The organism is Psychrobacter sp. ASPA161_6 (assembly GCF_051970285.1).
Lineage (GTDB): Bacteria > Pseudomonadota > Gammaproteobacteria > Pseudomonadales > Moraxellaceae > Psychrobacter > Psychrobacter glaciei.
Map to the genome: position 1 here is coordinate 288358 of NZ_JBEFNJ010000004.1, position 57671 is coordinate 346028.

The window sequence follows — 57671 nt, forward strand, 5'->3', positions numbered from 1 at the left end:
CTTACGGCATATTTGTTCGTTTTTATTTCTATATACAGACAGGATTTGTATATTTATACAATAGGATTCAGTTATGGCAATCGACGTAGTGGTCAATCAGCGGCACTTGCAAATTCAACTCAAGCAGTTGGAGACGGTGTGGCATACGGTGATCAATGGCTATAACTTAAGTCAAGCGGCAACGGTACTGCACACCAGTCAATCAAGCTTATCCAAGCATATTGCAGCGCTTGAAAACCAACTAAAAACTGAGGTGTTCGTGCGTCAGGGCAAGCGCTTGACCGGTCTGACGACCATGGGTACAGCGCTCATGCCGCATATCGAGTCCATCTTTGCTGAAATCCGTACGATTGAGAATCTAAGCCTCGATTTTAACAACCCCAATGTCGGTACCTTAACCATTGCTACCACCCATACGCAGGCGCGTTACGTGTTGCCGCAAGTGGTCAAAGAGTTTAAAGAACGCTTTCCTAAAGTGAATTTAATCTTGCAACAGGCGGATCCTGAGACCATCGCCCAGATGGTGATACGCGGGCAAGCTGACATCGGTATTGCAACCGAGTCGTTGCTCCATAATAACTATCTGCGCTGTTATCGCTATTATGACTGGACACATCGCGTTATCGTGCCAAGCGATCATGAGCTTGCCAGTTACGAATCTATTGATTTGCCGACCCTCGCCAGCTATCCAATTGTTACCTATCACGGTGGTTTTACCGGACGCGGTGCGATTGATAAAACCTTTACAGATGCAGGTCTTGAGCCAGATATTGTTTTAGCAGCACTCGATGCCGATGTGATTAGTACTTATGTCGGTCTTGGTTTAGGGATTGGTATTATTGCCGAGATGGCTTTTGAGCCGAGTCACTATCAGAACTTAACAGCTATTCCAGTGGATCATTTTGGCCGCTTTACCAGTTGGATGGCGGTAAGGGACGATGCCGAAATCCGCCAATATGGTCGTGCTTTTATGGAATTATGCCAAAAGCAGTTCGATCATCCTAGTAATTTAGTGTAGATGATAGTTTAAAAAATTATGTCGTAAGCGATTGATTGTGTTCCAATTTTCGCACTTCGTGGGTTAGCACCCACGCTACCTACTACGTACGCCTACTATATTTATTCAATGTTATGCTTGGAAAGTCCCACGACCAAACATGCATCATATCGTCAGGATCCTGCATAAATGATTCAGTCTCAAGCTCTTTCAACGCCTTATATAAATTATAAAGCACTTCTTCTCTAGTGCCTTTAAATATGAACGGCTTACCACGACTAGAATTCGGAAATACCTGAATTTGAAGTTCATCTGCAAAGCTTATAAAACGCCATAATGCAAAATCAGGCTCTAATGAAAATTCAACTTCTTCAGTTTTGCTGCCAAATTGTAGATTAATAACTGCTTTAGCCAGCTCACTAATTGAATCACATGGAACGTCAGAGATATCTAATGTGATGCATTGGCTTTGATTGCTAATAGTAAGCTCCAACCAACCATCGACTGGTACACCGAATTCGATTTTTACTGTATTCATGTCTAAAGACCTAATAAATTTATATTCACATCACAGCTAATAGCTTGGCAATTATATTGACATAAATACTATAGGCTAAAATAAATACAATCACCCAAAACACAGTTCCTACAAAAATTACCAATAAGCCTTCTGGATTAGGGTCGTTTTTGGTAAATAATCTAGTAATGAAATAACCAGTTCCTTTTAATAGTACCTCAAACACTATCTCAATTATAAAATATCCAATGAAGCGACCGATAACTCTGAATATACCTTCGAAGACATCTTCTATCATCTCGCTCTCCATAACTAATTGCTTTATTCATTGATAACGATATCTTTATGTCTAGTTTCATTCTTATATAGATGGCAATCCCTAGTGTGACGGCTCACGAGTAGCAGACTACGTTCAATCCCTGGGTTACCACCCAAACTACATATAGAATTCTATCTCAATATTACAACTTTGTAGAGTTTTAAAGTTGGGTTAAAAACCTAGCCTACGCCCATCAAATGATTGAGTATAACGCAATACTAATATTTGTTACCCTCATTAACACACCTCTTTATATTTACAGTAACTACCCCATAATATGAAGTGACAAGCGTTCAATGGTTGCTATAAACAGCCTATATAAGACTGTCAGAACGACCATGAATGCTTTTAACTTTATAAAACAGGTGATCTATGAGTAATACCATTCCCTTATCCTTTTTAGACTTAGCCCCCGTTCCTGAAGGTCATACCATTGCTGAAGGTATCGCCCAGACGGTTGAGACCGCACAGCTTGCAGAAAAAGTCGGCTTAAACCGTTATTGGATGGCAGAACATCACAACATGCCTGGCATTGCGAGTGCGGCGACCTCAGTACTACTAGCGCATATTGGTAGTCAAACCGAGCGCATACGTATCGGAGCTGGCGGCGTAATGCTTCCTAACCATGCCCCACTGGTGATTGCTGAGCAATTCGGGACGTTACAAGCGCTCTATGGCGACCGTATCGACTTAGGTTTAGGACGTGCTCCTGGTACAGATGGCGCGACTTTTCAGGCACTACGCCGTCAAATGCAAGATGCTGATCGTTTTCCACAAGATGTACAGGAATTAATGTACTTTTTAGGCAATACGACTGACAACAGTCCTGTCCAAGCATTCCCTGGCGCTAAATCAAATATTCCTATCTGGATATTAGGCTCATCGCTTTTTGGGGCGACCTTGGCCGCACATTTAGGACTGCCTTACGTGTTCGCTTCCCACTTTGCACCGCAAATGCTTAGTCAGGCAATCTCTACTTATCGTGAACAGTTCAAGCCTTCAGCCTATTTAGACAAGCCATATGTGATGGTAGCAGCGAACTTACTATTGGCTGATGACGATGCGACTGCCCATTATCACTTTACCTCAGCGCAGCAGAGCTTCGTACGTTTGCGCCGTGGTGAAACGGGTCAAATGCCAAAACCAACTTACGATATGGATAGCATCTGGAGTCAAGCAGAGAAAATGATGGTGGACAATGCGCTATCGATCTCGTTCATTGGCTCTGTTGAAACGGTCAAGCCCAAATTGGCTAAGTTCCTTGCCCAATATCAGCCAGATGAGTTGATTGTCACTGCAAACGTCTATGATCAAGCAGCACGTTTGCGTTCACTTGAACTTACACCTGAGCTAAACTTGTTTACTTTACAATCGGCAGCCGCACTTGCATAATCATTCATAACTTTTAATGAGATTATGGTTATGGAACCGTCTGCCTTTATTGGTTCGTCAATATTTTTGTACATTATAGCGTTCATCGCTGTTATGGTCGTTGGTGGGTATTTAACGTATCGTACCAGTCCAAAACGCAAACAGCGCCGTGAAGATAAGCGCGATAGAGATAACTAAAGCTAATGTCAAAAGCCCCCTTTTCTTATTTGAAAAGGGGGCTTTTTTATTGCTGATTAAGGTATAGCACTGTTGCCAATTGTTCTGTGATAAACAGTATTACCAATCAACTGATGAGCCGATATTTTTTTGCACAGCCTGCTTGGCAATATACAGAGCGACTGCCGCATCGAAACTGGCGGCACCTACTGATTTAAATAGGGTGATGCCTTTTTTAGACTTAGTCATATCTTCTTTTAGCTCGCCTGTTACCAGTGCTTGTAAATCGCCACTAAGGTCATCCCATGTCCATGAGCAGTCAGAAGCATTATGCGCTTGAATCAAATCGCCAGCCTCGTGACGACTACCAGCCAAATCATCCACGACGACCATATTACTACCTGCTACCACATCATTGCTAATCTCTTTCATCGAGGGCTGATAAGCACCAACGGCATTGATATGTGCATCAGATTTAATTTGTTCGATGCTAAATAAGCCTTCGGTTGCACGAGTTGCTACGTTGATAATATCGGCATCACGGATAGCTTCACCGATCTCCTTGCAAACCTGAATCTCAACGTCCCATTGCGCATAATCACGAGCAAATTTAGTCTTAAATTGCTCAGCACCTTCATTGTTTCTGTTCCATAAATACACTTTTTTAGTATCAGGGCGCACTGTCATTACAGCATGCAGCTGCTCATAAGCCATACCGCCACAACCGACAACCGCCACACTTTGGCAATCAGACTTTGCCATGTATTTGGTTGCGATACCTGATAAGGCGGCCGTACGCACTTGCGTAATATAAATGCCATCCATAATCGCTAATATCTCACCTGTATCATTGTTGGAGACAGTGATGATAGCGGTGGTCGTTGGCATATTACGACTGGGATTATCAGGGCAAATGGTGACTAGCTTCACCGTGGTGTACTCTTGGTCACCATCATAAATAGTCGCTGGCATTGATAAATGCGAGCCTGAGCTGTGCTTACTATCTTCACTAAAGGTCTCAATAACCAAGCGCTCAGGTGCTTTAACCCAATTAGGATGTGCTGCTTGCTGAGTTAATAAGCTTTCAACCGCCTCAATCGCAGCTTGCATATTGAGATGTTCGGTCACTACCGCTTGATTTAATAATTGCACTTGAACGCTCCTTGCTTATTTAATTTATGAACTTATATTTGTATTTATTATAGAGTTATTTTTACATCCATTTATACAATACCCATGTACGTCTTATAATGCCTTTATCTATCAGGCAAGACAATAGCAGCATTTTCAAAATTCACAACAAAATTAATTAAAAGCAAAGATAGTCATACGTAATTTATAATCAATTAAAATGCAGGTGCCGCCATTTCTGGCTCTGGCGTGAGCACTGGTGCAGCGATTTTTGTACTACTATTTTTCGTGTTTAGGCTAGTCATGCTGGGCGACATACTTTGCATATTTCGTCGTAGTACTGCCATTTTTACTTTGCTATTAGGGTCATTCATTAGCTCATACAGATCAATAACTATCTGACAAACTGTTTGTTTATCTTCAACTGATACAGCATTTTTCGGATTTATGAGTAACGTTATATCTTCACCATGTTTTCTCATTAATTGTTTAAATATTTTCTTCTCCATTTTATCCATATCTCTTTGAGAAGCGACTGCTTTGCCTATTTTATTGTCGTTAATAATAGTCAAAACAGCCTCTTGCATACCACTTTCTGTAAACACTTCATCTACTATATTCATCTCAGCATGGGTAATGTCATCTTGATTATGCATCATGTCGTAGCATAAAGTTCCACCCTTATTTTTGAGCAGACTGATTGTTTGAGAATAGGATTTAGTGAATTTATAACGAGAGTTATCACTTGCATCGATAACAAGCTTTAAGGCTAAAGGAGCTAATAGTTGATCAGCAAATAAAACAACTTCACTTTCATTAAGTTTATTTATTTTTGATTCAAGCTTAACCTCTTCAACTATTGACTGGTACTCTTTAGGATATTTTTGCTTCAAGGTAACAAATATCTTTTCTTTTTGTAGTTGCTTTTCAACATTAACGCTTGGCGTTATTAAATTAAGTATTCCATTCGTAATACCAAAAAAAACGATCGTCAGTATAAAAGCAACTATAATACGCAACAATTTTTGGTTATCATCAAAGAAATTCTTGGAAACTTTATAAGCGGCATAAACACAAGCAACAGCAATTAAATTCTTTAATATAATAAATAGCATTTAGTTACCTGAAGTTAGACTCAATAGTGTCTTTATATTGTTATAGATAGTAATTTTAGGTAACAATACATCACAGATTTAAATATTTCAATAAAAACCTGACTAAATTTCATTAATACTAAATTAGAGTCAATTAGGTTCCCATGTAATTAAGGATGATATAGTTCAAATAAGACCTATACCACGCAACGTCGCCGCGCCAATCGCCATTCCAAACATGCCTACGACGGTGGTAAAAGCTAAGATATTCGCGGCTAACACATCATTGCCACCCATGGCTTTTGCCATCACGTAGCTGGCGGCAGCTGTGGGTGAGGCTGCCATCAAAAACAATACACCCATATGCACACCTGATAGACCAAAACCCAATCCAATAGCGATGGCGATCAATGGCGCAATGACAATACGACCGATACTGGCCTGCATGGACAATCCAGAAGGGTGCAGCATTGACTTCAAATCAATACTGGCACCGGCGCAAATCAACGCTAACGGCAATGCCACCGCGGCGAGTAAATCACCAGTCGTATGAATCACACCCGTAATAGGTGGTAGCGGTAACGCCTTATAAGCAAATGCCGCTACCAATGCGATGATCAATGGATTGGTAAACAGTTTTTTAACAATCATGGTACTGCGACTAACCCACGTATCATCCACACTTTTAGAAACGCGACTGAGGGTTATAACCGCTAAGATATTAAACAATATCGTGACCACACCCATATAGACTGCGCCGATGCTTAAGCCCCGCTCCCCATAGGCATTAGCCACCGTTGCCAGTCCAATAATGGCCATGTTGCTCCGAAATATGCCTTGTACAAACACCCCTTGATCAGCCGGTTTGCTCACAAAATATTTGGCGTAAATCTCTGCACCAATAAACAAAATAAATGTCACCAAAATACCAGCTACTATCAGTGTGATTTGTTTGCTGTAATCGACATCACTATCGACAACGCTAAAAAAAAGCAAACACGGCAAACAGTAATTAAAGACAAAGCTCGATGCTTGGTCAATAAATGTCTGGCTCGCCTCACCACGTCTTTGCATAAAAAAACCCAACCACATTAAGGCAAGGTTGGGCAGGACAATAGTAATGGCAAAGACAATAGCATCAATCATAAATAGGCTCAATTCGATGACAAGCCCATCATAATATGGACATCAACGAGATAAATTAACAAGTAATAATGAAACTTTCTGACCCAGTATAGAGACAAAGTAGCCTGTAAAACAAGGTTGTGTCGTTTTCTTTTGATGGCAACTTTATTTTTGACAAATAAAAGCCCGTGATAACGTATTATCACGGGCTTTTTTGTACTCTATATGCGTGATTGTGCTAAGTTTAAGAGCCCAAAGCCGCTTTCGCTTTTTTGTGTTTTTTAACCGTCATTGCCAAAAGCTGTATGGCAGCAGGCGTAACGCCACTCACACGTCCAGCTTGAGCCAGCGTAGCAGGACGAACTTGCGTGAGCTTTTGCACAATCTCATTTGATAATCCTGATACCACACTGTAATCAAAGTCTAGTGGCAGTGCAGTATTCTCTAGACGCTTCATTTGATCGATGTCTTCTTGCTGACGATCGATATAACCTGCGTATTTGACAGAAATCTCTATCTGCTCACCCACTTGTGTGTCGACTTTTGAGTCTGTAATAGCAGCAATATCAGCAAAGTGAATCTGCGGACGCTTAAGCAAATCAAAGGCTGTCGATTCTTTAGAGAGCACTTCACCAGTTTGTTCAGTGACTTGTTTGCCTAGCGCATTGGCAGGTGTTGCCCACATGTCTTTTAGACGTGAAGTCTCTGTCGTAATCGCTTCCATTTTTTCTTGATAAGCCTGCCAGCGCACATCATCTACCAAGCCAAGCTTACGACCCGTCTCAGTTAAGCGTTGATCTGCATTGTCTTCACGTAGCAGCAGGCGATATTCTGCGCGGCTCGTAAACATACGATATGGCTCAGTCGTACCATGGGTAATCAAATCATCAACAAGCACACCAAGATACGCTTCATCGCGGCGCGGTGTCCACGTCTCAAACTCACTATTATTAGTGGTGACGAGTGCCGCATTAGTACCTGCTAGTAGACCCTGCACGCCCGCTTCTTCATAGCCAGTCGTTCCGTTAATTTGACCCGCGAAATACAAACGATCAATAGACTTGGTCTCAAGCGTTGGCTTTAGGTTTTGTGGATCAAAGTAATCATATTCAATCGCATAACCTGGGCGAGTAATATGCGCGTTTTCTAACCCTTTCATACTATGAATAAAGTCTAACTGCACATCAAACGGCAAGCTGGTCGAGATACCATTTGGATATAGCTCGTGCGTGGTCAGACCTTCTGGCTCAATAAATATCTGATGGCTGTCTTTATCCGCAAAACGATGGATTTTGTCTTCAATCGATGGACAATAACGTGGACCCACGCCTTCGATTTTGCCAGAGAACATCGGTGAGCGGTCTAAATTCTCACGGATAATGTCATGGGTGCGCGCGTTGGTATGCGTGATATAGCAGTTGACCTGCTCTGGATGCATAGACACATCACCCATATAACTCATCACTGGCAACGGTGTATCACCGGGTTGTACCGTCATCACACTAAAGTCGACGCTACGAGCATCAATACGCGCTGGCGTACCTGTCTTTAGACGACCTACTGGCAATTTTAATTCACGTAAACGGTCAGCCAGCTTGATAGACGGTTGATCTCCTGCGCGTCCACCTTTAGAGTTTTCAAGTCCGATGTGAATAACACCGCCTAGGAAGGTGCCTGAAGTCAAAACCACTGTTTCAGTCTTAAAGATAATGCCTGTCGAGCTGACAACCGCCGTTGCGCGACCATTTTCTACCAAAATATCATCAGCGCCTTGCTGAAATAAATCTAGGTTGGGCTGGTTCTCTAATGTATGACGGATGGCAGCTTTGTACAAAATACGATCCGCTTGCGCACGTGTCGCGCGTACGGCAGCACCTTTACGGCTGTTCAATACGCGAAACTGAATACCCGCTTTATCAGTTGCTAGCGCCATGGCACCGCCCAACGCATCAATCTCACGTACCAAGTGTGATTTACCAATTCCGCCAATCGCTGGATTACAGCTCATCTGCCCCAACGTCTCAATATTATGCGTCAACAGCAAGGTCTGCGCGCCCATACGTGCGGCTGCCAAGGCAGCTTCCGTACCGGCATGACCGCCACCGATAACTACCACGTCGTAATGTTTTGGATATTGCATGCATGCCTCGCTTGAATGACGATATTTCTGGCGACAAGTTATGGATTATTAACCATAACTTGTCGCGTGATGAATAGGCGTCAATCGTATTTTAAGAACGGATAAGGTAAATCGCCAAAAACCTTTAGAAACAAAAGGAGCTGAATAGATAACTGGTCATTATAACAATTTTTTGATGCTTAAAAAACGTTACTGCAAAAACTATTGAAATTAAGCTTTCGCAGTACCCTTTAACCCATGAGCACTTTCTCGCAAATGCTAAATTAGCATGATTACTTCAGGTCTAAGCTGTTACCAGGACTCAGCGGTACAATACGATCTGCCTGACCACTACCCAGCATATGATGGCTACCATAACCCTCTGGATTGATCTGTAAATAGGCATTCATCAAACCAATGGCATCACCATCGTCACTGGCTAAAATCTGTTCTTTAATCATATCTACTGGCGGCAATGGCAAGTTCTTAAGTAGTGCCAAGCGCTGATCGTTATCACCTTTATTGACAACCAGCTCAATAAGCTGGCGCGCGTCAATCGGTAGATCTGGCGTGTTTTGTGCCAGCAAAGCTAAATGGTAAGCACCTGCCGTATCTTGATCCGCAACGACACGTTGTTCGATAGCAATATAAGTGCCTTCAGTTGCACCGCCCGCCACACTGAGCTGATGAATACATTTGAGTGCTGAATTTGGCTCGTTACCTGCAATTTCTGTAATGCGTGTCGATTCACTTTTTAAGTAGTCACGGCGCTTTTCAATCGCAGCTTGCTCGGCGGCTTCTTGCTGCTTATCTTTTTGGTCATTTTCTTGATCAGCAGCTTGTGGTTCAGTGAGTTCATTATTATTTGATTTAGTATTCATAAGGCTCTCTTGTTATGTAAACTGGGTTTATCTTGAACACTATATGGGGTTAAAACCTATAAAAACAATCAATTGCATAGACAATAAAAAACCCGAGCAGCCAGTCCAATCTGTTAAGAGAGGCTACTCGGATTCGCTGTGCTTCATGATTATGCGACGATTATTTAGACATTAACACAGTCCAATAAAAGCGCTTAAATATTAGGCAGCAGGGCTGTTTGCTTCAACCAACGGCTTAAGCTCACCTGATTGATACATCTGCAAAATGATATCTGATCCGCCCATCAACTCGCCATCAATCCATAACTGAGGGAACGTTGGCCAATTGGCAACTTTTGGCAACGTTGCACGAATTTCTGGGTTTTCTAAAATATTTACAAAGGCAAACGGACGACCGATCTGAGTAAGAACCTCAATCGATTTAGCAGAAAAGCCACATTGTGGAAATTGCGGCGTGCCTTTCATGTATAAGATAACTTTATTATCTTTGATTTGATCACGGATCAATTGTTCAACATCGTTTGCAGCAGTATTTGGGGTTTGTTCACTCATAAAAGCTCCTATTGATAAAGCGGTTCATTAAAACGGTTATTTATATAACAAAATAATTATATGAAGATATGGGGCAATTGTCATAGTATTACAAGCAAAATCTACATATCGGTTCAGCCAATCATTCTTTTAGTCAATCGCTCTCTAGCTAGGTTCGATGACGTTAGGTTAGATGGCAGGAACTAATAATACCACGGCATTAGCCATGATGCCTTCTTGCCGACCGGTAAAGCCTAGTTTTTCAGTGGTGGTAGCCTTAACGCTGATATTTCCAATATCAGTATGTAAATCACTGGCGATATTGTCACGCATGGCTTGACTGTGCGGCGCCAGCTTTGGACGTTCGCACATCACAGTAATATCAGCATTGCCTAGCCGATACCCTGCTTCTTGTACTTTACCATAGACATAACGTAGCAAGACTCGTGAATCCAAGCCTGCATGCGCCGCATCGGTATCAGGAAAATGTTGACCGATGTCACCAAGCGCCAGTGCACCAAGCAGTGCATCAGCAAGCGCATGTAACACCACATCACCGTCAGAATGCGCAAGCAAACTGTGGGTATGCTCAATGGGCACGCCCGCTAAGATGACATATTGCTGCTGCTGACCATTATTATGAAAAGCATGAACGTCGATACCTTGACCAATTTTTATCATTATTATTCCAAATTGAGCGTGATTAAAATAATTGAAAACCACTATCTGAATTTTTAAAGCTATTTTCTGACGGTAAGACCGCTTAGCTCGCCACCAGTTTTAATTAACTGGTATAATATGACGCTTATTTTATCATAATACCCAGTCTAAGAGATAAGTCCAAAAGATAAGCTGAGATTATCAAATCGCTAAGCCTGTTAACCCTAGGGGTTACATTAATTTCAGTAGTCGTTCAAATTTGGATAAGGTATAAAAAGTTGAGCCGCTCTATGTCAGTCATGCCAAACACTTCAAGCATACCCGTTTCTGATTCTTTTAACGCCCAGCGTACTTTAACGCTTGCCGATATCGATAATCCTAGCAGCAAGCATGTGATTGTCGGTATGTCAGGCGGGGTCGACTCTTCCGTATCGGCCGTCTTGCTTCAGCAAGCAGGCTTTAAGGTCGAAGGCCTGTTTATGAAGAACTGGGAAGAAGATGATGGCACCGAATACTGTACGGCGATGGATGATTTGGCAGACGCGCAAGCCGTCTGTGACAAAATCGGTATGAAGCTGCACACGGCCAATTTTGCCATGGAATATTGGGATCGTGTTTTTGAGCATTTTTTGGCGGAATATAAAGCGGGACGCACCCCAAACCCTGATATCTTGTGTAATAAAGAAATTAAATTTAAAGCATTCTTAGACTATGCCTTGACCCTTGGTGCTGACTACATCGCTACTGGTCACTATACTCGGCGCAGTATGAATTACACCAACGCCAATGGTGATGAAGTTGCTCAGCTCTTACGTGGTCTAGATAACAATAAAGATCAAAGCTACTTTTTACATGCTGTCGGTGGCGACAAAATTGCCAAGACATTATTCCCAGTCGGTGAGCTCGAAAAACCTGTCGTACGTCAGATTGCAGAAGAGCATGACTTAGCGACGGCCAAAAAGAAAGACTCTACGGGTATCTGCTTTATTGGTGAGCGCCGTTTCAAAGACTTTTTACAGCAGTACTTGCCTGCCCAAAAAGGCGATATCGTGACTGACGATGGGCATACTATCGGCACTCATGATGGCTTGATGTATTACACCTTGGGGCAGCGCGGCGGTATCGGTATTGGCGGTGTCAAAGACCGCGTAGAGGCACCTTGGTTTGTATTGGCAAAAGATTTGGGCAAAAACCGTTTGATCGTCGGTCAAGGGCATGAACATCCAATGATGCTTAGCAATGAGCTGACGGCTTATAAAATGGATTGGGTCGACGGCCTGCCACCTGCAGAAGTGTTTACGACAGAAGGTCTACTCTGTATGGCAAAGTCTCGCTATCGTCAGCCAGACCAAGCGTGTCATGTATTTGCAACAAGTGCTGACGGAAACGATGTCCGCGTGGTGTTTGACGAGCCTCAACGTGCCGTCACTCCAGGTCAGTCAGCCGTTTTTTATATCAATGAAGTATGTCTAGGTGGCGGCGTGATTGCCACGATTGATGCGCCTTGTGGATTCTAAATATAATATAACTTAGTTTTGGGCGGTCGCTGTTACTGCCCCGCTATTGTTTGTACTTAGCTTACTGTCTTCGACGTTATATATCTGATACGTCAACTGTGCGATTGGCTGTAGCTCTGACGTGAACTGATAAAAGCGAATGTCATAGCTGCCTTGCAGCCAACCATCATCTGGTTTAAAGCTGACCCAATTTTGATTACTATTGGTCACGATGTCTTTTTTCTCAAACAGTAACACTTGCCCTGTCTGGTTATTGACCCACTTCACAAACACAAAAGGACTGGCAGGTACTTTGCCTGCCGTATCCATGTGCGCAAACAAAGTGGCATTTTTATCTATAGTGGACGTATCCATTGATAGAGATGGCATGATGCGCGTGAGTGATAATTTAACCTCACCGACGAGTGGTTGATTGTCATTTTCTTTATACAACTCCTCAACCGCACGCTGGGCAAATTGACGTTTGTCAGAGAGCGCCTCGCCTGCGCCTTGTGACATAAACCGATCAATGTACTGTCCTAGCATATAGTCAGGCATTTTATTGACGATATCTAAAGCTTGCTCTTGTGAATAATCATGCATAGAGCTTATGGGCTTCTCTCCTGCCACTGGCATGTTGTTACCATTCTGATGTTCAAGCGCTTGGAGCTCTTTTGGTAGCTTGCTTTCTTCTTGTCCAAAGCCTAAATCAGTATCGTCCTGCAATAACGTTGCTGCCTGCTGGCGGCCTAGCATAACCTGATCCATCTGCTGCTTGGTCATAAACAGATAGGTACTTAAAACCCCGAAAACGAAAGCAATAACTATTGATGATATAAATAGGGTTTTTTCTTTCATAAGAGGATTTTTCTACTTTAAGGTTTATATAAAAAAGGTACTGACTATTTATGTAGACAATACCTTTTAATTTAAGAAACCGTTGATTTTAGTTTAAAAAACTAAACTTATAAAGTTAAGCCATTAGGTCTTAAGGACACTTAAATTCGACACCATTGATTTTAGCACTATTATTCACAAAGGTAGTATTTGTAGAATTGAAACCGCCGATATTACCGTCTATTACTAAACCTCTAGTAGAACATGTGATAGTTGCATTAGAATTGCTAGTCACATAAGTACAGCTACCACTACTTTTACCAGCTACAATATTACTTGATGTATTACATGAAGAGGCTCCTGCTGGAGTAGTTGGTGGTGTTAGTATCGGCGGCGTAGTTGGCTTTGTAGGAGTAGCTGGAGCTGTAGGACTGGTTGGGGTCGTTGGCTTGGCTGGCGTATTGTTATCACTACCACTGCTATCACTGTCACCACCGCAAGCGCTAAGCGCCAATGCTGAGCCTAACACTAAAACGCTAACGAATTTATTCATGATGTAATTTCCATTTAGTAAACTATTGACTGTTAAAACCAGCTTATTAAACCACCATTACATTTAAAAAACAATACTGTTACAAACATAAATCATTGGTTTTTATAAAAATATATATAGCGCTTCCCTACTATTGCTTTGGCAACATCAACAGTGCCTTATTTTTCCTTCAATCCGGCCTTTTTCATTCCCAACAATAAGCGCGAAATACGGTAAACACTCACTTTTCTTATGAGTTTTTGCTATAATTGCGCCACCAAAATATTCCTGCTGTCGTAGGCATTCATTCACTTTCTGTTAACTCAAAGGCATAACCATGACCCCACTTACCGCACTCTCCCCGATTGATGGCCGTTACGCATCAAAAGCTGACAGTTTACGTCCTTATTTGTCTGAATTCGGTCTAATCAAAGCTCGCGTGACAGTTGAAATCCGCTGGTTACAGTCTTTAGCTGACAACAGCGCAATTGGTGAATTAGCAGCATTTGATGACCAGACCAATGCTTTTTTGAATGCAATCGTTGATGACTTTAGTGAAGCAGATGCCCAAGCCATTAAAGACATTGAAGCCACGACCAATCATGATGTAAAAGCCGTTGAGTACTTCATCAAAGACAAATTCCGTGGTCAGGACGCCTTGGTTGATTCTCTTGAGTTCATCCACTTTGCCTGTACCAGTGAAGATATTAACAACTTGTCGTATGCGTTGATGCTCAAAGACAGCCGTGAGATAGTGGTTGCTAAGATGCAACAAGTGACCGATAGCATCATTGATTTGGCTATTACTCATGCAGACCAACCTATGTTGTCGCGTACCCATGGTCAGACCGCTAGCCCAACAACCCTTGGTAAAGAAATGGCAAACGTGGCCTATCGCCTAGCCCGTCAAATCAAACAAATCAAACAAGTAGAGCTATTGGGTAAAATCAATGGCGCGGTTGGTAACTACAATGCGCACTTCTCAGCTTATCCTGATGTTGATTGGCAAACGCATGCTGAGCAATTTATTAATGAGCGTTTAGAGCTAGCCTTTAATCCTTACACCACGCAAATTGAGCCGCATGATTACATCGCTGAGTTGTTTGATGTAGTAAGACGCTTCAATACCATTTTGATCGATTTTAACCGTGATATTTGGCAATATATCAGCTTAGGCTATTTCAAACAGCGTCTAAAAGACGGCGAAGTGGGTTCTTCTACCATGCCGCATAAAGTCAACCCGATTGATTTTGAAAACTCAGAAGGCAACTTGGGCGTTGCCAATGCGATGTTGGCACATTTGGGCGAAAAACTGCCTATCTCACGTATGCAACGCGATTTATCAGACTCAACCGTACTGCGTAATATCGGTGTTGGTTTAGCTCAAAGTATGATTGCTTTTGATGCTTGTCTAAAAGGCGTTGGTAAACTTGAATTAAATGCGCAGCGTTTAAATGACGACTTGAACAATGCACAAGAAGTATTGGCTGAGCCGATTCAAACCGTGATGCGTCGCTACCGCGTGGAAAACCCATATGAGAAGCTTAAAGCATTGACCCGTGGTAACGCCATGACTCGCGAAGCCATGCTCACGTTTGTTGAAAGTGATGAGTTGTCTGCCGTTAGCGATGCGGATAAAGCGCGCCTACGTGACATGACACCTGCCACCTATATTGGTAATGCCACTGAGCAAGCCCGCACGATTAAAGATTGGATTGCCAAGCTTTAGTTGGCTGCTATTAACAGCTAGCAAAAAATAAGCGGGCAACATGCAGCGAAACTTTAAATCTGTAGTTGTCAGTACTATGGCGGTATTCATCGTAATGGTGCTGGCAAGTATTGAGCCTCTAGAATGGTCAAGCTACCTACTACATCAGTTGGGTACCTTGATTTTTTTAGGGTTTATGCTGCTAGCCTATCGCTATTGGCATATTAGCTCACGCTCCTATGTCCTCGCTTCACTATTTCTATTCATTCATATTATCGGTGCACGTTATCTATACTCATATGTGCCCTATGATGATTGGACACAGCTCATATTTGGTGTCAGCTTAAACGACTTGTTTGGTTGGCAGCGTAATATGTATGACAGGCTCGTACATTTTAGCTATGGGCTTTTACTGTTCAGTGCGATGGTTGAGAGCTCAAAATTTATCTTTAGGATATCATCCATCAAACTTTTAATAGCCATTGCACTCATGATTAATATGTCATCAAGCCTGCTTTACGAGCTATTAGAATGGGGAATTGCAGCGACTTTATCGCCAGAAGCGGCAGAAGCTTACAATGGTCAGCAAGGTGATAGTTGGGATGCCCACAAAGACATGGCATTAGCGCTACTCGGTGGGCTGATTGCTGCGGTGATTACTCTATTTCAAACTCGCCACGATAATGTCGTGATCAAGTAGCCGGAAACAACAGCCGAATAATAAATTAATCATCTTTTTTGTCGTCATCACTGTCGCCCGGTATGATGGCTTTACCCACAGCGACGGTACCTTTAACCACACCTTTAGTGGTTTTATAAGCGATTTTAGCTGGTACGGTTACTATCTTGTGTACACAGGCTTGTAGTAAAAAAATACTAGCGATAATGACGATAAAATGTAATTTTTTCATAAACTTCCTACGATTGATGGGATGCTCTGATATTGACCATTAACAAGTAGCAATTAATGTCAATAAGACTGGTTATCAGATAAGCGATAATCATAAACTATTAAAACCTTCCTATAAAGTACTCCTCACGATTAATCTTATACCCATTTTCAGATATGGACTTATCAATGACCTCAATTCCCCTTTGTTTGCCCGACGCCATTACTCCTGAGCAATTTTTGAGCGAGTATTGGCAAAAAAAACCCTTGCTTATCAAGCAAGGTTTGCCACAGCTAATCGATATGTTTGAACCTGATGACATGCTTGGTCTAGCCCTTGAAGAAGATGCCAGCGCGCGTCTGCTGACCCAAGCAGCCAGTAAAAAAGAAGGCCAAGCGCAATGGCAACTCAAAAAAAGCCCATTGGCTGAAGCTGATTTTAATAAATTACCAGATCAATGGACCGTATTGGTGCAGAACATGGAACAGTGGTCACCAGAACTTGGTCAATTGTGGCAAGCCTTTGACTTTATACCTCAGTGGCAACGTGATGACATCATGGTTTCTTATGCGCCAAAAGGTGGTTCAGTCGGCAAACATTATGACGATTATGATGTATTTTTAGCGCAAGGATTTGGGTCTAGACGTTGGCAGCTGGGTAAATTCTGTGATAAAAACACTGAGTTCGTCGCCGATGAGCCGATTCGATTGTTTGACGATATGGGCGAGATTATATTTGATGAAATACTAGAAGCTGGTGACGTGCTTTATGTGCCGCCGAAACTATCGCATTTTGGTGTCGCACAAGATGATTGCCTGACTTTCTCTTTTGGCTGTCGTCGTCCAAATTTGATGCAAATCATCGATAGCTTGGCTGATATCGCTACCAACGATAGCGACTTATTTGTCCCAATGCTGTTGCCACAAGCGCTGCAAGCATCAGGTGAATTGCAAGCGAGCAGCATTAATGCCATCAAAGATCAGCTATTACAAATGCTACAGTCTGAGCGTGGTGATGATATCATTCGCCAAGCAGTGTCTGAAGTCGTCAGCAAGCGCCAGTATGATGCACTGATGCCAGAAGAGACACTGGATACGGATGAGCTGATACAAGCTCTAGCAGAAGGTGCCACGTTGCAAGCGGACTATAGCAATCGTTTACTCTATAGCCGGACTAGTGAGGGCATTACGCTATATGCCAATGGCCAGCGCATTGATGGGCTTGACGAGGCAGCAATCGCTGTATTGGTGCGCTTGGCCAATGGCGAACACCTAAATAGCCAAGATGTGACGGATATTGATGCAGATGATTTGAGCGAATGGCTAGAGAACGGCTGGGTGTGGATCGACGCGGCTGAATAACTTTGCATAAAGTTGCACTTAATTGGCTTATCTAGACATAAGAAAACCGATACCTGATTGATTCAGATATCGGTTTTTTTATACATATTACTTTTTAAGTTAGAGTCTTTATTGTGACATCAGACGTTACTTAAATCCTTGGCTAAGTACCAAGCTCAAGCAAGCTCGCATTACCACCAATAGCAGTGGTATTAATCGTTCTTACTCGCTCAGTGACAAAGCGATGAAGGTAATCAGGCGTTAGCATCTCTGACATGCCTTCCATATCGGTCACAGCAATTACTTGCGTCAAAATACCATCCGTATTGGCAAGCTCTTGACTGATTGTCTGTATTTCGCTGTTATTACCTGCAACAGCAACTTGCGCGAGACGGTCAATGTATAACAGCGTGATCGTTTGCGAATCATTAGCCACACTCAATACATCATCGCTAATGCCAGTATCATAAAGCACTTTTGCTGCTTCATCACACATCTCGGCCTGACTAGGACAATGCAATATCACTTCATTGCCCGTCAATAATGCAGCGATTAGCTGTCCAAGTACTGCCATTGCACGCGCAGACTCACCGCCGATAACCATCGTCTTACCACGACCAGTGACATATAAGTCGTTGGACTCACCCGTTGCACCTGTCATACGCTGTACTTCATCCAGACTGGGCGCGGCGCTCAATAAGTGATGGAATAGACGCTTTGCCTTGTTGACATCACCAGTCAGCAGCGCCAGTTTTGGGATGGCTGCTTGTAGATACGTTGCACGATTGACTGCGCCAAGTAATCGCCAAGCTTCACAAACCTGGGCATGATTTTTTTTAAATTCAGTCGCCATGTTGCTGCTCCTTATGCGATTTCTGGTTGAGTAAGTGATTCAGTTTTAGTATTGGTAGCAGTGTTTTGCTCAGTAGCACTTGTTTGCTCAGTAGCGACTGACTCAGAGCTTAGTTGCATGAGACGGGCAACGTAATGTGGACCACCCGCTTTTGGACCCGTACCCGATAGACCACAGCCACCGAACGGCTGTACGTTTACGACCGCACCGATTTGGTTACGGTTGACATAGGTATTACCGACAAAGGCACGACGTTCAATATGCTCAACAATATTTTCAATACGGCTGTGAATACCTAGCGTTAAGCCAAAGCCAGTAGCATTGATAGCATCGATAAGCTTGTTTAAATCACGGGCTTGATAACGTAGCACATGTAATATCGGGCCAAAGTGCTCACCACCAATCACGTCGATACTTTTGACTTCAATCGCGGTTGGTAACACAAAGGTAGACTGCTCTTGACTGACAACCGAGCTGGCACTCATCGGTGTCTGCGCCAAGATATTCGCCGTTGGCTCAGCGACCATGCGTTCGATATGCGCCTCAAGACCTTGCTTGGCATCATTATCAATGACTGGGCCGACATCGGTAGCTGCATACAGCGGGTTACCCACGACTAGTTCAGCCATATTGCCTTGCAGTAGCTCGATCAACTCATCAGCCACTTCTTCTTGTACACAGAGTATGCGACAAGCTGAACAACGCTGACCTGCCGAACCAAAGGCAGACAGTACGGCATCTCTGACCACTTGTTCAGGCAAGGCTGTTGAATCGACAATCATGGCGTTCTGACCACCTGTCTCAGCGATAAACACGGGCAACTCCCCGCTGGCTTGCGCATGATCATTTAGACTTTGATTGATACGTTGCGCTGTTTGGGTCGAACCAGTAAAGATGACACCAGATAAATTGTCAGCGGCGGTTAATGCCCCACCCACTTCACCTGCTCCAGTGACAAACTGTAGCGCCTCGACTGGCACCCCAGCTTGATACATCAGCTGCGCACCGAAATGCGCGATTAAACTGGTTTGCTCAGCAGGTTTTGCGACAACGGTATTACCGGCGGCAAGTGCTGCCACAATCTGACCGGTATAAATAGCCAATGGGAAGTTCCAAGGGCTAATGCATACAAAGGTGCCGCGCGCTTTATACACTTGACGCGACTGCTTGCCAGATAGGTCAGTAAACTCATGCGCTTTTGCGTCTAAGCGTTCCGCTTCATCCGCATAAAAACGGCAGAAATCAACGGCTTCTTTGATCTCATCAATACTGTCTTGCATGGTCTTGCCAGCTTCAACTTGGCACAAGGCCATTAGTTCAGCATAGTTTTCTTCGTAGAGATCAGCGGTTTTGCGCAATATTGCCGCACGTTTTGCCGCTGGCACTGCTTGCCACGCGCTTTGTCCAGCTACTGCGGCATCAATGGCTTGACGCGCCAACTCTGCATTGGCGTATTGTACGTCGCCTGCGATAACTTCATGATTCCACGGCGCACGCACTGTATGACTATCAAGCTTTTGAGCTTTACCATCCACTGAAGAGTCATGAATTGCTTGCCCATTGATGATAGGAGACGCTGACCATGTCTTTGTTAAATGACTGTCAATCGCGGCTTTGAATAATAGCCACTGCGACTCTACAAATATATTGGGACCAAAGCTGGCACGGCGATCGCCATAAATCTCTAAAGGCAACGGAATCTCTGGATTGTTTAACGTATCATTCGCTACTAGCTTGTCATACGGGTGCACCGTCAGCTTATCAATCGGATAAGACTTATCTAATAACTGATGCACAAATGAGCTATTTGCACCATTTTCAAGTAAACGACGTACTAGATATGGCAGTAAGTCTTTGTGCGCACCAACTGGGGCATAAATACGAACAGGGATCTTGTATGTTTGTAAGATATGGTCATAAAGCGCATCACCCATGCCATGCAAACGCTGAAATTCAAAATCTCTATGCGCACTCATGGTCATCACTGATGCCAACGTATGAGCATTATGGGTCGCAAATTGTGGCCAAATAAGTCCGCGCAGATGCTCAGACAACAAGAAGCGCGCACAGGCTAAATAAGCGGTGTCCGTGCCTTCTTTACGCGTCCAAACGGGATATCCTGACAAGCCTTTTTGTTGGGCAAGTTTAATCTCTGTATCCCAATAAGCGCCCTTAACCAAACGTAACGGGATACGATCGCCAACTTCTTTTGCCAAGCGTGCAAGCCAAGCAAAAATAGCAATGGCGCGCTTAGAGTAGCCTTGCACCACTATGCCCAATCCATCCCAACCAGCGGTTAGCGAATCACGATAGAGCGACTCAAACAGCTTTAGAGATATCTCAAGGCGATCGGCTTCTTCGGCATCGATGCTCAAATCCACATCCACTTCGCGTGCCGCTTCGATCAGCAATAAGCAACGCTGACGCAATAATCCCAACACCTGAGCTTCTTGCGTGGCTTCATAGCGTGGATGCAGTGCAGACAGCTTGATAGAAACAGACGGCTTTGGCATACCCTCTTGAACTTTGACATTGGCAGTCGCTTTGATCGCATGCAAATAGTCATTAAAGTATTTTTCAGCGTCTCTATGGGTAATCGCCGCTTCACCCAGCATATCGAACGAATAGGTATAGCCTTTATTGCGATACGGCTGACTGTTTTTGTTGGCGTCTTCAATCGTCTCACCAAGGACAAACTGATGCCCCATAATACGCATGGCTTTTTGCATCGCCGCCCGAATCATTGGCTCGCCCATTCTTTTGGTCATTCGATCCAAAAACCCTGAGGCAGTCGTGCCGTTGTCGATACTGACGACACGGCCGGTCATCATCATGCCCCACGTCGAGGCATTGACCATAAAACCATTGTCATCTTTTAAATGCTTTTTCCAATCCGCCACACTCATTTTGTCACGAATCAGCGCATCAGCCGTATAATTGTCTGGCACCCGAATCAAGGCTTCAGCCAGACTCATCAGCAAAATACCTTCTTGCGTATCAAGGCTGTATTCAAGTAATAATGAATCGACCATTTTGATCGCTTTGCCATCATTACGCACATACTCAACCAGCTGGCGCGTCTGGTCACTCGCAGCTTCACGCTCTTCGTCACTCGGTTTGGCAAGTGGCAATAAGTCAGACAACCAGCGCTGCTCATCAACACTATATAACGGTGAGATGCGTGCATACAGCTCATCTGCAGACAGGTCAATATAGTCTGGCGATAGCATATCGACAGGATTAAATAAAATCGGCTCTTTCGGGGTAAACTGCTCTACTGGGTTCATACCAACTCCATCACTATCGTCTAAAAACCATGATAAATGGTCCATGAGGAAAACTGAGCGCTCTGGTTCACTGTCTATAACCCTACCATATTTAATAGGAATTATTGACTGTGACTCACAGCAATAATCAAAAGACCAAACGGCGCCATCGTAAAACGAGCAAATCCAGCATAAGCTGGAAACGTTTAAGTAGGTCGTTCGAGTGTTAAACGGGCTACGTTAACAATATAAAGGCAACAACGAACAGTTAAGCGGCATTAGTGCCTTCTTCTTGTTAGTAGTGAAAGGAGTTCGATTAATGGTTCAAGGCTGAATATCATTAGGACAATAATCTATCGATTATCATGCTAATAAACCAAAATCTACCATCTTATATGACGCTAATTCACTGTAAGAAAAACCTCTACGGCGTTGATTGAGGTGATGCGCTTAACCTGGCTATGGTATCATGAAAAAAAATTTCAAACTAACGATATTTGGAATTTAAGACAATAAATATCTACTTTAAAAACAATTAGTTATAACCATCATAACGGCAATGACGCTTTAGTTATAATTTTTTGTTTACTATTGGTCATTAATTGTTTTGTAGAGCAGAGAATTTCGGTTGGTTATCCCAAGGCACTTTACTTGAAACACAAAAAAAACCCTCCTTATTAATCCATAATAAAGAGGGTCAGAATATGCCTAATGCTAGTATGGTTAGCTACATGATATAGACTATCCACATCACGTTAGCGACTTATAGAAGTACCAGCTTTGCCAATAAAATGGCTGTCAAAATCCACACTGGAATCGTAATTTCAGAGAACTTGCCTGTCATCAACTTCACCGCTGTAAAGGTAATAAATCCAAGCGCAATACCATCAGCAATAGAATACGTAAGCGGTGTTAGTAATAATACCACTGCTACTGGTGCCGCTTCCGTCAAGTCTTCCCAATTAATATCTTTGAGGGTGAACAGCATCAATACCGACACATAGAATATCGCCCCTGCGGTCGCATAAGCGGGAATCATACCGGCTAATGGCGCAAAGAAAATACTAAGCAAGAATAGCACACCAACCGTCACAGCCATCAGACCGGTTCGACCACCTGACGCAACTCCTGACGCACTTTCAATATAACTGGTCGTTGACGAAGTACCTAGCATGGCACCGGCAACCGTAGCCGTTGAATCAGCCAATAGCGCTTTGTCCATATTAGGAATATTGCCATCTTTATCAATGAGGCCTGCTTTATTGGCAATACCAACCAAGCTGCCTGCTGTATCAAACAGATCAACGAATAAGAAAGCAAAAATAACGCTAATCATGCCAATATCAAACGCGCCTGCGATATCAAGCTGCATGAGTGTTGGCGCAATCGATGGCGGTGCCGACATAATACCCGTAAACTGCGTGTTACCAGTAACCAAACTGATCAAGGTAATCAGCAAAATACCAATGGTTACCGCACCTGGGACTTTTTTATACACCAAACCGATGATAATAAAGAAACCGAGAGCAGCCATCATAGGGGCAAATGCAGTCATATCACCAAGCATGACCAAGGTCGCATCACGACCTACGATGATGCCAGAGCTTTGCAGGGCAATAAATGCCAAAAACGCACCGATACCAGCAACGATACCTTGCTTAAGGCTCGTTGGAATGGCATTAATAATCCATTCGCGAATCTTGAATAAGCTTAAAAGGATAAACAAACAACCAGATAGAAATACTGCTCCTAACGCTGTCTGCCATGCATAGCCCATACCCAGCACCACACCGTAGGTAAAGAAGGCGTTTAAGCCCATACCTGGCGCTAATGCCACTGGCAATCTGGCATAAATACCCATAATAAAGCAGCCTATTGCTGCTGCCAAACAAGTAGCAACGAACACCGCTCCTTTGTCCATACCCGCTTCTGCTAATACATTGGGGTTCACAAAGATGATGTAAGCCATCGTCAAAAAGGTAGTAATACCGGCAAGAATTTCCGTTTTGACCGTGGTGTTTTCACCGTTGATCCCAAAATAGCGTTCAATTGCATTCATAAGTGTCGCGCCCAGCTTGCTAGTGAAAGAACAAATTTATTGGTGCCTAAAATAAAGATGACGTCAACAAGCAGGTTGCGACGTCATAATCAAAAGGCAGCGGTAACAAAGAGCAACATTTTAGAGAAAATGAGATACAAATTCAATCATTACCCGTGCCTTGCTGGTTTAAAACAGAAATAAGGCTGTCTTGGCGTTTAAATACTGGATAATAGTTGTATTACTGCCCAACCCTGCCTTTAAACCCACCTTATATCGACGAAAATTACATCTCTATCAATAAAATGCAGTTTTTTTCGCTTTAACCTTTTAAAAAAATGACCTTTTCTTCATTTAGCAGTACACTAGTCGGTTGATATAAGTGTGCATAATGCATTGACGCTTCATAGTATGATCGTTTTGTCGATTCTGCACGCTGTGCTATATGAAAAATATTATTCGTGCATAATATGAGTGTATTTTGTTGAATACCTTCTATTATTACTAGCTTGTGTTACCAGCTATTACTAGCTATTACCAGCTTAGTTTCGATGCCCTATATTCTATAGTTTAGAGGTCTTATCTGGTCTACGTATGGCGCGTATACCAGTTATTGTTAATTACCCGTGAGTCCAATACATGCCTGAATCATTAAATATTATCGACCTTATCACCCAAGCCAGTCTATTGGTACAGATTGTGATGGCGCTATTGTTATTAGCGTCTTTGCTCAGCTGGGTCATTATTTTTCGTATGAGTGCACGTCTTGGTACGGCTAAGAACTTTGATCAACAGTTCGAGACTTGGTTTTGGTCGGGTGAAGATTTGGCCAAACTGTATCAAGGAGTACAAGGCTCGCCTGAGCGCCAAGGACTTGAGCAGATATTTTATGTGGGCTTTTCTGAATACCTCAGAATGCACAAAAAACGTCAGCCAAAAGATGACATTATCGATGGGGTTGAGCGTAAGCTTCGGGTCGGCTTAGGACGTCAGCAGCAGTTACTAGAATCTGGGCTCACTACCCTAGCCAGCATCGGCTCAGTTGCACCTTATGTCGGCTTATTTGGCACCGTATGGGGCATTATGAATGCCTTTTTGGGACTATCCCAAACTGAGCAGGCGACCCTAGCCTCTGTCGCGCCAGGCATTGCTGAAGCACTCATTGCCACTGCCATGGGTTTGTTTGCGGCTATTCCTGCTGTGCTCGCGTACAACCACTTTACGGCCAAATCTAGCCGTTTGTATGATTCACGCGCACTATTCTGCGATGAGATGACCGGTATGCTCCAACGTGAGACAAGCGTCCAAAGCGTGGTAGATAGAGACAGCGCACTTAATGGTCATGCAGGTCAGGTGACAGGGCTATGAAACCAAACCCCTATCGCCGCGAGAAAAAAGCGCTGAATGCGGAGATGAACGTCGTTCCTTATATCGACGTAATGCTGGTGCTACTGGTGATATTTATGGTAACTGCGCCGATGCTGATCACCGGCGTCGACGTCGAGCTGCCAAAAGAGCAAACCAATACCATGAGTCAAAGCCAGTTACCCGTGATTGTCTCCTTAACCGATAGTGGCGAGATTTTTATCAGTTATGAAGACAATGTTGACCTGCCGATTAGTGAGCCAGAGCTGATTAACACCTTGTCTAATTTGCAGGCGCAAAGCAGCGATGCGGGCGCGCAGCCTTTACAGGTCATGATCAATGCCGATCAAAACAATCAATATGGTGCCATCATGACCTTGATGGCAAGCTTGCAGCAAGCAGGTATCCAAAAGGTGGGATTATTAACGGGCGCACCCTTGCCCACACCCTCATCATAATGAATCCTATTGTTAGCACCGCTTGTTATAATAAAGTAGATAATCTGATGAACCTCATCCCTCAATATCATGTCCATGAGTATTACTGCCATGAATAATGCGCCTGCTGTTTATGTGCCGACCCAACCTGAAGGCAATGGGCTGACACTGCCTACGCTGCTCAGCTTGCTTGCACATGGTCTGGTGATTGGCATACTTATTTATACCTATCAAAATACAGAAGTTGAAACGGTAGGTAGCTTAGAGACCGTCATGGTATCCCCTGAACAGCTGGCTGAGATGCAAGGGCAAATCCTTGCCAATCGTGCCGCTGCTGCCAGTGCTATGCAAGCTGATAGTGGTACAAGCAGCTCATTCAGTGATATGCCAGAGAACACGGCTGACGGTAGCGCTAGCATTCAAAACCCCAACCAACCAAACTCTCAACGTGAGCCTGTCTTTACACGCTCTGACGATCCTGCCAGTCGCCCGATGCTGATGAGTGAAGAACAGCATCAGCGGCTACTTGAGCAAAATCAAGAATATGAGCGCAATATGGCTGAATGGGCAGCACAGCTAGATGAGTCGGTAGTAGAAGAACACAGTCAAGTTGAACAAGATAAAAGACAACAGCTCATCGAAGAACAAAAACAGCTTAGGGATTACCGTAATAAACAAAACAACCCACCTAAAATTACACGCCCTACTGCTACTGATAAAAATTTAAAAATTGATACTGGTAGCTCTGGCAGTGCCAATAAAAACTTTAGCTTATCAGAAGATGGTGAGTCGACTGTATCTAATGGTGGTAGTGGCAGCAGCAGTAATAGCTCCTCTCGTTCTACTGGTGAATTCAAAAGTGCTATATTAAGTAAAATTCAAAGCAAACTTATTACCCCAGTCGAAACACAGGGTCTGACCACGTCATTGTCTCTCAAATTAGATGCAAGAGGCAATGTGAAGTCTGCAAAGGCTAGTGGTTCAAACGCCGTCGTAAACCAAGCAGTTGAACAAGCTGCACGCGCTGCTAGCCCATTACCCATCGATTTAGATAATCCTGCAAGTTTTGCAAATTTAACAATTAACGTTACTATTAATTAACCTTGTAAAGTCTCTAACTCTATATCGTTAATGATTTTCTACTATCTTAAGGTTCTGGTTTATGAGTTTGAACAATACTCACAGATTACGTAATATTTCGACTTGGCTACTATTGGTCTCTTTTTTTCTACCCTTTAGCTACTCTTTCGCTGGTGCATCACTAGAAAGTAATAACCTCAAAAATGGTTTTATGGATCAAAAGGCTTTGTTTGCCGCTATCACTACTAAAAAACATGGTTTAAGTAATGAGAGTAACAACCCCAGAGAATCTTATGAAAATAATGTTACAACAGCTATATTAGAAAAAATCAAACGTAATATTACTCTACCTACTTCTACCCCAGAATCGACAACTACTTTATACTTTAAGTTGGATGAAAAAGGTAATGTGTTATCTGTTAAGGCTCAAGGTGCAAATCCTGCTGTAAATCAGGCAGTGGAAAAAGCCGCTCTATCTGCTAGTCCATTACCCATTGGCTTAAATAAACCTGAAAGCTTTAAAGACTTGATAATTAAAATTAATGTGACTAATAATAACCTCACAGAACCTACTAAAAATAATGTGATAACAGCTATTTTAGAAAAAATTAAACGTAACATCACTTTACCAGCTGCTACTCAAGGATCGGCAGTTACTTTATATCTTAGGTTGGACAAAAAAGGCAATGTGCTATCTATTAAGACTCAAGGTTCAAATGTCATTGTAAACCGAGCAGTAAAAAGAGCAGCCTTATCTGCTAGTCCGTTACCGATTGGCTTGAATAAACCTGAAAGCTTTAGAGACTTGGTAATTAAAATTAACGTTCAATAAAAAACACCTAACGCTGTACAGTTAATCTCACTATAAATAATAATTAAGCCTGTATGATGAACCAATTATTTCTATTTTAGGATATTACTTCATGAAGCTATCTACACATTCTATCCTTCGTGCCACTTCAAGCCTGTTGTTAATCACTCCCTTGTTATCAGTGCCTGCTTATGCAGCTGAATCAATGGTGCTCGATATGACTGTTATCGCGCCAAGACAACAAAACCAAGTGGCTTTTGTGCCGTTTGCAGGTGATTCTGTATTATCGCCGATTATTCTCAATGATTTGAGCAAAACTGAATTAAAGGTGACTAGCAAAGATTTGCCACAGCAGCCGCGCAGTATTAGCGAGCTGTCAGGCACATTACCGGTTTGGCAAAGTATGGGGATTCCTTACCTAGTGGTCGGTAGTACCCGCAGCAACCGCGGTAAAGTAGTCACCGATTACGAAGTGATTGATATCAAATCTGGCCGAGTAATCGAAGGCAAACAAAGCTTAACGGCTGACAATAATAAAGAAAGCATGCGGTATGCTGGTCACGTCATCGCTGACAAAGTTTATGAGCTGATTACTGGTATTCCAGGTGACTTCTCCGGACGTATTGCTTACATTGAAGAGGATAAGACCGGTAAAAATAAAGCATCGCTTCTTAGAGTGATCGATGCTGACGGTGAAAATGCTAGAACTATTGCTAAAGAAGAAGGATCCATCTTCTCACCAACATGGTCACCCGATGGCAACCGCATCGCCTACTCAGTACAGCGCGATAAATCTTATCCCATTATTTACGTACAAAATGTGAATAGTGGCAGTACCACTGTATTAACACCTTTCCCTGGTAGCAATTTAAGCCCATCATTCTCACCAGACGGCAGCAAGATACTGTTTTCTAGTAGCTTTGAAGGCAGTGCTGATATTTATGAGATAAGTGCCAGCGGCGGTAAACCTAGACGAATCACCAATTGGCCAAGCAGTGAAGTGCAACCAAGCTATGCACCCGATGGCAAATCTTTTGTATTCGTCAGTGACCGAGCAGGATTTAATAAACCACAGATTTACCGTTATGAGTTTGGATCAGGGAATACGACCAAAGTATCAAATAGCGGTTATGCCACTAGCCCGCAGTTTAGTAGCGATGGCTCACAAATTGCCTTTTTAAGTGGTCGCGCAGCCGCTATTATGAATAGCAGTGGTGCAGTAACGACCAATTTGGGCAATACAGGTATCGATGAAGCGCCAAGCTTTTCACCTAATGGTAAGCGTGTTGTTTACGCATCAAAACAAAATGGTGAAGGAGTTTTAAATATTAAGTCACTTAATGGCGGCGAGTCGTTTGGTAAATCTTCACCTAACACAATCCGCTCCCCAGTCTGGTCATCCAGCCCTAAATAAACCCTCTCTCTCATTATCTTTCTTAATCTATTAAGCCTTGCCTATAAAAAGCGCCTAATAAATAATTAGGCGCTTTTTTGTGTTGCAGAGAATGGTTGAGTCGTTTTTGCATTAGGGCATGTCCTCAATTTAATCGAGCATTCTCTAAATGGGCTAAAAATGGCTAAAAGAGTAAACACGATTATTCGTCACTCGGATCACCCGCTGATGGATTGGGATGCCGCAGTTTTGCCACATCTTCAGCGGTAACCGTATCGGTAAAACCATTTAGGTCACTGAGCACATATTGAGTAACCGCAGCCATCTGCGCATCGTTCATCATCCCATGGAATGACGGCATACCTCGAAAACCATTAACCAAGATATCAATGATGTAATATTTTGATTGCATCTTACTGTTATTCGCCAGTGGTGGATAATAGCCTGCGCCAGCAGCACCCTCGCCTTTGTGCATATGACACGCCGCGCAAGAGTCGTGATACAGCTTTTTGCCATCTGTCGTCACAAACCCATTGGTGCCTTCAAACTTTGCGTCCCACTTAGTAATACTTGGATCATCTTCCATATTGGGCAATGAGCTGTCGTCGACAATATTGATAGCAGGTGCCGTAAGCTCCTCACGGCTCATATAAACACCGCCCCACGCGCCCGTATTTCGGCTTTCTTGATAGTCATTGGTTGTTAGAGAATCCTGATCTTGCACACTGGAAACCGTCACTTCATCATCTGACTGTTGACTACAGCCTAACAGTACTGCACTGCTTATCCCACTCAGCAGCATCACCGTCAGCAGTTTGAGTGTCATGTCTTTCATGACTTTTTTCTTCAAGATTGCTTTCTCCACGATTGCCTTCTTCACGATTGCATTGTCCATGATAGCCTCTGAATTTTGTAGTTATTCATATTAACCAAGCGTTATTAAACAAGCATTTTTGCTTTTTTATGTAGGCGCTTCGCGGCATCCATACCAGATAAAATAGCACCTTCTTGCCATGCCGGAATATGTGAGCAATGCTCGCCCGCCAGCACAATACGATTATCAATACTGCACAAGGTGTCGTAATGCTGACGACGGGTCGACTCATTCCAAATCCCATAACAGCCAAGCGTCCATGGGATACGGTGCCAGACAACTGATGTCCCTGCGCGGAATTCTTTTGGATACTGAGGATGGATGTATTTACCATAAGCAAGCGCGACATTAATACGTTCTTGTGGCGTTAAGGTATTAAACTTATAAGATGTAGGACCATAACCATACGCGCCGAGTAACACGCCCGTACCGTCTTTGAACATATTTTGTGACGGATAGGCAATTTGCGCAATGGGCATGTCGGTATAAGTCAGACCACCAAATATCCATTCATCTTCTTCCCAAAAGCGACGGTTGAACTCTAAGCCGACTTTATAAGAGGTTTCGTAAGGCACAGCGGCCATCGCCTGCTTCATTGGTTTTGAGACATTGATATCCATCTGCGTCAGCACCGTTAGCGGAATATTGCACACGCACCAATCTGCACGAATGGTCTTGGTGGCACCATCTGGACTATTGCTGTCGACATAATCGACGGTGACGCCACTGTCATCTTGATGAATTTTAGTGACCTTTGCATTAAACTCAATCATATCGCGGCATTCACGGGTGAACGCATCACCGATTTTACCCATACCACCTACTGGCTGAAACATCGTCGGTTGATGACCATAAGTCATATGGTTGCCATAAATATCGGCCCACATACCCGAATCTAGTATCTCACTGATTGGCAAAGGTTTTGATGGTGTCGCATCGGGCATCAAGCCACCGCCGGGAAAGACACTAAAGCCACGATGTTTACTGGTCTCATTACTGGCGCGATAGCGATAATCTTTATCGAGCACACCCCAACCTTTTAATCCTTCAAGCAGCTTCTCTTTATCCTCAGTATTGACCGAGCGATCAAGACCACCGACGTTGACTGATTTTGATAGCAGCTCCGCGACATGACCTTGGATATCGTTTTTCACATCACCCAAACGCTGCGGTACGCCATTGAAATGATCAGTACGATGCAAATAAGCGCGATCATTAGTTTGAATAAAGGGCTGCATCTCAACGCCAAACTGTTTGCAATAATGGAAGATGGCATAATGATGGCTTGGTAGACGCCACGGCCCACCATTAAAATAATTGCCCTCTTCAAAATCACAGGTGACCTCTTCACCGCCAAGCTCGGTATATTTATCACCGCTGTTCAATGTCCAACTACGACCGCCACCACGGTTTTGATATTCGAGCACTTTGACATCGTAGCCCGCTTTGCGTAACTCATAAGCCGCGGTCAGTCCGCCAAGACCCGCACCAAGAATGACGATACTAGCGCCCGGAGGTGCACCTTTGAGATCCATGGTCTCTTTAAAACTCGACTCTGACGCAAATCCTAACGTCGTCATTGCCTGATACATCGCTGTCGCGCCTGCGGTTTTACCAATCATCGAGAGCAGTTGGCGCCGCGTTGGTGATTGAAGCATGTCTTTCATAATAATGTCCTTAAAGTAGACGTCATGTATAACGGCAGGCAATCGTCTTTGGCATTTTTCTTTTATTATCGGCTCAGTTTATATCGAACCTTTATCTTACCAAGCCTTAATGCATTACCGTTTTAACCTTAATTCTCGTACTGTAATCAGCGTCTAAAACGCCTGTATAAGTTCTTTGTTCGACCATTTATCTAAATAGAGTCAAACTAAGCGCGGCGTCTAGAGCGTAAGATGGCGCGGATGATAAACACAATAATAGCAATCGCGACGATAATACCGATTATCGCCAGTAAGCCTGCGTACTTAATCAAGAAAGGCTTATCAACGCCAGTATTTGCGATACGATCGACATCACTGGCACTCACATCACTGCTGGTAAGACCACCAAAATTCACCCGTACGTAATTGGTAATACCAGCGATTTGCTCGCTATTTAATTCGTCTGAAAATCCTGGCATGATGGGCGATGTATTGGTTGCCCCTTCTACCCCATGAAGGATCATATTAACCAGCGCATCAGGTCTTTCGCGGCGGATACTACTCAGGCCGACGATAGGGGCATAACGTGCATCAGGCTGACCATAACCGTCAACCCCATGACAACTACCACAGGTGGCTAAATATAATGATTCGGGGGAATTACTGCCATTACCTACTGCGGCTTTTGCCTGTTTCAAATACTCTTTTTGCGCCAGTAGATCATGAGTGATAGATTCGTTGATTGGCGTTGGTAGGCGCGACACATCTACCGCAGACACTTTATCGTCGGTCTGGACAGCAGGTACTGCCTTCAGATAAGAAGCAATGGCACTCAAGTCTTCGTTTTTTAAGTAGCGGGTACTGTGCGCGACTGCCTCGCCCATGGGACCACCAGCGTAAGCACGCTGGTCAAGCTCACCCGTACGCAGATAAGTGACGATATCCTGCTCACTCCAGCTGCCGATACCGCTCGACTCATCAGGCGTGATATTTGGTGCATGCCAATGACCGAGCTGGGCACCAGATAAGTACATACTCTTATCAAAACCCATCGTACTATTACGCGGGGTATGACAAGTACCGCAGTGCTCCAGATTATTGACCAGATATTCACCGCGTTTTTGGGTCTCGTTCAGTCCGTCGCGCTTTTCAGTAGACGGTACGTTGAGTAAATTCCAACCCAACATTAAGCTACGAATATTAAAAGGAAATGGTAAGTCTGTTTTTTCTTTAGGAGCTTCGTCAACCGCTGGTACTGTCTGTAAATAAGCAAACAACGCACTGATATCTTCTTCTTTCATACCACTATAAGAAGGGTATGGCATGGCAGGATAAAGCATATGATTAGGCGCACGACCTTTTTGCAGCGCATTCTTCAAATCCGCTTCGGTATAGTCGCCGATACCGTAACGTTTGGATGGTGTGATGTTGGTGGAGTAAATCTCCCCCATTGGGGTCTCGATTGGTGTCCCACCGGTATAGTCCTCACCATGACATGCCATGCAATCGGCCGCACGGGCAATGTAGGCACCGCGATTGACAAGGTCGCTATTGGCAGGGCTAATATTAGGTAAACTAGTATTAGGTAAACTGGCATTGGCTAGGCTTGTATTAACGCTGCTTGCACCTTCAGCCATCGCAGCGTTGGAGGTCATACCAATGACGAGCATCGATAACATCATAGAAAGTGGCTTCATAATATCCTCATATAGCTGGCACCTAGGGTGTTTTAAGTATTTTTAATTCGTGACAGTTATCATTCAACAGTATCTACATTCAAAAAATCCAAGTCTTCCACTATTTATCTATGCTTTCGCTGTGTGTTCTTCGTACTATAGTCATTCCACTATAAAAGTATTACAGCGTTAACCTCGCTTGAAGTATCACATATACATCTACACTCGGTTGCCTTGTACTACTTTTGAATTGAATCGACTATAAATACTAAAAGTCGATAACGAATTTTTCTTTATTATTTATAAGGCAATTATCAAGCTTAGTTACCGTAGAATGTCTGTCCTCCTTACTAAGGTAAAACTATTTTGCTAAAATTGTTCGATTAGTAACTTAATCCTCCTATTTTTTTACAAAAATAAAAGTTCCTATAATCAGCACTGAGTTTTTAATTAATTAATATGTTTTTTATATTATTATTACTGATGTTTTAAAATTCTGATGAAAAACAACTACTCATCATTATGAATCTCTCAATTCATTTTTTTCTAGTGACGAACCAGTTAAAAAAAACTTAATGGACGCATAATTTAGCTGTTATTTTTAATTTCTACTGTACATAATACATACACAGTGCAGAATCAGCATACTGTCCCTGCTTTCCCTAGTATTTACTATATGTATGGCATTAGCCGTTGTATAACACGATAATTTGTTTATGATGAACGCTGTTTTAACAATGCCAACTGTGTCCTGAGATATCCCTATGAAACCCTTCATTATGACTTATATACTTTCGGCGACGATGCTATTAACCGCATGCCAATCTTTTCAATTTTTCGACAGTCCTATTCCTGTTACAGCGTTGTCAACCAAGGTCATTGATAAATAGCTTTACTCATGACAATAAAAAAAGCAGATATCAAATTGATATCTGCTTTTCTAGTTTACTTAATAAACGCTAAGGTCTAATGATATTGATATTATCAGCACGCTTTATAGTCGGTTCAATATAGTTTGGATACCAAGAAGGCGAGTGAAAGTACTACAAATAGTAGACTAAGCGAGCCTGACACCGTATCTAATTTATATGGGATTAACTATATCATAGTCGTACTTTAGCAAGTTGATGTGGCTGGTTGATGCTTTATGATAGTCTTAGCCAAATGATCACCGAACCAAATAGCTGTATCGATATCGCCTTTCCCTGGGGTCTCTTCAGGTGGACCATCAAGGGATTGCGTCATTAATCCTAAAAAGCTAGATAGACGGTTCAAGTCATGAGCCTCATGACCTGTCGGCATTAATGGCAGACCGATCCAATTCATACCATGCTGCATGGCATATAGAGAAATCTGCTGTAGCACAGCAAGTTTATCACCACTCAGTCCACCCGAGTTAGCAAAAGCGGCTGCCCACTTGCCTTCCCATTTTCTGTGATACCAGCGCTTTGAGGTCTCATCCATAAAAGTCTTAAATTCAGCAGTCACGCTGCCCATATAGACGGCACTACCAAAAACCAGCAAATCTGCCTGATCTAAAAAATCCCAGTCGACATCATGAACATCGACGGCTTTTGCCTGTGCTTCTGGCAGTTGCTGGTGCGCGCCCATGACGATTGCTTCAGCCACACGCTTGGTATGACCGTAGTTGCTATGATAGATGACGGCAATCGATACACTTTGCGTGTTGTCAGTCAGTGTAGATGTCAAAGATGCTGTGGCAGATGTATTCATACAAACTCTAATAATAGCTATAAATAATTGAATAGAAATAAAACGGATTAAGGATGCTTAGTATCTACCAGCGTCCGGTAGGTTTATTCTGACTGGGTAGCAGAGCGGCGCGCAATCACCAGTGCCATCCGTCCCGTTGCAGGCTGCTGTAAATGCGTCTGACGTCGATAAGAGTAATAACGAGCATCGGCATAGCTACAGTCTATAGGTGACTCGTTGCACAGTATTACACCAGCAGTGCTTAACTGATCAGCAGCAAGTCTTGGTAAGTTCAGCTTAATCTTATCCGCGTTTACTTTAGCGTAATTTGATAGTTTATCAACTGACTTATGTAAGTATCGAGGATCAATATTCGACTTTTTACTCATATCAGTACGACTGTCATCAGCGATCTGATTCTTAGAAGCCATCACGTAGCACTCATCAAATTTTTCAATACTGGCTGACGTCAATGACTGACTCTCTATACAACCTGCCAGCAGCTTATCGCGAACTTGACTGCCCACTTCATAATTTTGTTGGCTGATACAGACACCAACCCAACCCATGATTTGCCCTGAATCAGTAAAACACTCAGTCGTTGCTTTGATGACGCCACATGCCAACCCTTGCCAACCCGCGTGAATAGCGGCAATTTTACCACTGGCTGGTTGGTATAGAACGATAGGCACACAATCAGCAGTCATTATCGCTAGACCCACCCCTGCTTGCTGGCTCAACATAGCATCAGCTGCCACCGGTCGCATACTTAGCGCTGTGGCGTCAGTATCATGAATGCAATTGCCATGAACTTGATTGACCCAATGCAGTCTTTCAATAGGGGTATATCGCGCGCTGATTGATGGCAAGCTAGTAAACTGCTCATTCATCGCCGTCAGAAGCCGCATGCGATTGTCTAAGACCTTGGCAGCGCTATCATTGACGTGCAAGCCTAAATTGAGCGTGCCATAGTTCGCTTGTCTCAGCTGGCTGGTTATATCAGCCTCGCATTCATCCTTATTAGTGAATGCGGCTGTCTGAAAAACCGCCACATCCTCTAGCTGCGCTAGTAATGTCATAGGAAGCTTATGAGTCATGGCTGATTTACCGTCTTAATGAGTCGTTTTTACGTCACTGATAGCTATTTACTGCTGTTATCTGTCTATTATAAGCGTATTTACGCTGCTTACACAGTACGGTTACTCTTCATCGTAGCCATCACTTAACACTGTCATTAGCTGCTGCATATCTTCAGGGATTGGCGTTGTGACTTCGACATCCTCACCTGTCGTCGGATGAACAAAACCCAACGTATAGGCATGCAGGGCTTGGCGCGGGAAGTTGCTGATCGCCTGACGCTGTACTTCTGTCAGACCTGCCCGCAGTTGACGGCGACCACCATAGACGCGATCGCCTACAATCGGATAGGTAATATGACTTAAATGCACACGAATCTGGTGCGTACGACCCGTCTCAAGACCCACGTCTAACAGACAATAATTACCATTGAGCGCGGTCACATTTAATAAGTGCGTGACTGCTTCACGACCTGCCGTCATGACCGTCATTTTGGTACGCTGACTACGGTGACGACCGATCGGTGCATCGATACGGCGATGACGCAATAAACTTGCCGCATCCCCTGCTACCACACACTGATAATGACGATAGACTGACTTGTCTTTGAGCTGATCCATCAAGGCCATTTGTGCAGGTTTAGTCTTGCCAATAAGCAGCAATCCCGAAGTGTCTTTGTCAATGCGATGCACCAGACCGGCACGCGGCAAATGATGCTGCTGTGGATAGTGATACAGCAACGCATTAACCAAGGTGCCCGTCTGATTGCCAGCGCCAGGATGAACAACCATGCCAACTGGCTTATTAATCACCAAGACATCATCGTCTTCATACACCACCTCGATATCGATGTCTTCTGGCTGATCTTCACTATGCTGCTGCAACGTCGTTGATAGATGTATGACATCACCTACTTTGACTCGAATTTTTGGTTTTTGTACGCTATCGTTATACAGCAAGCTACCATCGCTGATCCAGCCTTGCAACTGCGCACGCGAAAAGTCGGTAAACACCAGTGATGCCAGCTTATCGATACGTAGACCCGCTTCTTCTTCGGTGACCGTGTAGCTGGCATCGATAATGACTGGCACCGCTTGGCCTATAGTTGGCGCTTCATAATCAGCGTCATCGTCGTCACTGTCATCAATCCCTTCATCAGCCTCATCGGCTTCATAGTCCTCAATCATCTCGTCATCGAGCATATCACTATTTTTTGAGGCGGCATCTTTTGAGACAGCACCTTCTGAAACAATACTTTCTGACGCTTGTGACATAGCATCGTCTGAGAGGGCTTCATTGGACACAGTTTTTGCGTTGATGCGGTTTTCAGTTTCTAGCTGCTTAGCATCAGATGACTCATTACTTTTTAAAACTTTATTTGGCATGGAAGGCTCTTGCGCTGATAAATGTGGCGCTGATAAATCAGTATCTAGCGATTGATTCGGTGATAAATGGGTGGTCATAGTATTATTATTCATAACAGATTTATATTTATATATAGCAAAGTCCCTGACAGGTTTTTGTAAGGCACTTTATAAGAGAATATAATAAGAAAATATAGTGCTGTATTAGAAAAACAGTGCCGTGCCTTGATGATTAAAACCTATCATGGTCAAAAAAGCAGAGGCAATACTGCCATAGTGTAGCATGCCAAGCGCTCAAGCCCTATAGAAGCTGACTGTTATCTCTCACTTTATGCATATCATTTGATACCTAAATCATTGACGATTAACTCTCTAAAATATGACATTGCTGTAATTTACTGTATATTTGTCGATGTCAGTGACATTCGATATCGCTCGTTGCGGCGGCTCATGCTAAACTGCAAAGCTGAAACGTGATAGATGAAACATAATAGACAAAGACGTTTAGGATATATCCGCGGGTCAGACTGTCATACACTAAGATAAATATTGCAGGCTTGCTAAAATTCAAAGCTGCCTAGATAAATGAACTGCAAAATAGATGACGAAAAAATAGACGAAACGGTGGTTATTCTATAAAGTAAGCGTTATTTTACTGTATGCTATGGCACGGTATTTTTAAAAACGTCCCTCTTAATAGGTCATAGCAAAAACTGCCTTTGATAAAAATCATGTCAATTACGAGTCGTTTTAACCACTAGCACGCTCAATAATAGACAGTTAACTGGTGCGATAAGCATCGTTTTTATTATTAACCTTATATATAGTATGATAGCGTCGCTGCTATTATGCGCCTTGTGTCGGAGAAGAAGTATGCACGCTGTTGGCAATACGTTTATCAAACTGTCCTCAATCACCTTGCTTGCAATAAGTGTTAACTTGGTGGGTTGTCAAACTTTTAAGAACCTGACCAACAAAGACGTCGATGCAGTCGAAACTGCGGAAAAGTCAGAGCAAGGCTACTATAACGATGCCATCGCTCAGATTGATAAATCTCGTTATATCCAAGCGATTGAAGACTTGACCAATCTGCGTACCTTTTATCCTACCGGACAATATGCTGAGCAAGCCCTGCTCGATATGATGTATGCCCAGTATGAAAGCGGGAAGTTCGAATTGGCAGCGGCTAGTGCAGATCAGTTTATCGGTCTCTACCCTTCTAACCCGCAAGTCAGCTATGCCTATTACGTGCGCGGTGTCGCCAATATGCAAGGCTCATCTGAAGGCCTTAAACTGTTCAAACTGAACCAAGCTGAACGTGATACTGCCTATCTGCGTATCGCTTTTGCTAACTTCCAAGAGCTCATTAATAAATACCCAAATAGCCCTTATACGCCAGATGCTGCACAGCGTATGACCTTTATTTACAACCAGTTTGCCGAAAGTGAGCTCAGTGCCGCCAGTTGGTATATTGAGCGTGAGGCTTATGTCGCCGCTGTCAACCGTGCCAAATGGGTGTTTCAATACTATCCACTGAGTGAGTCTGTACCCGAAGCCATCGCCATTTTGGCCTATAGCCATGAAAAACTGGGGCTAACGGACTTGGCAAAAGAATACAAAACCCTATTACAGATCAACTATCCAAATTGGCTGACCAGTGATGGACGCGTTAAGCTCAACACCAAACGTGACCGCACTTGGTTTAACAAGCTAACCTTTGGTAAGCTTGGTCGTTCAGGTATTAAAGACAGCTCGGTCTCTGAAGGTAACTATACTGGCGCGACCAAAACTCAAGTTATTCGTAATGCCAGTCAATTAAGATTGCCTAGCGAAAACACTACGTCTGCCAACGCACCGATAGCCAATACTTCTCCTACACGTGGTAATGGCATCAATGTAGGCTTGGGTCTGCCTGAGGCGTCAACTGAGCGCGTGACTAGCCAATCGAGCACTGGCTCTACCGCCAGAGAAGCGAATGTAGATCCACAAAATATTAACCCTACACGCCGTACAACGCTATCTAACCAAGGTGTTGGTATTACGCCATCAAATTCAGATGTCGATAGTACCGATATGGATGATGAATAAATGCTCTAGAGTTAAGATGGCTTATCTAAATTAATTAAGATAGCATTTTTTCTTTTTGGCATATTAAGAAACAGTATGAACTAAATAAGGCCAACGCTCATGTTGGCCTTATTTAGTTCATACTAGGACGTGTCCTCAATCTGAACGAAAGCACCTAAATGGGTTAAAAATATTGATCACAGCATCTCCATTCGCATGATGATCGCATCTCATTGCACCGATAACGACACTTATAAGCTCAGCCTAAAAACTCTTCACGTGTCCCCTCATTTTATGCCCAACGTTTCCAACCCTCATCATGTAATCGCGTGACTTTTTTATTTCTTAAAGTCAATCATACTGTAGTGGCATAATATTATAGGAATCGAGGACATGGGCAACATGAACCGCAGCAAGTCTATATCCTTAGTTCGCAGAAGATAAGAAAGATACTAAAAGTAGACCGGCCCCCGATAAGTATCGAGGGCCGGTAAGGTATTCAAAAGGTCTTCAGGCGGTTATTAGTACATTAGTCTTCTAGTGCTTCAATAGCGTATTGACCTACTTCTGTGTGATGTAGCACCTTACCAAAGGGTGCGGTAGTGTCTCCCGGGCCTTGGGTGAATACTAGTACCGGTGTATTGGTATGGGTGCCAGTGGCCCAAACCACATTTTGCTGTTCTGCCACTTCGCGAGCCAGCAAATTCTGGCGATTGTCGTCAGTTTGGTAAGCGAAAAAGGCGCCGTTAGCGTTCATTTTCGGGACAGTTTTGGTGCTCAGATAAGGATGGCCTTCGGTGTAAAAAGGATTGTCTTCGGTTGCGAGCACTCGCTTGGCCTGAGCTTCAGTGATATCGAAACCAGTTTCAGCGTTTACAATACGGGCTAAGCTAGCAGGTGTTTGCTGGTCTGCTTCTAATGCATCGAACTGGCTATAGAAGATATCGCCGTAGGAGGACTTCTGCTCGTACAGTTTATCGAGGGTTGCTACGTCGCCGAAGTTGAAGAGTGGTTGAAACTGTTGCTCTTTGAATACATTGCCCGGTAGGTCACGTCCATGGGGTAAATCGTTAGCAGAATAGCTGAAGCCAAAGCCACCTGTTTCGTGATCGGCAGTCACCACAACAAGAGTATCGTCACGGCCTTCCGCCCAATCCAATACGTGATTAAGTGTTTCGTTCAACCGCAGCATTTCGTGCAGCATAGTGCCAGTGTCGTTGTAATGCCCTGCCCAATCGATTTGCCCAGCTTCGATCATCAGAAAAAAGCCTTTATCGTTTTTGGACAACGAATTAATCGCTTTTTCTGACATTTCTTTCAGCGTTGGTATAGTGCGTGCGGGGTCATTCTTAGTTTGGTGCTCGGTAATACCGTTTGGCAACGCTGAGTAAGCAAACAGGCCGAGTATCTTGCCGTCGGCCTTTTCCATCTGTGAGCGATTGAATGCTAGGTCATAGTTCTTCTGCTGTGCTTCGGCGATCAAGTTTCGGTTGTCTTTACGCTTAGATTTAATAACGACGCTACCTTCGGACAGCACTTCCAATTCTTGACGGATAGCTGATTGCTCGTCATTAGCGGATTCAGGAATCCAGTAACGCAGACCGCCGGACAACATGACATCTACGTTATTGTTCAGCAGATCAACCGCAATTTCATTTTCCAGACTGCGATGGCTCTGATGTGCGGCAAAGCCTGCTGGGGTTGCATGAGTAATACGGGTATCGGACACCAGCCCAGTAGATTTTCCTAGTTTTTTGGCCTTTTCTAGTATGCTTTCTGCGCTATTACCGTCTTTATTTGTGCCAACCATCTCAGCGCCAGCTAGCTGACCGGTTGCCAGTTGTGTGGCGGAAGCGGCAGAATCGACCACTAGGTTGTTGTTGGCGTGGGTCATGGAAATACCCATACGGCCGTTGGCGGCGATTCGGTCAAAGGCTGTCGTGCCGTCGGTGATTACCGAATTTGGCGCTTGCTTGGCATACGCCAATAGTAGACCAACTTGTTGTGGCCCCATACCGTCACCAATGATCATAATGACATTTTTGGCTTTTTCCGGCGTGGATTGTACTGCTTGCGGCGCGGACTGCATTGTTGTACACGCTGTCAGCATGAGGTAGGTTGTGACCAACCCTGCTGCTGTGGCTTTACGGACGTTCATAATCAAATCCCATTGCGGTTTGTGTTTTTATGGCTATTTGGGTGCGGCTACTGCTGCCTTAGCTGTCGTCCTGATGTTTATCTATCATGGGGTAGATCTCGGTCACCAACGGCGCCGATTATTTCACTGTTTTTTACCTACAGCAGAATTAGCAGACATGGTTTTTTACGCAAATCTTCATGAAGTACGCGCACTCCATGACTCATTGAACTCATACCGCTCTCTTAATAACTTCCCTATAAAATGGATGCTCATTGCAGTGAGAGAGCGTTCAAACGAACACACTAACACAATTCTGTTACAATCTTGCACCGAATTTCATGACTAATTAAACGGTTTCTCACCTAGTCTGAAACTATTTTAGGTATCGGTAGTCCCCATTTATGAATTGTATGTAGACCTTGTGGTAAAATATTCGTCCTTATGAGCATTCCAAACCACATTCTCGAACAATTAAATAGCCAAGCTGACTTAATCAGTATTATTGGGCGTCACACGACGCTTAAACGTGCTGGAAGTGAGTTTAAGGGCTGCTGCCCTTTTCATGGTGAAAAATCGCCTTCTTTTTATGTCAATCCACAAAAAAACATCTACCACTGCTTTGGCTGTAGTGTCGGCGGCAATGCCATCAGTTTTTTACGTGATTATGAGAACCTCACTTTTATTGAAGCGGTCAATGAACTATCAAAACAAACCGGTATTGAAGTCCCAAAAGAAGAGCAGCAAAACGTCAGTTATCAGCGCACCAAAAAACAACCTGCTATAAAACCTACCACGCGTGCGCCAGCTGAAACCGTTAAATTTCAGCCAGCTGCCGATGAGCAATTACCATCAAGCATAGCGCCTGATTATCAGCAGAAAAATTATGCAGACCAGCCTACTTATAATGACAGCAGTATCCATGACACCAGTTATGACAATAGCTATGGAGACAGCTATGATGGTTATCCACCGTTAGACGCTTACGATTCAGCGCCTTACCCAACAGATTCTTATCCCACCGACTATCAAGACACAGCTGATAATAGTGCTCCACCTGCATGGTTGACCGATACCAATGTTGGTGCAGGCTTACCTAGTGATAATAGTGTCTCTGATAAAGACGGCAACCTATACGATCTGTTAGAGCAAATTCAGCAGTTTTATCAGCACAGTCTGACGACCCACCCGCATGCCAAACATTACTTTTTATCGCGTGGTATCACGGAAGACATCTTTGAGACTTTCGGTCTAGGCTATGCGCCATTTGGTTGGCAGCATCTTGAGCATCAGTTTCCGCAGGACATTGAAGGACTCAAAGCTCTAGGTCTGGTTCGCCAATCGGAGTCCGGACGCGATTATGATCTACTACGTGATCGGGTGATTTTTCCAATTCGAGACAATCAAGGCCGCACCATTGGCTTTGGTGGTCGCGCGCTCGATGATGAAGTGAAGCCTAAATACATTAACTCCTCCGACTCGCCCGTTTTTCATAAGCAGCACGTACTGTATGGCTATTATGAATCTCGCCAGCAGCGCGCAGACAGCTGGTTAGTGGTCGAAGGTTATATGGATGTGATTGCCCTTTACCAAGCCGGTATCTATGGCGCAATTGCTTCTATGGGTACAGCGATTAATGAGAGCCAAATATCACGGCTATTAACCCTCAACCCAACCCTCACATTGAGTTTTGATGGTGATAGTGCTGGACAAAAAGCCGCTTGGCGCACGCTAGAAGTTGCTCTGCCTGTACTGGCTGATGATAAAGAGCTGCGGTTTTTGACCTTACCGAACAATCATGACCCTGATACTTTTATCAAAAGTCAGGGCGGTGACGCCATGCGGGAGCAAATCAAAAATGCCATGCCGCTGTCACAGTATATTTTTGCCTACTTAAGCGAACGTTACGATTTGACCTTGGTAGAAGGCAAAGCCAAGCTGATGTCACAGGTACGCTCATTAACCATGGCGCTTCCCAAAGGCAGTAGCTTTCGTTACCTGCTGAATAATGACATTTATCAAAAGCTTGGTGGCAAACGCAGTCAAAACATCGAAGCGAAAGACGCCCTGCTCGATTTTGATGGTGACATGACCATCAGCCAGCAGTTGCAGCTGTGCTTTTTATTCCAACCGCGCGCCTTACTCGAAGACCCTATTGAATCGATTTGGCAACAAGCAGGTATCAGTGACTTACAGCTGCCTGCGCATATCAAACAGAAAGCTGCGAGCGATACCCTTCGTCCACTTGCTTGGGAAGACCTGCAAGATACCGACCTGTTGGATATTGTCAGTACGATCAAGCGTTGCCTAACATATCTACCAACAGATGCTAACGCAGCAGCACACTTTATATTATCTAACGTACAGCCGATGACTCAAGAGACACTCAGCCGTAGTTGGGGTGGGTTTTATAAAACGTTAACGGCAAGAAATATTTTAAGCCTCGATGAATTGGTCGAAAATTTAGTCATGCAATTGCTTAAGTTACATTTGCAAAAAAAGATGCAAGAGCTGATCAAAAACCCTGACCACATTAAGCTAGCGATAGTTCGTAAGCAGTCACAGTTATTAAATGATTGGCTACGTGCACAGCAAGCCGAACAATCAGCGCAGATGGTCACGGTTCAGTCTTAATATTTGGTGTTATTTATGTTTTATAAAATGCCAGCCCTTTAAAAGTATGATGATTGACCCCACTAATAATGATTATGGTCAGTCGCTCAGACCGTTTCTTTATCGTTAAGCAGATAGTAAAAAATGGTAGAGAGCATTCACTACCTCGTGCTTGATTACACTGGTCTGTGTTAAACTGTGTCGCTAACTATTTATGGCATGGCTTACGAAATAATGATAAGCATGCATCGTTAAGCACGAATTTTAAGTATTATTTTTAGCAGTTATTATTTTTGATATATTTTTAACAGTTTTTTAGTGGTTTTTTAGCCCTGTTATTGTAGTGTTTTGAGCCTTTATTCATATCCACTCATTTTTGATATTATTGACAACCTCTACGCCACATTTTGATCAATCGATTGATAAGATCAACGCACCCAGCCAGCGATAGCGCGTCACAATATAAAAATGTCCGATGCAAGTAAGCGAGTATTTATGAACGATAAGTCAGTTTCTAAGTCCACATCTCAACTGGCCACCTTAATCCAAATGGGTAAAGAGCAAGGGTATTTAACCTATGCTGAGGTGAATGACCAACTGCCCGACTCTATTACCGAAAGCGATCAGATCGAAGATATTGTGCAAATGCTGACCGACGTTGGTATTAAAATCTTTGAATCTGCACCTGATGCCGATGACATCTTGATGAACGATGATTCGAGTGATGATGAGTCGGCAGCAGACGAAGCCGCCGCTGTATTAGCCGCAGTTGAAACCGATCCAGGTCGTACCACCGACCCTGTGCGTATGTATATGCGTGAAATGGGTACGGTCGATTTGCTAACCCGTGAGGGCGAGATTGTTATTGCCAAGCGTATCGAAGAAGGTATTCGTGACGTGCAGCATGCCATGTCTTATTGGCCTGGTACAGTACAATTCGTCCTTGATGAATATCAAAAAGTACAAGATGGTGACAAAAAGCTCTCTGATGTTATTACTGGCTTTTTGGATCCTGAAACTGAAGAAGACAAAATAGCCGCACAAGAAGCCAAAGAGGCGGCAAAAGAAGAAAGAGAACGCATCAAAGAAGAAAAAGAAAACCCACCACCAGTCAAGCCAAAAGCCAATGCTAAAGAGGATCTCGATGACGACGACTCTGATGATATTGACGACGCTGAGGAAGAGGAAGAAGAAACTGGCGGTATCGATCCAGAAGAAGTACGCCTACGTCTAGAAGAGATCGAAAATCTATTTATCAAAGCCAAGCAAGCCTTGCTCGATTATGGCCGTGGTAGCGTACAGGCTGACACAGCGTATGCTCTACTTGCTGAGCGCTTTATGATGCTAAAGCTAAACAACCGCTTGTCAGATCAAGTCATGGCTATTATGCATGACGTGTATGACGATGTGCGTAAGCAAGAACGTCAAATCATGCGTTTGGTGATTCGCCGTGGTCGTATGCCGCGTGATGAGTTCCGCAAGACCTTCCCTAGTAACGAAACCAACGTTGATTGGCTCATTGAGCGTATCAAAGGTAAGCCTGCATTTGCTGGCACGCTAGAAAAAGTCACCGATGACGTGATTTTATTACAGCGCAAAATTCGGGATTACGAGCAGCAGCTCGACATGAAAATCCACGACATGAAAGATGTCGCACGCCGTATGGCTGTTGGTGAAGCAAAAGCTCGCCGTGCTAAGAAAGAAATGGTAGAAGCCAACCTACGTCTGGTTATTTCTATTGCTAAGAAATACACAAACCGTGGTCTACAGTTCTTGGATCTTATCCAAGAAGGTAATATTGGTCTGATGAAAGCGGTCGATAAATTTGAATACCGTCGTGGTTATAAGTTCTCGACCTACGCCACTTGGTGGATTCGTCAGGCGATTACCCGCTCTATCGCAGATCAGGCGCGTACCATTCGTATCCCTGTGCATATGATTGAGACTATTAACAAAATCAACCGTGTCTCACGTCAGCTACTACAAGAAATGGGACGCGAGCCAACGCCTGAGGAATTAGGCGAACGCTTAGAGATGGACGAAGTCAAAGTCCGTAAAGTACTAAAAATCGCTAAAGAACCTATCTCTATGGAGACACCAATCGGTGACGATGAAGACTCGCATTTAGGTGATTTCATCGAAGATGGTACTATCTCAAGTCCTGTCGATGATGCGACGTCTGCTGGTCTACGTGAAGCTACCCGTGATGTATTGGGTAACTTGACTGAACGTGAAGCGCGTGTGCTAAAAATGCGTTTCGGTATCGATATGCCAACGGATCATACGCTGGAAGAAGTCGGTAAGCAGTTTGATGTGACGCGTGAGCGTATTCGTCAGATCGAGGCAAAAGCACTACGTAAATTGCGTCATCCTTCACGCTCTGAGCACTTGCGCTCTTTCCTTGAAAATGATTAAATTCTCAAGAAAGCATTGAGCCTAGACAATAGGTCTTAAATATCTATCAAGAAAGCATTAAAAAAGCTGAGCATGTCTCAGCTTTTTTGTGCCTGTTAGATACTCCATGATAATGATTATTAAGCGTGGCTACCAATTAACACATCAAATAGGCAAATCACCATACCAATAATGATAACCTTCCCAATCATGAGACATTCATTAAATATAGTCAGTGAAAAGTCATATCGATACATCACGCATTGCTGATATCAATTTTAGACACATCTCTATTTAAACGACACAGACCACACAAAAAAGCCCGTCTAACTCTCTGACTGAGAAGTTAAATAGGCTTTTTTTGAATGCAAATAACGTATTAAATATCGAACGCTAGTGCTCTATCGCCTTCGCTATCTTTAATACGTGTTGGCAAACCAATCTTATTGAGTAGGTTAATAAACGGCTTAGCATCTAGCTCTTCGATATTAACCATCTTGCCAGCGTCCCATTCGCCAGTCGCGACCAGCATCGCGGCAGCGACGGGTGGCACACCTGCGGTATAAGAAATACCTTGGCTACCGACTTCATTATAAGCGTCTTCATGATCTGAGATATTATAAATAAACACCTCAGTATCGATGCCGTTAATGGTGCCTTTGACTTTGTCACCGATGCAAGTCTTGCCCGTATAATTTGGCGCAAGCGAGCTTGGGTCTGGTAGTACTGCTTTGACCACTTTCAACGGAATGACTTCTTGTCCTTCAGCGGTCATTACTGGCTGCTCAGAGAGCAGACCTAAACTTTGTAATACCGTAAATACATTAATATAGTGCTCACCAAAGCCCATCCAAAAGCGGATGTTGGGCACATCCAAATTAGCAGACAACGAGTGCACCTCATCATGACCACTTAGATAGCTATTTTGCACACCAACGACGGGCAGATCATCAGTACGCTTTACTTCAAACATTTTATTAGATTGCCACTTGCTGTCCTGCCAAGAATAGACCGTGCCGGTAAATTCGCGGAAATTAATCTCAGGGTCAAAATTGGTAGCGAAATACTTACCATGGCTACCAGCATTGATATCAATAATGTCAATATCAGTCACCGAGCCTTTATCCATCATGTCATAGCCAAGACGCGCGTAAGCATTGACCATACCGGGATCAAAGCCTGCACCCAAAATCGCCGTGACATTGTTGTCCGCACAGCGCTGTTTACGCTGCCATTCATAGTTGTTATACCATGGCGGTGTCTCGCAAATCTTGCGTGGGTCTTCATGAATAGCGGTATCAATATAAGCAACACCTGTCTCAATACAAGCTTCTAGCACCGTCATATTGATAAATGACGAGCCGACATTGATAACGATTTGCACACCAGTATTTTGTATCAACTGTATAAGTGCTGGGCTGTCCATGGCATCAACTTGATGCGTGTGCAAAATAGCTGCTTGTTTAAAACTACCTTTGTCTTTGACACTTTGCGCAATAGCATCACACTTATCTTGAGTACGAGAGGCAATATGAATCTCGCCGAGCACATCATTATGCATCGCACATTTATGCGCGACTACTTGAGCGACACCGCCTGCTCCGATGATGAGTACATCTTTTTTGTTGGGCTTAGCTTGTTGGTTGGTATTCAATGCAACAATCCTCCTTTGTGTCCCTGTCATCGCCTAAGAAATGGCCAGTCAAAACAGAAACGAGTGAATGATATGCGTGAATTAAAAAGGAAGACCGAGGAAAACCCACGCACCCGTCGGGCAAAAATAGCTGGTTTTGCCCGTGGCGATTATAACAATTTTTGCAGGCTTTTCGGCAATAATTAATGGTTAAGATACAATCTGGTTGTGCTCAAGCATCATCGAACGGCGAATACTAAGACAAACTCGCCTTATAATCTTGATAATCAAACTCACGCTGCACATCAATACTGCCATCCAAACGACGAATAACAATCGCTGGCATATTGACACCATTAAACCAGTTTTTCTTCACCATGGTATAGCCCGCCGCATTACCAAAGGCAATCTTATCGCCTACCTGTAAATGGTTAGGTAAGGCATACTCGCCAAAGATATCACCTGCCAAGCAAGAACGACCATAAATAATAGTGTTGTCTGAAATGTCCACTGTTTTAGCCATATCGGCAGGTACAATATCAATCAACGCTTCGTTAATAGCCGCAATGGGTGCTGACTCACGGTAAATCAACAAATCCAGCATATGTGCTTCGATAGAAGCATCAACAACGGCTAGGTTTTTTCCGTTGTGCATCGTATCTAAGACCGTCGTGACCAATGCTCCAGCGCCATGAATGCTCGCCTCACCTGGTTCTAGATAGACTTGCACATCGTATTTTTCACTGAAATCTTTCAATCGCGTGGCGAGTTTTTCTAGTGGATAATCAGGCGCGATAAAGTGAATGCCACCGCCCAAACTGACCCACTCAAGCTGTGCTAAAACGTCACCAAACCTGTCTTCGATATCCGCCAAACTGTCACTAAAGGCCTCAAAACTGTCATTTTCACAATTGTTATGAATCATGACTCCAGTGATGTCAGCAAGCACTGCTGCAATCTTATCTTTATCATGCTCACCAAGACGGCTAAAAGGACGCGCAGGATCAGCGATGATAAACGATGAGTTGCTAGTCTTTGGGTTTAAACGTAGTCCAACTGGAATATTTTTTGCGCCAGCTTGGTCTTTAAACGCATTAAGCTGAGAGATTGAATTAAAGATAATCTTATCGGCATAGCTCAATACTTCATCGATTTCATCTGCGCTATAGGCAACGCTATAGGCATGGGTTTCTTTCTTTTCTTCACTGCTACCGTCGTTGTTGCTACCAAAGGTCTCATAGCCCAAGCGCACTTCATTAAGCGAAGACGAAGTAGTGCCATGTAAATAGGGCTGCATGACATCAAACACGCCCCACGTAGCAAAGCATTTGAGCGCCAACAACGCTTTTGCACCAGACAACTCACAAAGTCGCGCAATTATCTGCATATTGGCAACGATTGCTGCTTCATCGAGCAGATAATAAGGCGTTGGTATCGAAGTTGGCATCGAAACTGGTTTGGTGTTTTTTGTTGAGTTCATAAGAGACAACCTAATGGCTTGTATATGCGGTAGTAAAGCTTGTGATAACAATGCTTGTTTGTAGTATGAGCGTTTTTTAGTACTGTGCTTTCTTAGCATTGTGACATCGCTAATTAAGTGCGCTATAGTAGACTAAATCCATCATAATTAGAATATCTTATGTCACTATCAACCGATTATTCCAGCGCTGCCAGCCAAACCAACTTATCCAAACTTGAATCCAGAAATATTGATTTGACCCATCTCGACCCTAATGCACGTGCAGTGTTGGATTTTTGGTTTGATAAAAATAATGAGCAGTATTGGTTTGCAAAAAATGATGATTTTGATCAGCGTATTCAGGATAAGTTTGGCAAAATCTGGCAAGCAGCAAAACAAGGTGAATGTGCGCCTTGGCGATGGTCTGAAAATCAAAATGATGTGAATAGCTCAATGACCAATTTGGCAGGACGTCTGGCAGAAATTATCGTCTTAGATCAGTTTTCACGAAATCTATGCCGCGGGCAAGCGTGCGCTTTTGCCCAAGACAGTATAGCAGTGGTATTAGCACAAGAAGCCATTCAACAGCCGCATTTTGACACGTTACCGATGGAGTGGCGTCGATTTACGATTATACCGTTTATGCATTCTGAATCAGCCGTTATCCATGAGCGCTATTTAACATTGTTTGAGCAACTAAATGACGCGACTACTTTAGACTTTGAACATCGTCATAAAGACGTTATCGATCAGTTTGGTCGTTATCCGCATCGTAATAAAACGCTAGGTAGAGAAACAACTAGTGACGAAAAAGTATTTTTAAAACAGCCGAACTCATCATTCTAAGAGAGATTATTTTTAGGTTTTTGTACCTTTTAATAGTCTTACAGGTTTTTTATATGACAAGGGTTGAAGCAGTTACCTGATTCAGCCCTTGTTTTACAATATCAGTCAATCAGATTAACTAGTAATTCACTTCACCCGTAGTAAAAGTAAATGACTTATTTTGTAAGGTTTTATTATCGACTAGAATATCAAAGCTCACTTGATACTTAGTATTGCCATAAAGACCACATTGCTGGCTTTGATTTGCCGCGCGCTTGGTTTCACAGCTTTTTAGTGCATCGGTCAGCGGTAAGATAAAAGCTTCGTTCGCTGGTAGCGCGTAATTGGTGTTGGCATACGGATCGTTATCAAAATCAATTAACTGAATCGGCATATCTGCGTTGCGCTGCGTATCTCTAAAATTGATGTTACTGACCTTAATATTTTTAGCTGACGGCATACTAATATAAACGGGTTGTCCGATAGGATCAGTGCGCAAATTGCGTCCAGTACCTTTAACAGGGTTTGGTGTCTCGTTGTATAGTGCGGTCACTGTTCCAGTCATACCCTGACATGGATAGGTAAAAATACCTGAAACTGATTTGTCTTTGGTCGTTTGTGTCGCTGAAGCATGGCTGACCAAGACATAACCTTGGTTATTAGCTGTACTTTTACCATTAGGTTTATAAGTAACCATTCCCGTGCCTACCAAACTTGAAGTTGGAAGCATCAAAGAACGTAGATGATAAGGTGCTGCTAACAATGATTTGGCCATGGAGGTAGCTACTGTATCTACGCTCAAAAAATTACCTGCTGAGCTGTAATAGTCAGACTGAGCAATATTTTCAGTAGCACCATATTGTGCATTACGATAGTTTGCATTCAATAAGCGATCAGTAAAGCTTAGCCCACCAAAAAACGGATTATTGCTACCTGTCACACTAGCAATATCACTTATTTTATTTTCAACATGTGCATTAAAACTGGTTGGTGAGCTATTGGCAAATACATATTTAATATAGTTTGCATGCTGAATAGCAATGTCGTCAAGCGCAGTATCCATAGACAAACCGCCTAGACCACAGCTGGTTCTTGCGAGACTAAATTGGTTATTAGCACTTAATGCTGCTTGCGCGTTATTTTCAGTAGGCTCGTCGCTTTTATTGACAGAGACATTATTGGTTGGTTCATTGTCCTGATCATCAGGCGTCGCCGTTACTGGTGCTGAAGTTATTGGTTCTGAAATGACTTCTTGTGATTGGCTTGGTGAATCATTGGACGTAGCACTGCTGTCAGAGTCGCTACCACCGCCACAGGCCGTTAAAAACACTGCCAAGAACAGCACTGCAGCAAGGTTTTTTTGAGGAGTATTAGCCGTCATCTCTTATCCTATAAAATAGTAATATTTATATAACTTACTAGCAAAAATAAAACCCAGAATTAAATATTAGTTATTGATTTAAAAGGATTTTATATTAACGAAGATATATTGTATTACAATTTATAAACTTTCGCTCGTTATTTTATCAAAAACCCGCCTACTTACTAGCACAGTAAGCAGTTTCTATTTTTATATTCCATTAGTCTTTTACACTTAGACTATTTTAATAACTTGCTATTCTTGATTAATATCAATTGTCTAGCGCTTTTCGCACTGGTGCAAAGCTACGTCTATGCGCTGGCAACACACCATATTTTTCAATCGCTTCCATATGCGCTTTGGTCGGATAGCCTTTATGCTTGGCAATACCATACTCTGGATGCTCAGTATCAAGCATATACATGGCAGTATCACGGCTAACTTTTGCCAATATACTGGCTGCAGCAATGCTGGTATGACGTGCGTCTCCTTTTACCCATGCTTGACAGTCAATCTTAGAGGTTTCTATACCTAACTTGGCCAGCATCACATAGTCTATATCAGGGCAGCGATTACCATCAAACAAAACCTCAAATTGCATCATAGAGATAGCCATATGTTTGGCAATAGTTTCCAACAATACTTCCGTGCATAAGCGCATACCGAGCATCGTCGCTTGTAAAATATTGACCTGATCGATGACTGCCGCTGGAATGTCAGCGATGATGAAACCTATGGCATGCTGCTGCACCAACGGATAAAGAATATCGCGTTTTTTTTCGCTTAGCTGCTTAGAATCCGTCAATATAGATAAAGGCGTGTCTTTTAACGGTTGCGCCTCAATCAGTCCTGCCCAAGTCATAGGCAGTATTGCTGCGGCAACATTGACACTACCCAACAGTGGGCCACGCCCTGCTTCATCAACACCAATTTGCAACATTGATTGCTCTATGGGCTGTTGGGTATTTATTGCATATTTGGTCAGCAGATTAGCAATATTGACTTGGCCAGATAAGTGGATGGGCGCAGCTAAATCAATGTACTGAGATTTTATATCAATCTGTTGAATTTTTCTGTCAATCGGAATAATAAGATCTTTAACTTCGTTCTGAATGCTCATGATTTTTTGCTGTCTTATTGATTAGGGCGTGTCTTCATTTTAAAAATGGTGATAAAAATGAGATAAATTGTCGTCAAACAAGAAAAATAGCGCAGATAATATCGGGATATTAACCAGCTATTTGACAATGTTTGGCAAGATTTAGCCCATTTAGATGACTATCGAGTGAATTGAAAACACGCCTTAGAGTGGTGAAGATAGATGATAAGCAATTATCCCTTATGATTTATGCTGGTCTTTTCTCGCACAAACCATTGCTCAATTACGCTATCAGCAGGGTAATGATTGCTTTGCTGCTGTAATAGCTGTTTGGTTGCGACAAGCGCTTTCAATTGCTCTGCGTAAGCACGCGGTTGCAAGAGACGCATGACGGTACGACAGATATTATCGCCACTCGCCTGCTCTTGTATCAGCTCAGGTACGATGGCAGTGTCGGCTAGGATATTGGGTAGCGCCACATAAGGAACTTTGACCAGACGCTTGGCGATCTGATAGGTCAGCTGATTTAATTGATACACTACCACCATTGGACGCTCAAGCAGCATCGCCTCTAACGTTGCCGTACCTGACGCCAGCATCACGATATCCGATGCAGCCATGGCCTGCTGACTGAATGCTGGTTGACTGTCATCATAGACCACAACGATCGCGGCACGCAGCTGCTCTGAGCGCTGGTCAATGACATCTTGGACAATATATTGATGATTTTGATCGACCGTCGGAATGATAAAGCACAGCTTTGGATCTAACAATATGAGCTTTTGAATACCATCCAGCATGAGAGGTAAAATAGCCGTTATCTCGCCGCGCCGAGAGCCTGGCATCACACAAATAAGCTGGCTGACATCATCAAACCGCTCGATAAAAAACTGCTGCAAACCATCGTTGTGCCAGACCAACTCACTGCGCCTCTGATTGATGGGCGTCTCTATCAATGCCTGATCAATGGTGCGTAATAAAGGATGACCCACACATATCGCTGGATGATGATGGCGCTCATATACTGGCAGCTCAAACGGAAATAGGCAGAGCACAAGGTCGGTCGCTGCTTTGATATTATGAATACGTGACTCGCGCCACGCCCAAATAGAAGGGCTCACATACTGTACACAGAAGATGCCTTTTGGTTTTAACTTTTTAGAGACTCGTAGATTAAAATCAGGCGCATCAATGCCGATAAACCAGTCAATATTGGCCCTCTTAAATGCGCTCAATAGCTCGCGACGCGCTTTCAGCAAATCTGGCAGCTGTGCCATGACTTCCACCAAGCCCATCACTGCTAGACGTTCTAATGGAAAAATACTTTGCAATCCTTGCGCTTGCATTTTTGTACCGCCTACACCTACCCAGACGATATCATCACGCAGGTTGTTCATCTGCTGCATAAAATCTGCACCCAAACTGTCACCAGATACCTCACCTGCAACGATGGCTATCACCAGCGGTGCAGCATTTATATTAGGTACCTGAGAATCCGTCTCTGTTTGATGAATAAGGTCATTCTGGTAATGAGACGTAGCAGAATCTGTCATGACAAGCTCTCAATATTAGAAATATACAAATAAAATAAATGAACCGTTATTATAAAATATAACGTAGCAAATCAGCGATAGTGCCTTTTGACCGATACACATTATTAGCCTGCATGGCTTTAATCTTCTATCGTTGATGTTGCTATCATACGTGACGATGATACAAATAGCTAAATTCACGCATAAAAGCCGAACGTTAAGCCTCCAAAAATCTAACTGAACGTTATTAGGGTCTATTGAACATTCAAATATTAGGACTGCTGATCGCTAAAATTGCACCAAACTAGGCGTAAACCGACGATAATGTCGAGACCTTAGCTAGGTTTACAACAACGTTTGGGGTGATTTTAGCATCAGCCTTTCAGGGCAGGGCTATTTTTTGCCAATACATGGCGAAATTGTCTAACCTAGAATGACTAGGCGTCAAAAATTTCACTGCGTATTGTCTAAAAAATAAACACTGCCAGTACCACATTTGAATACTCAATAGACCCTAATAGACGGAAAAACGAAAGGCTAAACGTGCATTTGAAAATTCAAATATAGCGCTAAGTGTATACAAGTATAACTAAGTTTTGGTTTGGACATTCCAGTTATCAGTCAATTAACTGCGCGACTGCCCTTGTCAATCAGCACTTTTGTCCTCATAATGATTATTCCTATAAATCAGCTAGACGATATATAATCATGACAACACCAGCTACCCATAATGCAGATATTGATGACGTGAACATTGAAAAATTCATTCCCTTGATCACCCCCGCTGAGTTAAAAACTGAGCTGCCTTTATCAAATGAAGCCTATAAAACCGTCTTAAAAGGGCGCAATACTATTCAAGATATTTTGGATGGTAAAGATAAGCGTCTATTTGTGGTCATTGGCCCGTGCTCAATCCACGATCTCAAAGCCGCTCACGAATATGCCGATCGCCTAGCCGTATTGGCAAAAGAGATTGAAGACAGTATATTCGTTGTGATGCGCGTTTATTTTGAAAAACCGCGTACCACGGTCGGCTGGAAAGGTATGATCAACGACCCTGACATGAATGACAGCTTCGATATCGAAAAGGGTCTGCGTACCGCTCGTAAGCTATTGCTTGATTTAAACGAGAAAGGCTTGCCTTGCGCGACTGAAGCATTGGATCCAAATACTCCGCAGTACATGCAGGATTTGATCAGCTGGTCAGCGATTGGCGCACGTACCACTGAGAGTCAAACGCATCGCGAAATGAGCTCTGGCTTATCGTGCCCTGTTGGGTTCAAAAATGGTACTGACGGTGGTATGACGGTCGCCGTTAATGCCATGCAAGCGGTTAAAGAAGGTCATAGCTTCTTAGGTCTATCATCAGATGGCAAAGTCTCTATCATCAAATCTAAAGGCAACCCTTACGCACACGTGGTACTACGCGGTGGTAATGGCAAGCCTAACTATGATGAAACCGCTGTTGCACAAGTTGAAAACGAGCTGGCAAAAGGTAAAACCAACAGCAAGATTATGATTGATTCAAGTCATGCCAACTCAGGTAAAGACCCGTACTTGCAGCCAATGGTTATTAACAATGTCGCTGAGCAAATTCAAAATGGCAACAAATCCATTATCGGTATGATGATTGAGAGTCACTTAAAAGGCGGCAGCCAAAAGCTTACTGCTGATTTGAGCCAGCTTGAGTATGGTAAATCTATCACCGATGGTTGCCTAGATTGGGATAGCACAGTCACTGCGCTATACAGTCTACGTGACATGGTAAAAGATGTATTGCCTAACCGTTAATGGCGATTGGCCATAATGCATCATTATTGGGCCACTCAGCAAAAAGCCCGTTTGACACTAATTATGTCAAACGGGCTTTTTTTATGCTTTAACTTATAAAATCATGTGCTTTTTTAGGGCGTGTCCTCACTTTAAAAATGAGATAAATTGAGGACATGCCCTAAGCTAGCCACCCTACTTATTCGCAGCGCCTAGTACGCTCGTTAAGCTTTCAAGCACATGTTTAGAAGACACGGCTTGCTGTAAATCTAACAGCTTATCATGCGCCATCTGACGACGTGGCTCAGCCAAGGTGTTCCAGCGTGCAAGCACTTGCAACAAACGCGATGCTAAAACCGGGTTGGCATCATCCAACTTTTTAATCACACCAATATAGATATCTAAACCCTCTTCCGTCCATAAGACGGTCGGCTGCGAGGTAAAGGCACTGATGACTGAGCGCACACGATTGGGCGTATTCCAATCAAAATCAGTATGAGTAAGCAACGATTGAATAGCTTCAGTAGTGACCGTATCAGCTGATGCTTGCACGCTAAACCATAAATCGATGACCAAGTCATTATTTTGGAAGCGATTATAAAAGTCCGCCAAATAAGCATCCGCATCTGCCAATTGATGATTGACCATCACTTTTAATGCACCAAAACGTTCTGTCATACAGCTGGCATTATCATACTGCTGCTGTGCCCATTCATTGGCTCCATCAACGTTGGCCGTCAATGCCATGTCTAATACCACATTGCGCAAGGCACGCATACCACGAGCTTCGGCGCTATCTTCATAAGACTGCATGGGCAGCTGTTTATAAAGTGTTGCCCATTGATTTTTTAAAGCATCTGCCAGCTGTTGATATAAGCCTTCGCGCTGTTGTTTAACCAATTCTGGGTCGTAATCTGTATGAATAGCAGATGCCAGCTCTTGCGCTGATGGGATATCGAGCAAACGCGCTGCCAACATTGCATCGTCAGTAGCCAATGTAGGTAATGTCTTGGCGACTGCTTGCAGATAGACGTCAGGACTGCTTTTCGAGCCTCGTCCCTGTAGTAAAATGCGATTTACCAGCATTTGTGTCACTTGCCAGCGGTTAAAACCATTGGTTTCATGCTTAAGCAAAAATGCCAAATCTTCATCTTGATAATCGTAATTGAGCTGGACTGGCGCACTGAAATCACGTAGCAGCGATACGACCGGCTCACTAGCCACATTTTCAAAGATAAAGGTTTGCGTTGCTTGATCGAGCAGCAGCATACGCTCGGTAACGATGTCACCAGAATCTTTGTCAAATAGCGCGGTCGCTACGGGAATAGGTAAAGGTTTAGGCGCATCAAAACCACTAACATGACGGGTTTGCTGACTTAAAGTAATGGTTAACGTTTGCGTGGCGCTATCGTAATCTTGATGACCAGACACCACTGGTGTACCGGGCTGACGATACCAGTCGAT

At 43.4% G+C, this 57671-nt stretch carries 45 protein-coding genes (1 of these 45 running past the window's edge); 17 read left to right on the forward strand and 28 right to left on the reverse strand.

Going from position 1 to position 57671, the window contains the following annotated elements; genetic code table 11:
* Nucleotides 1–73 precede the first annotated feature (73 nt).
* On the forward strand, nucleotides 74–1018 hold the full coding sequence (locus tag ACTQ9T_RS12210; protein ID WP_413190352.1) for a LysR substrate-binding domain-containing protein: 945 nt from the start codon (nucleotides 74–76) through the stop codon (nucleotides 1016–1018).
* Nucleotides 1019–1100: 82 nt separating this feature from the next.
* Here ACTQ9T_RS12210 and ACTQ9T_RS12215 read toward each other — a convergent pair whose 3' ends face one another.
* Nucleotides 1101–1535 (reverse strand): hypothetical protein, encoded by a 435-nt coding sequence (locus ACTQ9T_RS12215; protein WP_413190351.1) that lies wholly within the window; start codon nucleotides 1533–1535, stop codon nucleotides 1101–1103.
* Between the two features lie 25 nt (nucleotides 1536–1560).
* Nucleotides 1561–1812 (reverse strand): hypothetical protein, encoded by a 252-nt coding sequence (locus ACTQ9T_RS12220; protein ID WP_413190350.1) that lies wholly within the window; start codon nucleotides 1810–1812, stop codon nucleotides 1561–1563.
* A 393-nt stretch (nucleotides 1813–2205) separates the two neighbouring features.
* On the opposite strand from ACTQ9T_RS12220, the gene ACTQ9T_RS12225 reads away from it, so the two are divergent.
* A complete protein-coding gene (locus tag ACTQ9T_RS12225) occupies nucleotides 2206–3225 on the forward strand; it encodes an LLM class flavin-dependent oxidoreductase (protein ID WP_194619862.1) in 1020 nt (339 codons plus the stop codon).
* Nucleotides 3226–3255: 30 nt separating this feature from the next.
* On the forward strand, nucleotides 3256–3402 hold the full coding sequence (locus ACTQ9T_RS12230) for a hypothetical protein (protein WP_189584903.1): 147 nt from the start codon (nucleotides 3256–3258) through the stop codon (nucleotides 3400–3402).
* Between the two features lie 99 nt (nucleotides 3403–3501).
* Here ACTQ9T_RS12230 and ACTQ9T_RS12235 read toward each other — a convergent pair whose 3' ends face one another.
* The 7 genes from ACTQ9T_RS12235 to ispF all read right to left on the reverse strand — a co-directional run bounded on the left by ACTQ9T_RS12235 (nucleotide 3502) and on the right by ispF (nucleotide 10943).
* Nucleotides 3502–4533: an ornithine cyclodeaminase family protein gene (locus ACTQ9T_RS12235; RefSeq protein ID WP_440465245.1), complete on the reverse strand. Its 1032-nt coding sequence runs from the start codon at nucleotides 4531–4533 to the stop codon at nucleotides 3502–3504.
* 194 nt (nucleotides 4534–4727) lie between these two features.
* The gene (locus tag ACTQ9T_RS12240) at nucleotides 4728–5627 is read right to left on the reverse strand and encodes a hypothetical protein (protein ID WP_440465246.1); all 900 of its coding nucleotides are present in this window, start codon (nucleotides 5625–5627) and stop codon (nucleotides 4728–4730) included.
* Between the two features lie 165 nt (nucleotides 5628–5792).
* Entirely contained in the window at nucleotides 5793–6752 is a 960-nt protein-coding gene (locus ACTQ9T_RS12245; RefSeq protein ID WP_440465247.1) for an AEC family transporter, read from the reverse strand.
* A 223-nt stretch (nucleotides 6753–6975) separates the two neighbouring features.
* Nucleotides 6976–8871: a tRNA uridine-5-carboxymethylaminomethyl(34) synthesis enzyme MnmG gene (gene mnmG / locus ACTQ9T_RS12250; protein ID WP_440465248.1), complete on the reverse strand. Its 1896-nt coding sequence runs from the start codon at nucleotides 8869–8871 to the stop codon at nucleotides 6976–6978.
* A gap of 272 nt (nucleotides 8872–9143) precedes the next feature.
* Nucleotides 9144–9731: a hypothetical protein gene (locus tag ACTQ9T_RS12255; RefSeq protein WP_413190346.1), complete on the reverse strand. Its 588-nt coding sequence runs from the start codon at nucleotides 9729–9731 to the stop codon at nucleotides 9144–9146.
* 201 nt (nucleotides 9732–9932) lie between these two features.
* Nucleotides 9933–10283, reverse strand: a complete 351-nt coding sequence (gene grxD, locus ACTQ9T_RS12260) for a Grx4 family monothiol glutaredoxin (protein ID WP_010201219.1) — start codon at nucleotides 10281–10283, stop codon at nucleotides 9933–9935.
* Nucleotides 10284–10451: 168 nt separating this feature from the next.
* Entirely contained in the window at nucleotides 10452–10943 is a 492-nt protein-coding gene (ispF, locus tag ACTQ9T_RS12265; RefSeq protein WP_194619872.1) for a 2-C-methyl-D-erythritol 2,4-cyclodiphosphate synthase, read from the reverse strand.
* Nucleotides 10944–11221: 278 nt separating this feature from the next.
* On the opposite strand from ispF, the gene mnmA reads away from it, so the two are divergent.
* Complete coding sequence (mnmA, locus tag ACTQ9T_RS12270; protein ID WP_440465313.1) at nucleotides 11222–12439, forward strand: tRNA 2-thiouridine(34) synthase MnmA; 1218 nt, start codon at nucleotides 11222–11224, stop codon at nucleotides 12437–12439.
* A 12-nt stretch (nucleotides 12440–12451) separates the two neighbouring features.
* Here mnmA and ACTQ9T_RS12275 read toward each other — a convergent pair whose 3' ends face one another.
* The gene (locus tag ACTQ9T_RS12275; protein WP_440465249.1) at nucleotides 12452–13201 is read right to left on the reverse strand and encodes a hypothetical protein; all 750 of its coding nucleotides are present in this window, start codon (nucleotides 13199–13201) and stop codon (nucleotides 12452–12454) included.
* 205 nt (nucleotides 13202–13406) lie between these two features.
* Nucleotides 13407–13808, reverse strand: coding sequence for a hypothetical protein (locus ACTQ9T_RS12280; protein ID WP_440465250.1), 402 nt, complete (start codon nucleotides 13806–13808; stop codon nucleotides 13407–13409).
* Nucleotides 13809–14124: 316 nt separating this feature from the next.
* Here ACTQ9T_RS12280 and purB point away from each other — a divergent pair, with 316 nt between their 5' ends.
* A complete protein-coding gene (gene purB / locus ACTQ9T_RS12285; protein ID WP_440465251.1) occupies nucleotides 14125–15516 on the forward strand; it encodes an adenylosuccinate lyase in 1392 nt (463 codons plus the stop codon).
* A 40-nt stretch (nucleotides 15517–15556) separates the two neighbouring features.
* Entirely contained in the window at nucleotides 15557–16195 is a 639-nt protein-coding gene (locus ACTQ9T_RS12290; RefSeq protein WP_440465252.1) for a DUF2238 domain-containing protein, read from the forward strand.
* 25 nt (nucleotides 16196–16220) lie between these two features.
* Here ACTQ9T_RS12290 and ACTQ9T_RS12295 read toward each other — a convergent pair whose 3' ends face one another.
* Nucleotides 16221–16406, reverse strand: a complete 186-nt coding sequence (locus tag ACTQ9T_RS12295) for an NF038104 family lipoprotein (RefSeq protein WP_010201200.1) — start codon at nucleotides 16404–16406, stop codon at nucleotides 16221–16223.
* 167 nt (nucleotides 16407–16573) lie between these two features.
* On the opposite strand from ACTQ9T_RS12295, the gene ACTQ9T_RS12300 reads away from it, so the two are divergent.
* Entirely contained in the window at nucleotides 16574–17746 is a 1173-nt protein-coding gene (locus ACTQ9T_RS12300) for a JmjC domain-containing protein (RefSeq protein WP_440465253.1), read from the forward strand.
* 142 nt (nucleotides 17747–17888) lie between these two features.
* On the opposite strand, the gene ACTQ9T_RS12305 is transcribed toward ACTQ9T_RS12300, so the two are convergent.
* The 3 genes from ACTQ9T_RS12305 to ACTQ9T_RS12315 form a co-directional block, all read right to left on the reverse strand.
* The gene (locus tag ACTQ9T_RS12305) at nucleotides 17889–18578 is read right to left on the reverse strand and encodes a 1-pyrroline-5-carboxylate dehydrogenase (RefSeq protein ID WP_201588386.1); all 690 of its coding nucleotides are present in this window, start codon (nucleotides 18576–18578) and stop codon (nucleotides 17889–17891) included.
* Nucleotides 18579–18589: 11 nt separating this feature from the next.
* Entirely contained in the window at nucleotides 18590–21865 is a 3276-nt protein-coding gene (gene putA, locus ACTQ9T_RS12310) for a bifunctional proline dehydrogenase/L-glutamate gamma-semialdehyde dehydrogenase PutA (protein ID WP_440465314.1), read from the reverse strand.
* Between the two features lie 742 nt (nucleotides 21866–22607).
* The gene (locus ACTQ9T_RS12315; RefSeq protein ID WP_010201193.1) at nucleotides 22608–23903 is read right to left on the reverse strand and encodes an NCS2 family permease; all 1296 of its coding nucleotides are present in this window, start codon (nucleotides 23901–23903) and stop codon (nucleotides 22608–22610) included.
* 618 nt (nucleotides 23904–24521) lie between these two features.
* On the opposite strand from ACTQ9T_RS12315, the gene tolQ reads away from it, so the two are divergent.
* The 5 genes from tolQ to ACTQ9T_RS12340 all read left to right on the forward strand — a co-directional run bounded on the left by tolQ (nucleotide 24522) and on the right by ACTQ9T_RS12340 (nucleotide 28989).
* A complete protein-coding gene (gene tolQ, locus ACTQ9T_RS12320; protein WP_189584860.1) occupies nucleotides 24522–25250 on the forward strand; it encodes a protein TolQ in 729 nt (242 codons plus the stop codon).
* Nucleotides 25247–25705, forward strand: a complete 459-nt coding sequence (gene tolR, locus ACTQ9T_RS12325; protein WP_440465254.1) for a protein TolR — start codon at nucleotides 25247–25249, stop codon at nucleotides 25703–25705. Before tolQ ends, tolR begins: the two co-directional genes overlap by 4 nt.
* Nucleotides 25706–25780: 75 nt before the next feature.
* The gene (locus tag ACTQ9T_RS12330) at nucleotides 25781–26785 is read left to right on the forward strand and encodes a cell envelope integrity protein TolA (protein WP_440465255.1); all 1005 of its coding nucleotides are present in this window, start codon (nucleotides 25781–25783) and stop codon (nucleotides 26783–26785) included.
* 61 nt (nucleotides 26786–26846) lie between these two features.
* Nucleotides 26847–27596: a cell envelope integrity protein TolA gene (locus ACTQ9T_RS12335; RefSeq protein ID WP_440465256.1), complete on the forward strand. Its 750-nt coding sequence runs from the start codon at nucleotides 26847–26849 to the stop codon at nucleotides 27594–27596.
* Between the two features lie 91 nt (nucleotides 27597–27687).
* Complete coding sequence (locus ACTQ9T_RS12340) at nucleotides 27688–28989, forward strand: translocation protein TolB (protein ID WP_440465257.1); 1302 nt, start codon at nucleotides 27688–27690, stop codon at nucleotides 28987–28989.
* A gap of 181 nt (nucleotides 28990–29170) precedes the next feature.
* Here the strand turns inward: ACTQ9T_RS12340 and ACTQ9T_RS12345 are convergent, their stop codons facing one another.
* The 6 genes from ACTQ9T_RS12345 to ACTQ9T_RS12370 all read right to left on the reverse strand — a co-directional run bounded on the left by ACTQ9T_RS12345 (nucleotide 29171) and on the right by ACTQ9T_RS12370 (nucleotide 37156).
* Complete coding sequence (locus ACTQ9T_RS12345) at nucleotides 29171–29803, reverse strand: c-type cytochrome (RefSeq protein WP_440465315.1); 633 nt, start codon at nucleotides 29801–29803, stop codon at nucleotides 29171–29173.
* 104 nt (nucleotides 29804–29907) lie between these two features.
* Nucleotides 29908–31509 (reverse strand): flavin monoamine oxidase family protein, encoded by a 1602-nt coding sequence (locus ACTQ9T_RS12350; RefSeq protein WP_440465258.1) that lies wholly within the window; start codon nucleotides 31507–31509, stop codon nucleotides 29908–29910.
* Between the two features lie 206 nt (nucleotides 31510–31715).
* Complete coding sequence (locus tag ACTQ9T_RS12355; RefSeq protein WP_440465259.1) at nucleotides 31716–33185, reverse strand: c-type cytochrome; 1470 nt, start codon at nucleotides 33183–33185, stop codon at nucleotides 31716–31718.
* Between the two features lie 1095 nt (nucleotides 33186–34280).
* Nucleotides 34281–34898 (reverse strand): flavodoxin family protein, encoded by a 618-nt coding sequence (locus ACTQ9T_RS12360; protein WP_194619890.1) that lies wholly within the window; start codon nucleotides 34896–34898, stop codon nucleotides 34281–34283.
* An 83-nt stretch (nucleotides 34899–34981) separates the two neighbouring features.
* Nucleotides 34982–35974 (reverse strand): polyphenol oxidase family protein, encoded by a 993-nt coding sequence (locus tag ACTQ9T_RS12365; protein ID WP_440465260.1) that lies wholly within the window; start codon nucleotides 35972–35974, stop codon nucleotides 34982–34984.
* Between the two features lie 102 nt (nucleotides 35975–36076).
* Nucleotides 36077–37156 carry an RluA family pseudouridine synthase gene (locus ACTQ9T_RS12370; RefSeq protein WP_440465316.1) on the reverse strand — a complete coding sequence of 360 codons (1080 nt, stop codon included), beginning with the start codon at nucleotides 37154–37156 and terminating at the stop codon, nucleotides 36077–36079.
* Nucleotides 37157–38191: 1035 nt separating this feature from the next.
* Between ACTQ9T_RS12370 and ACTQ9T_RS12375 the strand changes: the two genes are divergently transcribed.
* Nucleotides 38192–39406 (forward strand): outer membrane protein assembly factor BamD, encoded by a 1215-nt coding sequence (locus ACTQ9T_RS12375; protein ID WP_194619894.1) that lies wholly within the window; start codon nucleotides 38192–38194, stop codon nucleotides 39404–39406.
* Nucleotides 39407–39914: 508 nt separating this feature from the next.
* Here the strand turns inward: ACTQ9T_RS12375 and ACTQ9T_RS12380 are convergent.
* The gene (locus ACTQ9T_RS12380; RefSeq protein WP_440465261.1) at nucleotides 39915–41543 is read right to left on the reverse strand and encodes an alkaline phosphatase; all 1629 of its coding nucleotides are present in this window, start codon (nucleotides 41541–41543) and stop codon (nucleotides 39915–39917) included.
* A gap of 423 nt (nucleotides 41544–41966) precedes the next feature.
* On the opposite strand from ACTQ9T_RS12380, the gene ACTQ9T_RS12385 reads away from it, so the two are divergent.
* Both ACTQ9T_RS12385 and rpoD read left to right on the forward strand, forming a co-directional pair.
* Entirely contained in the window at nucleotides 41967–44156 is a 2190-nt protein-coding gene (locus ACTQ9T_RS12385) for a DNA primase (protein WP_440465262.1), read from the forward strand.
* A 474-nt stretch (nucleotides 44157–44630) separates the two neighbouring features.
* A complete protein-coding gene (rpoD, locus tag ACTQ9T_RS12390; RefSeq protein WP_413190330.1) occupies nucleotides 44631–46550 on the forward strand; it encodes an RNA polymerase sigma factor RpoD in 1920 nt (639 codons plus the stop codon).
* Between the two features lie 358 nt (nucleotides 46551–46908).
* Here the strand turns inward: rpoD and ACTQ9T_RS12395 are convergent, their stop codons facing one another.
* Together ACTQ9T_RS12395 and ACTQ9T_RS12400 are read right to left on the reverse strand one after the other, a co-directional pair.
* On the reverse strand, nucleotides 46909–48183 hold the full coding sequence (locus tag ACTQ9T_RS12395; RefSeq protein ID WP_210540653.1) for a saccharopine dehydrogenase family protein: 1275 nt from the start codon (nucleotides 48181–48183) through the stop codon (nucleotides 46909–46911).
* Nucleotides 48184–48418: 235 nt separating this feature from the next.
* On the reverse strand, nucleotides 48419–49642 hold the full coding sequence (locus ACTQ9T_RS12400; protein WP_440465263.1) for a carboxynorspermidine decarboxylase: 1224 nt from the start codon (nucleotides 49640–49642) through the stop codon (nucleotides 48419–48421).
* 159 nt (nucleotides 49643–49801) lie between these two features.
* Between ACTQ9T_RS12400 and ACTQ9T_RS12405 the strand changes: the two genes are divergently transcribed.
* Nucleotides 49802–50467 carry a DUF924 family protein gene (locus ACTQ9T_RS12405; RefSeq protein WP_440465264.1) on the forward strand — a complete coding sequence of 222 codons (666 nt, stop codon included), beginning with the start codon at nucleotides 49802–49804 and terminating at the stop codon, nucleotides 50465–50467.
* Nucleotides 50468–50585: 118 nt separating this feature from the next.
* Here ACTQ9T_RS12405 and ACTQ9T_RS12410 read toward each other — a convergent pair whose 3' ends face one another.
* From ACTQ9T_RS12410 to lpxB, 3 genes are all read right to left on the reverse strand, one after another.
* The gene (locus ACTQ9T_RS12410; protein ID WP_440465265.1) at nucleotides 50586–51827 is read right to left on the reverse strand and encodes a CAP domain-containing protein; all 1242 of its coding nucleotides are present in this window, start codon (nucleotides 51825–51827) and stop codon (nucleotides 50586–50588) included.
* A 250-nt stretch (nucleotides 51828–52077) separates the two neighbouring features.
* Nucleotides 52078–52926, reverse strand: a complete 849-nt coding sequence (locus ACTQ9T_RS12415; protein ID WP_440465266.1) for a ribonuclease HII — start codon at nucleotides 52924–52926, stop codon at nucleotides 52078–52080.
* 212 nt (nucleotides 52927–53138) lie between these two features.
* Nucleotides 53139–54458, reverse strand: coding sequence for a lipid-A-disaccharide synthase (gene lpxB, locus ACTQ9T_RS12420; protein WP_440465267.1), 1320 nt, complete (start codon nucleotides 54456–54458; stop codon nucleotides 53139–53141).
* Between the two features lie 687 nt (nucleotides 54459–55145).
* Here lpxB and ACTQ9T_RS12425 point away from each other — a divergent pair.
* The gene (locus ACTQ9T_RS12425) at nucleotides 55146–56228 is read left to right on the forward strand and encodes a 3-deoxy-7-phosphoheptulonate synthase (RefSeq protein WP_440465268.1); all 1083 of its coding nucleotides are present in this window, start codon (nucleotides 55146–55148) and stop codon (nucleotides 56226–56228) included.
* Nucleotides 56229–56402: 174 nt separating this feature from the next.
* Here the strand turns inward: ACTQ9T_RS12425 and pepN are convergent, their stop codons facing one another.
* Nucleotides 56403–57671, reverse strand: partial view of an aminopeptidase N gene (gene pepN / locus ACTQ9T_RS12430; RefSeq protein ID WP_440465317.1) — the end only. The gene runs 1332 nt beyond the window's last position; only the last 1269 of its 2601 coding nucleotides appear in the window; the start codon falls outside the window, past its right edge — the gene reads right to left on this strand; its stop codon occupies nucleotides 56403–56405.

Coding starts and splice junctions, on each gene's coding strand:
- ACTQ9T_RS12210 (WP_413190352.1), top strand. CDS start 74: ATGGCAATCGACGTAGTGGTCAATCAGCGGCACTTGCAAATTCAACTC.
- ACTQ9T_RS12215 (WP_413190351.1), bottom strand. CDS start 1,535: ATGAATACAGTAAAAATCGAATTCGGTGTACCAGTCGATGGTTGGTTG.
- ACTQ9T_RS12220 (WP_413190350.1), bottom strand. CDS start 1,812: ATGATAGAAGATGTCTTCGAAGGTATATTCAGAGTTATCGGTCGCTTC.
- ACTQ9T_RS12225 (WP_194619862.1), top strand. CDS start 2,206: ATGAGTAATACCATTCCCTTATCCTTTTTAGACTTAGCCCCCGTTCCT.
- ACTQ9T_RS12230 (WP_189584903.1), top strand. CDS start 3,256: ATGGAACCGTCTGCCTTTATTGGTTCGTCAATATTTTTGTACATTATA.
- ACTQ9T_RS12240 (WP_440465246.1), bottom strand. CDS start 5,627: ATGCTATTTATTATATTAAAGAATTTAATTGCTGTTGCTTGTGTTTAT.
- ACTQ9T_RS12245 (WP_440465247.1), bottom strand. CDS start 6,752: ATGATTGATGCTATTGTCTTTGCCATTACTATTGTCCTGCCCAACCTT.
- mnmG (WP_440465248.1), bottom strand. CDS start 8,871: ATGCAATATCCAAAACATTACGACGTGGTAGTTATCGGTGGCGGTCAT.
- ACTQ9T_RS12255 (WP_413190346.1), bottom strand. CDS start 9,731: ATGAATACTAAATCAAATAATAATGAACTCACTGAACCACAAGCTGCT.
- grxD (WP_010201219.1), bottom strand. CDS start 10,283: ATGAGTGAACAAACCCCAAATACTGCTGCAAACGATGTTGAACAATTG.
- ispF (WP_194619872.1), bottom strand. CDS start 10,943: ATGATAAAAATTGGTCAAGGTATCGACGTTCATGCTTTTCATAATAAT.
- mnmA (WP_440465313.1), top strand. CDS start 11,222: ATGCCAAACACTTCAAGCATACCCGTTTCTGATTCTTTTAACGCCCAG.
- ACTQ9T_RS12275 (WP_440465249.1), bottom strand. CDS start 13,201: ATGACCAAGCAGCAGATGGATCAGGTTATGCTAGGCCGCCAGCAGGCA.
- ACTQ9T_RS12280 (WP_440465250.1), bottom strand. CDS start 13,808: ATGAATAAATTCGTTAGCGTTTTAGTGTTAGGCTCAGCATTGGCGCTT.
- purB (WP_440465251.1), top strand. CDS start 14,125: ATGACCCCACTTACCGCACTCTCCCCGATTGATGGCCGTTACGCATCA.
- ACTQ9T_RS12290 (WP_440465252.1), top strand. CDS start 15,557: ATGCAGCGAAACTTTAAATCTGTAGTTGTCAGTACTATGGCGGTATTC.
- ACTQ9T_RS12295 (WP_010201200.1), bottom strand. CDS start 16,406: ATGAAAAAATTACATTTTATCGTCATTATCGCTAGTATTTTTTTACTA.
- ACTQ9T_RS12300 (WP_440465253.1), top strand. CDS start 16,574: ATGACCTCAATTCCCCTTTGTTTGCCCGACGCCATTACTCCTGAGCAA.
- ACTQ9T_RS12305 (WP_201588386.1), bottom strand. CDS start 18,578: ATGGCGACTGAATTTAAAAAAAATCATGCCCAGGTTTGTGAAGCTTGG.
- putA (WP_440465314.1), bottom strand. CDS start 21,865: ATGAACCCAGTAGAGCAGTTTACCCCGAAAGAGCCGATTTTATTTAAT.
- ACTQ9T_RS12315 (WP_010201193.1), bottom strand. CDS start 23,903: ATGAATGCAATTGAACGCTATTTTGGGATCAACGGTGAAAACACCACG.
- tolQ (WP_189584860.1), top strand. CDS start 24,522: ATGCCTGAATCATTAAATATTATCGACCTTATCACCCAAGCCAGTCTA.
- tolR (WP_440465254.1), top strand. CDS start 25,247: ATGAAACCAAACCCCTATCGCCGCGAGAAAAAAGCGCTGAATGCGGAG.
- ACTQ9T_RS12330 (WP_440465255.1), top strand. CDS start 25,781: ATGAGTATTACTGCCATGAATAATGCGCCTGCTGTTTATGTGCCGACC.
- ACTQ9T_RS12335 (WP_440465256.1), top strand. CDS start 26,847: ATGAGTTTGAACAATACTCACAGATTACGTAATATTTCGACTTGGCTA.
- ACTQ9T_RS12340 (WP_440465257.1), top strand. CDS start 27,688: ATGAAGCTATCTACACATTCTATCCTTCGTGCCACTTCAAGCCTGTTG.
- ACTQ9T_RS12345 (WP_440465315.1), bottom strand. CDS start 29,803: ATGAAAGACATGACACTCAAACTGCTGACGGTGATGCTGCTGAGTGGG.
- ACTQ9T_RS12350 (WP_440465258.1), bottom strand. CDS start 31,509: ATGAAAGACATGCTTCAATCACCAACGCGGCGCCAACTGCTCTCGATG.
- ACTQ9T_RS12355 (WP_440465259.1), bottom strand. CDS start 33,185: ATGAAGCCACTTTCTATGATGTTATCGATGCTCGTCATTGGTATGACC.
- ACTQ9T_RS12360 (WP_194619890.1), bottom strand. CDS start 34,898: ATGAATACATCTGCCACAGCATCTTTGACATCTACACTGACTGACAAC.
- ACTQ9T_RS12365 (WP_440465260.1), bottom strand. CDS start 35,974: ATGACTCATAAGCTTCCTATGACATTACTAGCGCAGCTAGAGGATGTG.
- ACTQ9T_RS12370 (WP_440465316.1), bottom strand. CDS start 37,156: ATGCTCGATGACGAGATGATTGAGGACTATGAAGCCGATGAGGCTGAT.
- ACTQ9T_RS12375 (WP_194619894.1), top strand. CDS start 38,192: ATGCACGCTGTTGGCAATACGTTTATCAAACTGTCCTCAATCACCTTG.
- ACTQ9T_RS12380 (WP_440465261.1), bottom strand. CDS start 41,543: ATGAACGTCCGTAAAGCCACAGCAGCAGGGTTGGTCACAACCTACCTC.
- ACTQ9T_RS12385 (WP_440465262.1), top strand. CDS start 41,967: ATGAGCATTCCAAACCACATTCTCGAACAATTAAATAGCCAAGCTGAC.
- rpoD (WP_413190330.1), top strand. CDS start 44,631: ATGAACGATAAGTCAGTTTCTAAGTCCACATCTCAACTGGCCACCTTA.
- ACTQ9T_RS12400 (WP_440465263.1), bottom strand. CDS start 49,642: ATGAACTCAACAAAAAACACCAAACCAGTTTCGATGCCAACTTCGATA.
- ACTQ9T_RS12405 (WP_440465264.1), top strand. CDS start 49,802: ATGTCACTATCAACCGATTATTCCAGCGCTGCCAGCCAAACCAACTTA.
- ACTQ9T_RS12410 (WP_440465265.1), bottom strand. CDS start 51,827: ATGACGGCTAATACTCCTCAAAAAAACCTTGCTGCAGTGCTGTTCTTG.
- ACTQ9T_RS12415 (WP_440465266.1), bottom strand. CDS start 52,926: ATGAGCATTCAGAACGAAGTTAAAGATCTTATTATTCCGATTGACAGA.
- lpxB (WP_440465267.1), bottom strand. CDS start 54,458: ATGACAGATTCTGCTACGTCTCATTACCAGAATGACCTTATTCATCAA.
- ACTQ9T_RS12425 (WP_440465268.1), top strand. CDS start 55,146: ATGACAACACCAGCTACCCATAATGCAGATATTGATGACGTGAACATT.